Genomic DNA, 57,671 nt, shown 5'->3' with positions numbered 1-57,671 from the left:
CCATTTGGAGGTTATGATGATGAACCAAGCAAACCCGCTTCGCACAGCCGTAATTACAGGCTCTACCTCAGGAATTGGTCTGGAGCTTACACGAAAACTTCTAACGGAACAATGGCAGATCTTCGGCCTTAATCGCTCCCCCTTTCCTGTAGACGATACCGAAATCCAGGCTGCATTAAGCTCGGGGCAGTTAATATCTGTTCAAGCTAATCTGACGAATTATGCCAGCCTTCGTTCAGCGCTTGAACAGATTCGTTTACAGACGAAAGCAATCGACGTTCTGTTCAACAATGCGGGAGGCAGCGCATCCACCCTGCAATATTCGGATCAGGGACATGAGCTGCACTTTGAGCTTCAAACTGTGGTTCCTTATCTCATTTACCGGGAGCTTTACGATCTGCTTCGCCACGGGCGGATGAAAACGGTAGTGAACACCTCCACAACTGCTTTTGGCATGATGAGAACGTTCAATCTCAACATGCTGGAACGGCCTACCTCGTTTAAGAAGCTATTCGGCCCGTACGCAGCATCCAAGCTCGCCCTCTCGTTGTGGACTCAAGAGGCTGCTCCCACTGCCATGGCAGATGGTATTCGGCTTCTTAGTGTCGATCCGGGCGGTAACAATACGCTGAAAAGCGATAAGGCTTCCGGTTTGCCCTTTTATATCAGACCCGTGATGAAACTTTTTTTTGCTCATCCGAGTCGTGGCGCATCCCTGCTTCATGACGCAGCCATCGGGACAGTGCGACATGAATCCGGTGCGTTTCTTGTCAACAACAAAACAACCCGCCTTCGTTTTGGCGAGCAAGGCGCTACTGTACTTCAACGGGTAAATGAAATCTACAAGCATAATTTTTTGAATACTCAATATCATCTTTGAAACGTACCGATTTCCGATCTCTGTCCTAAAGAGGTATGGTTCCAGACTTGACCGAATGCGGTCGAGTCTTTTGTTGTTTTGATTCTTTTTATGTTTGTCCTTCATATTTTCCAAGCCTGCTTTCATAGGTGTAAGCATAGTGAGTAAGCCGTATGGATTGTAACGCGGCGGATCGGAAGGAGACAATCGTGATGAGTAAAGAAAAACAACCCAGTGCTCCACCATTCATCATCCCACAGCCCATTCGCAGTGACGGTGCAGGAGGACCCGATTATGGACCACGGGATGTACTGAGAGACAGACAAAACCCCGATATGCTCGTTCCACCTCAGACGGATAACGGCTTGTTACCTAACCTCAGAATGTCCTTCTCGGACACGCATATGCAACTTAACCACGGTGGGTGGTCACGCGAGATTACGGTACGTGACCTGCCTGTCGCCACTACGCTTGCGGGAGTGAATATGAGCCTGACTCCAGGCGGAGTGCGTGAACTACATTGGCATCAGCAATCCGAATGGGCCTATATGATCTGGGGAACGGCCCGGATCACCTCTGTTGATCAGAACGGGCGAAATTTCATCGCGGACGTTGGACCGGGTGATCTTTGGTTTTTCCCTAAAGGGCTTCCTCATTCGATCCAAGGTCTGGAGAATGGGTGCGAATTTTTATTAGTATTTGATGACGGTAGCTTCTCTGACCTGAACACACTATCGATTTCTGACTGGTTCGCCCACACGCCGCCAGAGGTATTGTCGCTGAATTTCGGCGTTCCTGAATCGGCCTTTCAGTCGATGCCCAAGGAGCAGGTTTATATTTTTCAAGACAGCGTACCTGGTTCAATTGCAAGTCAGGAGATTCAGTCCCCCTACGGAACGGTTCCTCTCCCGTTTACCTATCGTTTGCTTGAACAAGAGCCCTTGATCACACCTGGAGGCAGTGTGCGTATTGTCGATTCCACCAACTTCCCCATCTCTACCACCGTTGCCGCAGCACTTGTCGAGATTAAACCCGGAGCGATGCGTGAATTGCACTGGCACCCCAATGCAGACGAATGGCAGTACTATTTGACGGGTGAAGGCAGAATGACCGTCTTTGGTGGCAATGGTAACGCACGCACCTTTGATTGCCGGGCTGGAGATGTAGGATATGTTCCCGTAGCCATGGGGCACTATATACAAAATACCGGTAAAGACACGTTATGGTTTCTGGAAATCTTCCGAAGTGATCGCTTTGAAGACGTCTCACTCAATCAGTGGATGGCTCTAACTCCTCGCGATCTGGTACGAGACAATCTGAATGCACCTCCAGAGTTGCTGGATGCATTGCGTAAAGTGAAGTGGCCTGTCGTATAAACTAGCCTAAACCTGTCTCTTTTCCACCCAAATAACTCGTTTTACAAATAGGAATACGACATTCATATTATGAAAATAAGGCAGGCTTACCTTCGAAAAGGTACGTCTGCCTTTATTGATGTTTCTGTTTAATCACTCAGTGACTCACGGACTCTAATACTCTTACCGCTTAAATGCCTGAATATACACACTTTCCCCTTCAAAGCTTAGAAGCCCACCTTGATCGTTCTCCACCACTTTAAAATAATGCCTGACCTCTTCTTGCGCATGCAGCAAACGTGCTTCTAGCTTATTCAACGAAACTAAAAACATAAAAAAGCATCTCTCCATGAATACATTCATTGGAGAGATGCTTAGGGTGAATCCTCTTACACCTAGTTGTAATCCGACGATTCGAACCTACATTAGTGTAATACGATGATTCAACCATACATTAGACTATTTTATTACTTAACAAGTGTAGGTGACTTCTTCCACAATCCCAGAATGAGACCCGAGATCACAGAGCCAATAACAACTGCGAGCAGGAACAGCAGTGTGTGGTTAGCGAGAAGTGCTACAAAGACACCGCCGTGCGGAGCGGGAACATTAATGCTCCACAGCTGTGTAAGTCCACCTGCTACCGCAGAACCAATAATACAGGATGTCAGTACACGAAGCGGGTCAGCCGCTGCAAATGGAATTGCACCTTCTGTAATAAAGGAAAGACCAAGTACATAGTTTGTTAGACCGGATTTACGCTCTTGCTCCGTGAATTTGGATTTGAAGAACGTTGTTGCAAGTGCAATCGCGAGTGGAGGAGCCATACCGCCAGCCATAACCGCTGCCATCCATGCACCGTCTGTGTTACCGCTGGATGTAAATACACCAATCGCAAAAGTATAAGCCGCTTTGTTAAACGGACCGCCCATATCAATCGCCATCATGCCGCCGAGCAGCAAACCAAGCAATACTTTGTTACCTGTACCCAGATTACCAAGTGCATCTACAAGCCATGTGTTCAGGGACCCAAAAATCGGATCAAAAACATAGAAACTAATTGTACCTACAATCAGCAAGCCAAGTACCGGATAGAGTAGGATCGGTTTCAAGCCATCAATCGCTTTTGGAAGACCTTTCAGCGCTTTACGCAATCCAATAACAACATAACCCGCAAGGAAACCGGCAGCTAGACCGCCAAGGAAACCTGCATTGGAGTTTACCGCCATCAAACCACCAACCATACCAGGCATCAGGGCTGGACGATCACCGATACTCATCGCAATAAATCCGGCAAGTATAGGAATCAGGAAATGGAACGCGCCTGTTCCTCCACCTATGGTTTGCAGCAATTGTACGATCGGATTCTCAGGACTTGCGAGTTGTTCAAACAAGAAGGAGATGGCGAGCAGGATACCACCGCCGACAACAAATGGCAGCATGTGTGAAATCCCGTTCATCAAATCTTTGTAAATTTTGCTTCCCACGCTTATCTTGCTATCGCCCGCACCTTCATCCTTCGCGTTGTTTCCACCCTGATTGCGATAGATTGGCGCATCGCCATTGACCGCCTTGCGGATCAGCTCTTCGGATTTACGAATACCGTCACTTACTGGTCTTTGCAACACAGGTTTACCGTCAAAACGAGCCATCTCTACGTTTTTATCAGCAGCGATGATAACACCTTTGGCACGAGCAATCTCATCGGCAGTAAGCACATTCTGTGCACCTTCGGAACCATTGGTCTCAACACGAATGTTGATGCCCATTTCCTGTGCTTTTTTCTTCAATGCATCCTCAGCCATAAACGTATGAGCGATACCTGTCGGACAAGCTGTAACAGCGACAACAAAGTCATCTGAATTCGCATTGCCAACAATGACACCGGAGTTGCTTTTCACGTTGTTAGTACCACTTTCAGTCGAGGAGGCTTGTGCAACTTTGTCCGCTTTTGCTTTCTCTTTCTCAGCTTCCTTCTCCGCAGCTTCTGCTTGTTTCGCATCAAACAAAGCGCTCACTTCTTGAGGCGTATTCGTGTTCATCAGTTCAGCGATGAAATCGCTATCAACGAGCAACCTTGAAAGAGCCGCTAATGTGCGGAGATGTGTATTGCCTGCGCCTTCTGGGGCTGCAATCATGAAGAAGATATGAGCAGGCTCGTCATCCAATGCTTCGAAGTCCAAGCCCTGTTTACTTTTTGCAAAAACGACCGTTGGTTCATTGACCGCTTTGGTTTTTGCGTGTGGCATAGCAATACCGCCGCCAATGCCAGTGCTGGACTCGGCTTCTCTTTTGTAGATCATTTCCTTGAACAGCGCCGGATCATTAATCCGTCCACTCTGGTCAAGACTAGCGATCAGTTCGTTGATTGCTTCGTCTTTCGTTGATGCTTGCAGATCCATAATCATCGTTTCCTGGATCATTAAGTCAGTGATTTTCATCATGGAACACTCCCTTAAGTTCGGTCGGCCTGCACATGTCAGGCCTTACATCAGTTCTTCAATTCACTTCGTTCTTCTTGCTTCTTAAAGCGTTGTAATCGTAACCTGATTACGCAATTGTTCAATAAATTCACGTGTAGCGAGGTCATCCGAGAAAGCTGTCGCACTTCCTGAAGCCACTCCCGTCTGGAATGCTTCAAGCAAGTCTCCTTGCAGCACGTACGTGCCTACAAATCCGCCAATCATGGAATCGCCAGCACCAACTGAATTTTTAACCGTACCTTTAGGTACCGTTGCATGATAAACCTTTGTCTGCGTGATGAACAATGCCCCTTCTCCCGCCATGGAGATCAACACATGTTTCGCACCAGCTTCAAGCAATTTACGCCCGTAAAATACCAGTTCTTCACGCGTTTCGATGGTTACGCCAAACAATTCAGCTAGTTCATGATGGTTCGGCTTCACCAGCAGTGGCTGATGAGCAAGTGCTTCCATTAATGCAGGCCCTGTCGTATCAATAACAAACTCGGCTTCTGTCTGCTTGCATACATGAATCAAACGATCATAGAAATCAGAACCAAGAGATGGCGGAACGCTGCCAGAGAGGATGACGATATCTCCTTTTTGCAAAGAGGACAGTTTATTCAATAATTGCTCAGCCTCTTCTGCACGAATCGATGGACCGAGTCCGTTGATTTCAGTTTCGTCTCCGTGTTTTAGCTTGATGTTGATGCGAGTATCATCTGCAATGGTTACAAAATCCGTTTGAATCTTGTCTTCCTGCAACTTGTCATTAATAAAACGTCCCGTGAATCCACCCAAAAATCCAATAGCTGTATTTGCAGCTCCGAGTTGATTCAAAATTCGCGAAACGTTAATGCCTTTACCGCCTGGTAGTTTCAAATCCCGATTCATGCGGTTTAATCCGCCAAGGTTCAGATCGTCCACTTCAACGATGTAATCGATGGACGGGTTGAGTGTAATCGTATATATCATCGCTATCCCTCAATTATTTTAGTTTTCTGGGTGATTACCGTCCGCCAATGTTCTGGCATTCGCTCCGTAATCAGATCGGCCTCCTCCAAATCAAACAATTTGGCAAAAGTAATATCCCCAATTTTGCTGGAATCAGCCAGCACATAAGATTTCCCTGACAATTGATGTGCACGCCTCTTAATCAAGGCTTCCTCCGGATCAGGCGTTGTATACCCCATTTCAGGATCTACTCCGTTACTTCCCAGAAAACACTTGTCAAACCGGAAATTGTCCATGTTCTGCAGCGCAATGCTGCCGATCACCGCTTTGGTATGAATTTTCATCATACCGCCCAGCAAGTAACTGCGAATTCGTTTGCTTACCAGCGCCTCTACATGGGAGAGTCCATTGGTGACCACCGTTACATCCCTGGCTTCTATAAAAGGGATCATAGCCAAGGTTGTAGTGCCTGCATCCAAGTATATGCATTCACCATTTTGGATCTCCTGTGCTGCCAACTTGGCAATCACTGTCTTTTGTTGAATGTTTTTGAACGTTTTCTCCTCCATACCTGGTTCTAATGACTTTTCATTCACCAGTGAAGCACCACCATGAATACGTTTGAGCATCTGACGACTTTCCAGATCAATCAAATCTCTTCTAATCGTGGATTCAGAAACACCCAACACATCAACAAGCTCCTGCAACTTCACAATTCCCTGTAAATGTAAGCGCTCTACAATTGCAGCATATCGTTCTTCAGTCAGCATATGCATTCCTCCAACTGCTTCTATAGTATCATAAATTCCGTAAAAAACAACCATTTTCATTCAAAATAATTTAAAAACCTTCAAAAACTTTCATCATTCGACTGATTTTAATGTCCAAGTGTAGGCGGATTTCTGCTGATGTCTCGTCTTAGTCCAGTTGCTTTCAGTAACTGTCGTCTGAACGGCCGCCCTCCTGCCTTCTGTACCAAAGATAAAGGAATCCTGATTCAGGGCCAGCGTGTCTTATCGATACCCGGATCTCCCAATTGTTACAGAGATGGATTTGTAGTTCGTCGTGCTCATTAGGGCTTCTCATTAAAAATCCTGCAACACCGCCGCTTCTGGTGGCAGTGCTGCAGGATTTTGACGTTCTAGTACATACGGATTATTTCTACAATAACTCCGTGCTTCCCACTTCCGGCTTGGGTTTGAGCCATTTACCTTCTTCATTAATAAAAGCGCCCTTGAATCTTCCCATCTCCAGTTGCTCGATCAGCTTCTCCTCATCCGTTGCCAGTATCTCAATTAACTGTTCTAAGGTGTAATATTCATCTGGATCATAATCAATTAAGATGGGTACCGCCGTATCATATAATTCCCGGATCAGATTCTCGAAAGAAAGTCGCCCAAGATTGGGCATCTGCCGAAAGACCTGTAATGGTTGAGAGACCATATTACGGAATGATTTGTTCTCGAGATTCATCCACAACGTGTTACAGGCTTGCACACTCATATAATTTTGCTCTACATCATAGAACTGTACTTCCTCAATTTTCATAAACTTCTCTTGAAAAGCTACAATTTTGGTTAGAGGTACATTGCGTACACGTGATGTCTTTTTGACATGAGCCCTGAATTGCTCATAGTTCATTTGTTTGATTTGTTTCTTTTGTTCCATTTCTTATCCCTGCCTTTAACATGTTCCAAACGACATTTTACAATAAATCGACACCGAGTGTAAGTCACAGTGTGAAAATACAAAAAAACGCGCAGCGTCGGGAGCTGCACGAAATACATATTATGATTGAATTTATGACTCATCTATGACTGTACTTATGATTGTATTCTGGGATTGAAATCTAGAAAGTCAGTGTCTCAGCCAAGAACACCACGATTCGTCCACGTCTCTGTGAATTCCGGATCATTGTAATTATAAAACCTACGAAGTGTCTCTTCCCGATCATCTAGAAACAATTGGTCCGCTATGCCTGAAACCAGTTTGGGAATGGCGCTCTTTGTTCCCGAAATCGCTGAAGCTGACAAACCACAGCTAGCCAGGGCAGAATAATTGAATACAAACAATCCATGCAATAGCGCCTTACCCTGTTCACTTGTACTGGTCATTGCAAAGCCGGGACTCAGATAGGGGTGTGCATCGAGCAGCACGTTACGATATTCCGGTGGGGCTTCGTAGCAATCTTGCCAGCGAGCAATATACTGCTCCACAAGATGAAGTTCAGGGCGAAGTGCTGGGTCGCTGAGCAGGCCTGTACTGATAACAAGAAAATCAAATGTATACACGCCATGCGCGGTTTGTATCTGTGCTCCTTGATCCGTAGCTTCAGCACCAAGCCATGGAGAGTTCAGATGTAACTCGAATCCAGGCCAGGAAGCAGCCCGGTTAAATGTATCATTGGTAGGCGGCTGATTGAATTGGAAAAAGTGAGAAATCACCTGATACTTGTCAGCAATAGGCAAGGCATGAAACCGTTCGATCATGCCGGATTGTTCCATTTGGCGAATCGGATTCACTTGTGGCAACTGTGCACGCCTTACAAAAACATGAGCTTCAGCCACACCTGAAGCAAGCGCGTGATTCGCATTATCAAAGGCCGAGGCCCCGCCCCCGAGCACTGCAACCTTTTTTCCTTTTAACCGTTCAAAATCAATCATTTCCGAAGTATGGGCATACAACTCTCGCGGCAGATGATCTGAGATTAGCGGGGGTACATGCCATTCCCCGCCTCCTTGAATACCGGTGGCAAGCACAACTTTCCGAGCCAAAATATGTTTTTCACGAATTCCGTTTTCGATGACATGCAGACGATGGATTCCATCCTGCCCGGGTTCAATCAACTTTAACTTGGTTTCGTTTTGTACAGGCAGATTTAGCACTTCCCGGTACCAACGCAAATAGCTCATCCAATCCCGACGCGGAATTTTATCGATTTTTTCCCAACCCTCAACACCCGCTTGTGCCTCCCACCATGAACGAAACGTCAGAGAGGGTATGCCTAAGTCAATGGAAGTCAGGTGTTTTGGTGTCCGAAGTGTTACCATACGTGCATAAGTTTCCCATGGCCCTTCTTGTCCAGCCACATTTTCGTCGATGACCAGAATATTCGAGATCCGTTCGCGCAAAAGCCCAAATGCAGCCCCAAGGCCGCTCTGCCCTCCGCCTACAATAACAACATCATACACATGCCCTTCTGCATGGTCTCTTGCACGAAGCCAGTTGGTACCTCCAAAACATAAATACGCTAAATCACGCTCCACACGTTCATTCAAAGCTTCGAGGCCCATGCTTCATCAACCCTTTCATGATCTGTCCAGGAACAAGCTTTGTTGCATCGTGCATGATCATCTCTAGGCTACATTACAATATCCGAATATAATTAGGGTTATTATATGAGTTGAATTCCATCAGGGGAAGCTAACAGAAACGTAATTGTTATTCAACCTAAAAAAGATGGGTATACTTGTTTCTTCATACTAAAGAGGATCACTGTGATGAGAAGCGGAACAACTCTCTCTGACGCGAAAAAACAGCTACCTTCGGAGAGTAAATACACCGACCGTAACTGTTTTTTTACGAAACACGTCTTAATAATCACGATTTCAAAAGCATCCGCTGTCGCGTTTTTGAATCTAATTTTGGACAAGTGTTGCAATAGCCATGGGTGGAACTTCCGCTACCTACTTGATAAGCCAGACAGCAATATCGACGGATCAGAAGCGGCGGTCCCTGCCAGTCCGGATGTTCAAAACGCTGTAGTTTAGCGAAGAATGTATTATGATTGGATTCCTCTAACCATATGTCTGCATCATCCTGAATGAGTGCAAGCCGTTTATCTGTCTTCCATATTGCGTGATCTTCGATCATTCGTGTAAGCAATTCTTGCACATTATGAGCAACCAGCGCATTCATAACCTTCATACTTGCTCCCGTTGCCGTAGCAACCGATTGGAAAATACGCCTCAAGTGCAGCTGTATACTGTCCCGTAGCACACTAATTTCCGTCCTCCGCTGAGCCAGAACCCCACTAGATGGAGCTGCTTTTGTTCCAATCCCCAACTGCGGACCAATATCTAGCCTTCTTTCCAAGCGGGTCTCATAGCGCATACCGCCTGTGCCATTCAATTCAAATCGGATAACATCATCCTCAATGTTCAGAAGAGTATCGTATAGACTGCAAGCTGCGATTACACCCATAACCCATACGGAATATCGTTTCGCGAAAAGGGTACCCACTGCTACACTTCCCTGACCACCAAGTTCCAGTCCTTGTTGGATCGCTTGTTCTCGCAGTATCAGATCTCTTTTCTGCTCATATAACAAATCTCTGACACCAAACGCATATTGGAAAGTCTCATCGTCTCCACGAACGCTCGTCACAAAAGAAGTGTCCAGAACGGCTACCATCTCTGTATCGTCATGCTCTGAATAACGTACCATCTATTGAATCATATCTTTGATTTCTTTTATTATTTCACTTCGTCCCATAGCTCCCCATCCTTTAAACAACCAGAAGGAGTCGGTTTGATAGACTTGATTTGCTCCAACCGCCGGAACGCTCTTCCAAAGTGCACTCTCTTTCATCTTGCTTGAATAGTCCTGGGCATTTGGATCAACTTCAAGCACAATAAAACTCGCATCAATATCCGATATTTTTTCCATGGAAAGATCCTCACGTTGGTCAGCAGGTGTCATAGCAGAAGGTTCAAACCCCAGATCATGATACAAGAGTGTATTAGTCGGGTGACCTTTTGCCGCATAAATCTGCAAGTTCTTCTCCCTTACTCGCAGATAAGCCAGTTTTTTCTCATCCAATTGTTCGATTTTAACTTTAAGTTGATTGGCTTGTTGCTCTACCTCCGCAATTTTTTCTTTGGCCAGATCAACCTTATTGTACATTCCAGCAATGGTCAGCAGATCCTGAGTCCAATACGTTGTATCATCTGTGTAGTCCGTCCAATCGTTACCCAATACAATTGTAGGGGCAATTTTCTCCAATTGATCATATGAATTTTCGGCTGTTCGACTTTCTATTACAATCACATCCGGATCAATCTGGACGATGGCTTCAAGGTTGGGACTATCTGCCGAGCCTACCGTTGGAACCCCCTGAAGCTGATCTGCCAGATAAGGCAAGTAATCACCTCCGTAGCGAATTTCTACGTTGACGCCTGCAGGTTTTTCTCCAATCGTGAGCATGTGATCAATATAAGCTGCAGACAACACAACCATACGCTCAATTTTTTGTGGTACAACCGAAGTTCCTTTCAAGTGTTTAACATTTTGTGTACCCTTCTCTTCTGCCGCTGTGTCCTGTTTCGGAGATGTTCCATCTGTAGCTTCAGTAGTTGTCTTGCCACATGCCGCCAGAACGAGCACGAGCAGAGACAACAGAATCATATAGGCTGTTTTCTGTCTTGTCATTCGTTGTCATTCCCCTTCTCCACTTAATAATAATAATCATTATCATTATGGTAGGGAAAAGCGTACGAGCTTTCCATAGATTATTTCACTCTTTTCGGTTGCAAAATATCACCCTACAGTAACACCAAGCTGCTCCGCGACATATCGCATCGCCGCCAAACGTCCCGTCGGACCCAGCGTTTTGAAGAAAATATCCGCTGCATCATAAACGTGTCCTTCTTGTACAGCTTTGGATGCCAGCCACCCATCCGCCTTCTGTAAACATTGTAATTGAATACGTGCTTCTTCCGTTGGATCCACCATAATAATTAGATGATCCGCGTTGTATAGCTGAACATCATTGATGTTCAGCTCCACTGCCCACTGCTTAATAGGGTAGTGCCGGGGCATCTGAAATCCCAGATCATCATACAACAACGCGCCAGTCTGATTGTCGGAGCCATATATTCGAACAAACCCCGAGGAAACGCGAATAAACATGGCCGTCTGATTCCCCCATTTCGATTGAATACGCGCTTGAAGATCCAGGCTTAATTCTGCATGCTGTTCAATCCAACGAATAGCGTGCTCATTGCGTCCCATAATATCGGCCATGTACATCAGACTTTCGCCAACTTGATTGGTGTGTTTAAGGATAGCTGTAGGAGCAATATGATGCAGGGATTCATTCGGCTCCATACGATCACTTGTAATGATCAAATCTGGCTGCAATCTCCTCAACTTCTCATAGTTCTGACTCAAACTGTCCAGGATAAGTCCTTGCGAAGGATTGGCTTGGGGGGTAGACATAAGGACAGGAGTAGCCACTCTCCGCACATAAGATAAAGCAGACACAGGCTTCAATCCAAGTGTTAAAACAACATCATCCAGTCCGTAATACAATGTTGCAATACGGCTGACTTTGTTTTTCATATAAAATGTTGGAGCCACACCTTCACTTTTCTTAAACACCTTGCTGAAATAGTGTTCGTCCCTGTATCCAACCTGCTCCGCGATTACCTTGATTTTGTCTCTAGAAAACAAAAGTTGCTTGGCCTTTGCCATGCGTTGTTTCAGGATATACTCCATCGGTGTCATCCCAAATTGACGTTTGAATGTTCTTATAAAATGATTCACACTTAGTCCCGCCACTTGAGCCATTTCATCCATCCGCATTTCCTTCATATAATGGTGCGACATATAATCCATTGCCAGATCCATTCCTGCCTGAGGTTTAGCCATTGCTTCCACACAAGTTAACAACCGAATCAACAACTGGTGTAAAAGATGTTTTTTGGAGGCGCTGCTCTCCAACCCGGATGCAGTGTGGTTTTTATAGACTAATTGATCCATCATCTCTTGAATATCTCGCCTATTGGAAGAAATTTGGAGCTTGCCCGTAACAGGAAAATCAAATGTCTCGGTTTGCCACACATGATGTTTTCGAACAAGTCCCACACCGGAAAATAAGATAAGCTGATATCGAACAGGGGTCTTCATATCCGGTTGTAATTCCAAATGCATGCCTGGGCTAAGTATAAAACAATCGTCACGGGACACCGTATGCATTACGTTGTCGATTGTCAAAGTCCCTCTGCCATCAGTTATTCTACATAAGGCGAACCTTTGCCATACCCGGTGTTGGATTAGACCTGGAATGCCAGCATAATGGCAGATGTGTACAGAAGAGAAATATAGCTGCTTCATTCTTTTGATCCAATCATTAGTCTCCATGATAGCTCCCTTTCTTTATTGCAGCCCTGCTTCTCACCGAATGAAAAGTTTACTTTTTGTTTTTCACTAGTAGTCGGCTTATATGGCTAAACAGTTTGCTGACCTAGATTTTCAACGAGAATATGTCCATTGATAAAACAGTTGCCATTCGTTCAAATGAAGGGTTTTAACGTTATCTACACGTTCCATTTAATTATAAATTAAGTGATAATAATTCTCAATGAAATGCAAATAGAGTTAAATCCTACATCTAGGGATAACCTATACAAATGACAGTTTAGCTTTCCGAATATCTGCCGACTAGGTGAAGCAAAAAATCTATTTATTTCTTTCTTCCAACCTGTTGCATTATGATAAATGACATGTTATATTAATTGAGCCATCAATCATTGACGTATCAACTATTGATCCATCAACGATTAAGAGCAGCTACAGAATCATGAAGCAATGGCATTGTATACTGGCAACTTTAATTATTTGTTAACATACGCCGTTGTTGATTGGATTCACCCGGGAGGTCTAGTCATGACACGTATGGTTTCCAAAGAAGAGCAGATTATCAATCTGCTAAATGTGCTGGGGAACAAAATCAGTCCCAAGTTTGAACGCTGTACCGGGATCAGTTCCTCTCGTTTTGAAATTCTGCACGAGCTGGATCAGGTAGATGAGATCAACCAATCCATGCTTCAGAAGATCATTAACATCGACAGTGCAGCAATTACACGCCACCTGAAACAACTCGAAGCAGACCAGATGGTTACGAGACGTAAAAATCCCGAGGATAATCGGGTGACATTTGTTCGTCTAACGGATCATGGGCGCAAACAGATTGAAGGATACAAGACAGAGAAAACCAATTATATCCATCAAATCCTGGATGGTTTCAGTGAAGCTGAAATTCAGGCACTCGCCGATTTCTTGGAACGTATGCAAAACAATTTTTAAACCATATATAGAGGAGAGATTTCCATGTCTACAACACAAAGCAAATTCCAAAAAACCAATGATTTTAACGAAATTACGTACGGTCGTCGTTCCGTCAAATTGTATGATCCCGAAGTGAAAATCAGCCGGGAAGAAATGACTGAAATTTTGGCAGAAGCTTCCCGTGCCCCATCTTCCGTCAACATGCAGCCTTGGCGCTTTCTGGTTGTTGATACACCTGAAGGCAAAGAAAAGCTCGCGCCACTTGCTAAATTCAACCAAAACCAAGTGCTGACTTCTGCCGCTGTGATCGGTGTGTTCATCGATATGAAGAATGGCGAGTATTTGGAAGAAATTTTCGGCAAAGCTGTTGAGCATGGATTTATGCCAAAAGAAATCGCCGAACAACAAGTCAAAGTGGTTAAACCTTATTACGACAATATGCCTGCTTCCGCTCTTCGTGACGTTAACCTGATTGATGCTGGTCTGGCTTCCATGCAATTGATGCTGGCTGCACGTGCTCACGGTTATGACACGAACCCAATCGGTGGTTATGAGAAAGATCAAATCGCAGAAACATTTGGCATGGACAAAGATCGTTATCAACCGGTTATGCTGATTTCCATTGGTAAATCCGCTAAAGAGGGACACCCTTCTTACCGTCTGCCTGTAGATACAATTACAACTTGGGCATAATTAGACTCAAACCACATTTGCTTTTAAGTTGCTCAACTGACTTCTATATAAGAAGAATTCGCAAGAGCATTTGATTTTTTACTCATACATTTACAAAATACAATTTGGAGGTCACAACTATGATTATCATCCACGCACATTTGCAAGTACAAGCCGCTCAAGAAGAAGCTTTCCTGGCTGCTGCCAAAGAACTGATCGCTGCGACACGTCAAGAAGAAGGTAATATCAGCTATGATCTGGTGAAAAGCACAGAACGCGAACAAAGCTATACCATGATTGAAATGTGGAAAGATGAGCCAGCAACCGCTGCTCACAACTCTAGTGCTCATTTCCTTGCGTTTGTTCAACAAGCTGCGGCATTCATGGCAGCACCAATGAACGTTGAAGTGTTTGCCGGCGAAGCGGTTAAACAATAATAATTAAAAGAATGGCATGAAATACAACGTGTTTACTCGCTTATTATGAGGGAACGACACGTTTGATACAGATAATAAGGACCGTCTGGATTTCACCTCATGGTGATTTTAGGCGGTTCTTTTGCTTGCTAAGAAGCAGGAAAGAGTCAATATATTTTCCCATGTTCCTCCTGAAATGGTACAATGATAAAGGCTGAATACATAAACCATTTGGAGGTATATGCTGATGAATATGAAAAAAGGACTGCTCTCCGGTTTCCTGGCTCTTGCTCTGACTTCAACTCTTCTCGTCTCCACTAATGTAAGCGCAAACAATTCTTCTGACACACGTTCTCCTCTCTCCTACTCCCTCGTGACCAAAGGTTACGATTGGGGCCCAGGTGTTTACAAAATCATTCTGGATACAGGAATAGCTATTCAAGCAAATACACTTACTACAGACTCGTTCAAAGTTCTTGCGGAACGAAGTTATCCGATGATTAATTTTCAAACACAGCAAAAGTATGATGGTTCTGACAGCAGTAGCAGATCGATAGAAAGAGCCTACCTTTCCGACAAAAATGGCAAGAAGATCTCCGAGTCCAGTGGACAATATATTACAATTGAAATGAAAGTTCATCCAGATCTGATGACAAGCAGTCCGTTTACGTTTGATCTTCAGAGTTTTACCAATCGATATGCAGACCTTCAATATACGATTATTCAGCAAAAATCACTGCAGGATAGCGCAGGTAATACCATTGAGCATCTAACCACGAGACCAGATACGCCACACATGATGATTGAACAAGGTGTTGATGTGTTTGATACATCCGGCAAATTCAGTTACAAGGATGCCAAGTTTGGTCAAATTAATCTAACCTATGCTTCCTATATGCCTGAAAACAGCAAGAAAAAACCATTGATTATCTGGCTTCATGGTGCTGGTGAAGGAGGAACGGATCCAAGAATCGCCCTGCTGGGCAATAAAGTAACGGCTTTAGCCGATGACACCATCCAAAAGTATTTTGGAGATGCCGCTGTATTGGTGCCCCAGACTCCCACTTTCTGGATGAATGACGGAACCGGGCAATATACCAAAGACGGAAAGAGTATGTATACGAAATCGTTAACTGCGTTGATCAAACAATATGTGAAACAGCATGCAGCGGATATTGATACGGATCGCATCTACATTGGCGGTTGCTCCAATGGCGGATTTATGACTCTGAACATGCTGCTTGCGAACCCGGATTACTTCGCAGCCGCTTATCCTTCCGCAGAAGCATACGAGGATTCCTTGTTAACCAAGCAAGATATCGCCAAGTTGAAAAATACTCCGATCTGGTTCACAGCTGCAGGAGCGGATCAGACGGTGGATACGTCCAAAACGTCAACAGCTACCTACAAACGCCTGATTGCTGCAGGCGCCAAAAATGCCCATTACTCCTACTTTGATAAGGTGTTGGATATGAGCGGACTGTACACCAAAGGGAACGGGGATAATGCTCCATATGAATACAATGGGCACTGGTCCTGGATTCCTGTTTTAAATAATGACATCTCCAAAGACTTCAATGGCAAACCTGTAAAAATTAAAGGCAAGACCGTAACGCTGATGGAGTGGCTGGCTAACCAAAAAAAGTAATTAGGCAACAAACATAACCGTGTCTGTAATCTGGGCTAAACTACATTGGGTAGCGTCCGGGAGCCGCGATAAGCGGCTCCTTTTCCATGACCTCTGTTTTTCAATTACAACTGTTTGATTACATTTACATCCTCTCTCATTTTAGACTGCGTGCCGGAGGAATGCTTTGCGGGTTATTAAACACATTTTGGGGATCATATTTAGCTTTAACTCTGCGCAAGCGGGCATAGTTCGCTCCGTAGTATACAGGCCCCGAACGTTTGATTCCCTGATCTGGTACATTAATGTACGAACCGACGATGTATGGCTGTAATTTTTTGCGTGTGTTACGCACAATCGCAATATTTTTTGCTGCCTGAGACGGTTTGGTCCATGAACTGTTCCATTCCACATAGAACTTGGCTTTACGCCAGTAAAATGCTGTGGAGGTAGGTGATTTACGGCTAACGGCACCGCCCCAGTTCAGGAAGAAGAATCCGGCGAACTCACCCTCCACATGTTCCAGAAACTCTCGCATCGATTGGATTGCCCGATCCGGGAACGGTTTCCGGCCAAATCCGGAGGAAAATTGATTACTGTACCTTTGGGTAAGCACTGGATCGGGCGGCAACAGAAAAGTGACGGCTTCCGTGTAAGGGACTGACCGTATGATCGTCTGGGAAGGTGTACCCGTGCTGGTCATCGGTTTTAGCAGCCGTAGTGCCTCCGATTTGGAACCAAGAAACAGACCTTCCATACTAACATTCCCGCCCTTTTTGGGCCCGATGGACAGTTCACTCCCGAGCCGCGTATCCACCGATGGAGCCCACTTTTGCCACACTTTGAGCAACTTCTCGAATTGAGCCCATGGCCAGGTAATTCGGTAGACTGTTGCTCTCGCTGGTGCACGGCGTACTTTGAATTTGTAACGGGTGTAGACCCCGAAGTTGCCTCCGCCACCACCTTGCGATGCCCAGAACAGATCTGCGTTACAGTTTTTGTTCGCACGAATGATTTTCCCGTTTGCATCCACCATATCGAATTCCAGCAAATTATCACTGATCAGACCAATCGTGCGTTGAAGAGGACCGATGCCTCCTCCCAGCGTAATACCGCCTATACCGACCGTAGGGCTATCTCCAAATGGAGCAATAAATCCCTGACGTGCGAGTGTGTGTGCAATTCTTCCAACCCGGTTTCCCGCTCCCACAACTGCTGTTCCTTTTGTTTTGTCCAGCTTGATGGTGTTCAGATCACTGACATCAATGACAATCCCACCGTTCACCTGTGACAAATTAACCTCAAGTGCATGTCTCCCGCTTCGCGGCCGGATCGGTACGTTATTTTCTCGAGCCCATTTGATCGCATTGGAGACATCTTTCGTTTTTTGGGCAAAAACGAAGACTTTAGGATACCTGTCGGTATGCGGGTCCCAGTTTTTACGTGCTGCCTCGTAGCCCGGATCTCCTTTAAAGATGACGCGTCCAGTCAGTTTTGTTTTTGTTTTTGTTTTTGTTTTCATGTTTGTTTTCAAACATCCCACTCCCTGCGTTATTGATCGTTATACAGCACTTCTGCATTAGGCATTTTATACTGTATGACCGACATCCGCGGAGGGAATGGGCTGTGGAATGTCCTATACGCAAAAAAATCCCCTTAAAGCAAATAAACAGCTTTAAGGGAATTATTTTTCACTTCGTAATCGTCATTCTGGTAATTAAAACAAAAACTACATATTCACTACGACGTCTGCGTCACAGTGAACTACTTACCATCCGGCTCAATTTTGATGAGCTTACGTGGTTCCTGCTCTTTTTCGCCGTACCAGACGAGCACATCAGCGAACAGATCCATGATACGAATAAAGTTTTTTTTGTCGGCTTCCGTAATCTGATCTGCGAGCTTAAATATATCATCAAAACAAAGCTCTCGAACAAATGCGGTGTACTTCGTGTATACCTCTCGACCTTTGGCTGACGGTTTGACATAAATATCTTTGCGGTTACCACTCAGATGATATTTTTCCAGTAATCCTTTTTCAGTCAAATTCTTCACATTTTTAGAAAAGGTACTGCGGCTAACGCCCAAACGCGCGGCCATTTCGGACATCTTCTCTTCCTGATCCTCTGCTTCAAGAATATACTCGAGTGTCTGGATCTGAGCAGCAGAGAAGGTCATATCCGTTCCGTAGCTTCGTTGCAGCTTGTAGGTGTTCGAGTAGGCATTGCCGTATTTGATAATTTTCTCAACAAGCTCCCGATGGGCACCCATCCAATCTAATTTCATGCGTAATCCCTTTCGTCTTCAGAGTCTCTATCTCTCTAATACTCTACTGAAATCAGATTCGTTTTTCAATCCATGAGATCGCTTCTTCAATCACTTCATCCCGTGCCGTCTCATTAAAAATCTCATGCATGAGATGTGCATAGATTTTCAGTGTTTTATCTGCCGAAGCGATATCTCCATAAAAGTCACGGGAATCCTTTTCGCTAACCAGCCCATCATTCGCTCCATGTAACACAAGTACCGGATCGACAAATTGCTTCGCATGTTCTTTCAGCCATTCTACTCCATACCCCAGACTGTTAAATAAATCTACAGAAATCTGCTTTTCTACCAGCGGGTCACTAGCATAAGCGGATACAACCTCAGGAACACTGCATACGCCGCTGCCAAGTTCATTCGGGAAATACGTGCCTGCTGGCAAAGCCATCGGCAGTTCTCCAGCCACTTTCGTATTAAATCGCGTAAGCGCTCCTGACAATACGATGCCCTTTACTTTTCCCGGATATTTCGTTCCGAATGATGATGAAGCAAAACCGCCCATACTATGTCCAATGATATACAGTGGTGTATCGCCGCTCTCTTCCAGTGCCACCTCCACTACTGCGTTGACGTCATCAATCAGATGATGAAAATCACTATAAAACGTACGCTGCCCTTCCGATCTCGCATGACCCCGATGGTCAAAACGATATACGTTGAATCCACGCCCGTTCAGTTTCTCTGTCAAATAATCATAGCGGCTGGCATGCTCAGCCAATCCATGTACGATGACTACGGCTGCCTTCGCATCCTCCACTGTATTCTTGCTAAAATAAAGCTGTGTTCCGTCAAAGGATTTCATCGTTGTTTCGATAATGTTCATCATATTCCCATCCTTTTCCTTATTTTTTATGTCCGTTATGAATAATATTGTTTCTTACAGAAACAATATATCATCCTCTTGAAGCGTTTGTCCACTAATTTTTAAAGCGTTTACAATTACATTTTATGCTCATTATGACCTGCAACGACAGGTCGTTGGGCGTAATTCAGATTAGATATGACTACTTGTCCCACGGAGTTCAGGTTCAGCAGTGTATCCATTTATTTTTTATCTATTGTAAAATGAACCCTGTGTCATTTATATTATAATAAATCACGATTCATTTTTAGAATAGGGGGAATTGATTCGATGTCTCCGAAGTTATCCGACAATCAAAAAGAACAACGAAATCTGCAAATTCTAGAAGCAGCCAAACGTGCATTTGAACAAAAGGGCTATGGGGCAACAACGCTAAAAAATATCGTTGAAGAAGCCGGTATGAGCAGAGGCTGGATCTATCTGTATTATCAGAGTAAAGAAGAAATCTTCGAGGCACTGCTTCATTGGCAAGATATGCGGTACAAAGAACACATTGAAACATTGATCCACTCTTCGTTATCCATCTGGAAAATTATTCAGCGTCTCTATGAACAGCAATTGGAGGACCTGCTCCGATTTCCAAATGCCGGCCTGCAGTCTGCTTTCTATGAATACGCCCTAATCGGATCACGGGATGAGGCACGCCGGGACTTGCTGACCAAGCGATATAATTCGGGTATTGCCCAATTTGCAACCTTAATTCGAATCGGCGTAGATCGGGGTGAGTTCTCACCTGACATAGACGCGAAGGACATCTCCAGAATAGTTGCATCGTTTCAGGAAGGTATCATGACACACTCCATCACGGTCGGCACGGAAAAGGCAAAAACCAGGATGCAGTTTGAGGCGTTAATCACTTATCTGAAAACAATCCTAAACCCAATGACCATTCAAGAGGCTGACCATTCGGAGGAAAAATAAATGAAGGAACTTTTCCGTAACCCTACTTTTTTGAAGCTCTTTCTGGCGACCTTCACTTCACAGCTGGGAAATGTCATTGGAAATATGGCGTTTGCTTATTATATGGTGGATCGTTTCAGCAACCAGCCGGCTTTAGCCAGTATGGCAGAGCTTATGTATTCACTTCCAACCTTGGCCGTTTTCTGGATTGTTGGTGTCGTTGCAGACCGTTTTGATCGCAAACACATTGCTACCTACAGCGACTGGATTAGAGCGTTGTTAACCTTGTTATTGCTTCTTTTTGTTCACTATGATGTGCTGTTTATGTGTTTTCTGATTCTGTTTCTGCGCAGTTCGGTTTCCAAGTTTTTCGGACCGGCCGAAATGGGGCTTCTCCAGGGTAGCATCGGTCAAGATCAGTACGTTCACGCATCTGGACTTATTCAGATCATTTCAGGAGTATTTATGCTTTTTGGATTGAGTCTGGGAGCAACGGCTTACCATTTCATTGGGATCGAGGGAGCTATTATCGTGGACTTATGCAGTTTTCTGTTGTCCGGTTCACTACTCGCTTGGGCCAAATTTCCCGAACAGGCACGTATGCCAAACGGAATAAATCGCGTACGAGATCTTCGATTTTCTATTGTCATGAGAGACTTCTGGCAGGGGCTTCAATATATTGTACATCACCGACTTCTGCTGATTTTAATTAGTGGATTCATGTTTTTTGGTGTAGTTAATGGAGTTTTTTCCGTCCTTCCAATCTTTTCAATGAAGTACAAACTTAGCCCGGATCAGTATGTTATCCATTCATCCCTTGTCACTGTCTTAATGGGAATTGGTTTCTTGATCGGCAGCATTTTGGGTCCGATTCTAATTCGGCGTTACACAAGAACGCCCATTCTGATCACTTGTCTATTTTTAGCAAGCTTCCTGTTGGCGGGGTTAGGCCTTGTAACTCGGGTAGAGCTCTATTTCGTTATTATTCTAGTCGCAGGAATCGCGATAGCGCCCATTAACATTGCACTTGGAAGCTGGCTTCCAGAACTTGTACCGCCTCAGAACATGGGACGTGTGAATTCACTCATCGAACCCGTTATGATGCTGGGCCATTCTCTAGCACTCGGAACAATCAGTTTAGCCTTCCCTGTGTGGATCAACGTTACATGGCTTCATCTTACACTGGCTATATGCACAATCGCCGTTAGTTTCTTTTACTTAAGATCACTTCCGAGGCTTGTTCGCAAAGCAATAATCCCTGCTGCAACTGAACAGGTTACATCTTAAATTTCTCATAAAAACAATATATCCCCTGCTATTCATCGGATACACTACAGCATTCAGCATGATCCCGATGTTTATTTCAGGGGCACTACATTGATATCACCTCACAAACTTTTTGCCGCTACTGCTATCAGTCTTCATTAACTTTTGTATGGCTCCACTTTTCTCTTATTCCATTTCACTAGCTTGCTCCGTTTGTTGCCTCAGGTTGCTGCTTCCGGAGATTCCTTCTCTTCCTGTTACGAATCATTGCGACAATCCACAATAACAGCGGAAGTAGAATAAAAACAACAGGCAAGTTAAACGGTACGGCTACAAGCTTCGGAAAAAGAATAGAGCTATCCACAAAGTTCCGTGGCAACATAGATAGTATGATAGCAATTGGAGATGCGATAAAGATGAAGCTCCGCCAACGCTTAACCCCTAGCCACTGGGCAGTCCCGTAAGATGCTGCAAACAGATATAAAGACACCTTGATAAAAATCCCCATGATCCAGATCGCAACGACGATCGCATCGAGATTCTGCAGGAAACCAAAGGAAATAAAACGAACCAGATTAAGAAACGGATACGTTTGTCTGGATGCCGTAGAATAACCAAAGATGGCGATACATTGCATCGCTGAAAGTAAGGTGAAGAGACCAGCTACAATAGACCCTAGAAGTGCACCCTTTACACCTTTTCGTGGATCAGCCACAAAAGGAAGAATCATCATGAGCAATATGTTATCCCCCAGAAATGAGGCGGTTGGCAATGCCCCTTTCAGCAGTACGGTGAAGGTATTGTCCATAATAATCGGCTGCAGGTTGTCTAGTTGAATCTGTGAAATATTGAGGAGCAAGGGCACCATAATACCAAGCAAGATGAGAGGGCCCAGTACCTCGCTGCATCTTGCCAGCACCTCAATACCAGCATACGTTACATAGACCGCCACAATAACCATACCGATGATTGGAATAAGGACAGGCGTCAATTGAAGGATGGTGCCAATCATAAAATCACCATACTGTCGCAAGATAATGCCTAGCACTGTAAACCAATATAATACATAGATCAGAATAATCACATGCCCCAGAAACTTGCCCAGAATTTTAGGTGCATAGCTGATAAGAGACTCGTTGGGATACATAATGCTTATACGTGTCAGCACATAGGCAAGTCCTACGGAAAACATACTGGAGAGTAATATGGAAATCCAGGCATCCTGCTTGGCAACAGCAATGGACGGATTAATCGTAAGCAGGATGGTCATACCAATCTGCATCGTGGAAATCAGCCAAAAAACCTGATTACCACTAATTTTTTCCTTGTACATGAAGACCCTCCTCTCCCTATTGTTTCTGCTGGGTATTGAACATGCCTGGGCGCAAAATATCGGCTTGTGCATTTACTGTAATTTTGAGTTCTGGGAAAATAGTGCTCCATTCTTTCTCGTGTTTTTTCCACAAAACAGGATATTTACGGTGAAATGCACCAGCAAAATTAAAGATATCCGCTTTATATTTGGTTTTAGCTTCATGGATCGCCAGGTGAATACGGTCTTCTATATTTTCTTCCAGTTGTTTTTCAATATTCGCCAAGCTATCACTGCTCTGGTCGATGTTAATCTCCGTTGTGTTCTGAATCAACTGATTTTTGCAATCCACATCGATTCTGAGAGACCATTCCCCGTTCTTGTACATGGGTGTAATCTTGGACCTGTTCCTCAATAGTTGCACCGACAAGGTCCCCTTCGTGTGCTCTGGACGAATCGTAATGATCGCATTATTCATCTCATCTACAGCCCACAAGATACCACGAGTGATTCGGTTATCCGCTACACCTACCAACTTATGGTTGTGCATGATCGCTGTTCCGTTAATGTAACCAATGCCTTTGGATGGGTCATCCTGTCCCGGAGCTTGTAATATCTCGACCCAAGGGAGTAAAGCCGCTCTACTCTCATCCTCCAGCATCTCCATTAAATGTGCCATCGACGAGTTGATGCTCGTTTTGTTGACGGCCATCTCACGCAAAACTTCAGACGTATTTCGTTCCAGAATCGAATGTTTTTCTAATACTTCTCTGGCCTTTCCCTTGGTGACAAAAGTAAAAGCGCGCTCGCGCGGCTCGGAATCCCGCATGAGGAAGTCTAAATCATCCTTTAAGCCCTGCTCTACCTTTTCTGAACCAAATAAGTAGACTTCGGAATGCCCCCAGAAAATTTTGCGCGAAAACTTCATCTGTAATTGGGCTAGAGCATCTGCTATATTGACACCTTGAGCGGATTGCACAAACGTTGTGCCACTTCCACCCGTTGCTTCTCCCCCAGACTGACTGCTCTGTGTTGAACCTTGAGGGATAAAGATCTGAACACTGACTTCAATCGCGTTGTCACTTGCCTTATCAATGGCTACACCCGTGACAAGCGCGAGATCATTGATCTCCTTACGATCCCAACATCCAGCCAGCAGCAGACACAATAACAAAACAGCCAACACTAGACAAATAGAACGTATCCACCGCTTCATGGCGAGGCTCCTTCATCACCTTGATCCGGACGATTATTGGAGGGTTGCCGAATTTCATTTTTTCGCCCTGTCAAACTTGGTCTCTTGCGATTAGCCCATATTGGCGACACCATGAAGCTGTCGAGCATTTCACTCCACTTCATAGGCGCAAGGGGCTGCAGATAGGGAACACCGAGCGATCGTAAGGAACATAGATGAATAATAATGGCGATGACGCCAAGCATCAGACCGAGCAGACCAAACATTCCTGATAGAAACATGATCGGAAAACGTAACAGACGAATAGCGATACCCGCGCTATATTGTGGCAGCAAAAAAGATGCGATACCGGTAATGGCAACCACCATGACCATTGGGGAAGAAACAAGACCAGCTGAGGTCGCTGCCTGTCCAATAACAAGCGCGCCGACGATACTGACAGCGGAACCCACCTGTTTGGGCAAACGCACACCTGCTTCTCGTAGTGCCTCAAAGGAAACTTCCATTAGTAGCGCTTCAATCAGCGCAGGAAACGGAATCTCTTCCCGTGATTTCGCGATACTAAGCAGCAATGAGGTGGGCACCATTTCCTGATGAAATGTCAAAATGGCTACGTAAAGAGAAGGCAGCACCAGCGAAATAATCAGGAACAAAAATCGCAGCCAGCGAATGAAACTGCTTATGACATAACGTTGGTAATAGTCTTCCGGTGATTGTAACATCGCAAAGAAAGTCGTCGGGGCAATGAGACAGAATGGTGTGCCATCCACCATAATGCCGATTTTTCCTTCAAGGAGAGAAGCGCTGACTACATCCGGTCGCTCTGTAACCTGAATCTGCGGGAATGGAGAATAGGGATGATCCTCGATCAATCCCTCGATATAACCACTTTCCAGCACACCGTCAATATCAATTCTCTTGATGCGGCTGTGAACCTCTTCAACTAGTGCATGGTTAGCGATGCCGTCAATATGAGCGACAAGGACCGACGTCTTTGTATATCGCCCGACCTGGAACGGATCTAATTTTAGAGAGGGGTCTTTGATTTTGCGCCTCAACATCGAAGTGTTTACACTGAGTGTCTCTGTAAATCCTTCCCTTGGCCCACGGATAATGGATTCCGCTGCTGGCTCCTCAATGCCCCTTTGCTGCCAGCCAGCTACCCCAATGGCAATACCAAACGGCAGTTGATCTACAAGCAATGCGACACAACCGTTAGCGATATGGTTTAACAGATCCTCAAAGCTTGTCACGACGGTGAGCTGGCTTGTGCTAACTATGGAACATATGTATGCGAAATCAATACGTGTATTGTCTGCGCGCGCTTGCAGGAGCGGGGCCAATACATGCACATCAAGCAACGATTCATTGACCATGCCATCAATAAACAACATAAACGCTTCTTTGTTGCCCGCAAGTGGAAATGTTCTGGTTTTGATATCGGTGGAATGGTTGTATATCGTTTGAACAATGTCCACATTCTCCGAAAGCTCGGTGCTGAAGGGCATCGTTCGGTAATCCAAAACGTCGGCCATCTGAACGCTCCTTAGATTGGAAAAATAGTTTTATCGTTCAACATGAAACGTAGTAGCACATCATTCAATGTAAGGATATATTTTCCCTAATCGGTTTTTTTTATTCTTTTAGCGTGAAAAAACAGCAAATAAACCACTTCAAAATGAAGTGGTTTATTTATGGAATTGTATCTCTAGTGCTCTATCTAAACTTTTGCCACATGATTCATTTCTTCAACAGCAGTTTTACCTGCAATTCGTCCAAACGTAAAGATATCTGTCAGGGCATTACCGCCCAAACGGTTACCCGCGTGAATCCCCCCTGCCACTTCTCCAGCAGCATATAGATGGGCAATTGGCTGGCCGTTCTCATTCAATACACGGGTTTGGGTATCAATCTTGATGCCACCCATTGTATGGTGAACCGCAGGTTTTCTAGGCGTAGCGTAAAATGGAGCTTTCTCCACTTTTAAGCTAAACGTATCCTTATGGAATTCCGGATCAAAGCCCGCATCCACATAAGAGTTATACTTATCAATTGTCGTTCTGAGTACCTGAGGGTCCATACCCACTTTCACTGCCAGCTCTTCAATCGTATCCGCTTTGAAAAGAGTGCCTGCTTCCACCTGCCGATCTATCTTCTCCTGGCTGGTGTTCGCTGCGGTTTTCTTAATCTCGTCGTCAGCGATTAGATAAAATAAACTTCCCTGTTCAATGGCCGCTTTAGTCAAGACATCCCGTCCGGAAAATTCATTAACAAAACGCTCACCTTTTTTGTTAACAATGACAAAGTTCTCAGGTGGTACTTGCAGTCCACTGAATAGTTCGCCAGTCTCTGGATCGGCTACAGGCATCATTTGGGTAAAGCCCATTCCGGTTAGTGCCGCCCCTGCACTCTTGCCAAGCGATATTCCATCCCCTGTCATCGCGTAGGAATTCGTCGTTTTGATATCGTCATCGATGTGGCTCCAGTACGTGTTATATTCCTTGAGCATCTGTGTATTTGCACCAAAACCGCCGCTAGCAAGCACAACCGCTTTCGCATGCACGGTGATTTTCTGGCCATTTACTCCAGTTGCAATAACACCTGCTATTTTTCCATCTTCGATGATTAGCTGTTTAACCGGACTATCTGTAATGATTTGTCCGCCATTCTCTTCTACATACCTGCTAAGTGCGATGATAAAGGCAGAGCCATAACTTTTGACAGGTTTATGACCACGTCGCCACAGGGCACCCACTGGAGCAAATACGATGCTCTTATCATATTCGACACCGATCTCCTCAAGCCAGTTTACACTCTCCAAGGCACGGTCAGTAAGTACTTTGACCAGATCGTACTGCCCATAGATCATGTTGCCATTCAGATCCGTACGTTTGCCCCCAAAATACGTTTGCATTCTATGCAGCAGCGGGGAGTCGAATAGATAAGCTTTTTCTGTTCCGAACTTATCCTGATACGCTGTAAACTCTTCTTTAAGAGCATGGAAATCATCTATATATTCGGGATGGATCAGGCTCTCATCCGTACTTAACAAATTCTCAATGGTCTGTCTTTCACCTGGGTTCTCGTTAAACTGTTGCTGCCACACCGGATCTGCGGCATTGACAGGCCCCCCTGAACGGATCGTATTGCCCCCTACAGCTGGATATTTCTCCAGAACAATCGCGCTTGCCCCATGTTGCAAGGCTGTTGCAGCAGCACTTAGACCGGCGCCACCGCCACCTACAACGACCACATCACAAGTATATTCTTCATCATCCTTCATCTGGCTGCTGGCAGGTTTTGCACGTCTTTTCAGAATATCCGGATTAACTCCGGCAAGCTTAACCGCTTTGGCTACCCCGTTAATGACCGCATTACTGGTCTCAGAAGCACCGGAGAGCGCATCCACATTGAGCGTCTGTCCTTCAATAATTTTATTCGGAATTCTTACAAAAACAACATCAGCGATGCCCTCAGTTTCCCCCTTCGCATCAATATCGATACTCTCGATTCGATTTGCACTAAAAGACACTTTCATCGGCAAATTCCCACTGTGACCAATGGCATTGACCTCATACACACCCGGTTTATAAGTAAACTCTTCTTCCTCATTCAACTGATTAGAAATTTTGGCAAAACGAAGGAAACGCAGGAAACATACTTCCAAGAAATCAATCGTTCCTTCATGATTCAGGTTGCCTGCTTCGTCAAACGCTTTATGCGCACTTCCCAGCAAAAACTCATACCCTGGCATCACATTAGCTTCAACACCCGGTGCATCCAGAATTTGACGAAGATGCAGTTGTGCACGCGAGGAGCCTTGTGTTCCCTGTGACGCACCAATAATCATGACCGGCTTGCCAGCCAGCGGATGGATTTCAAAGCTCAGCCATTCGAGCAGGCTCTTAAGGGATGAAGGGATGGAATGATTATATTCTGGAGTTGCAATGATGACACCATCACTTGCGATAATTTTTTCATTAAACGTTTGTATAATGGCACTGTTCGTCTGGTTATCGGATTGATTAAACATCGGAACATCGGTAATATCGAGAATTTCAATGGCTGCTCTGGACTCAAATTGTTTTTGCATGAACTGAAGCAGCTTGCGATTATATGATTTCTTTGCATTGGTGCCAACGATCGCTATGATTTTCATTGTATTTGCCCCCTATTCTTGCCAGGAAAATTTTTTCGTTTTTCTCTTCAACGTCCGTTTGGACAGTAGCTCTGTAGTGATCTCCGTAAACAAAACAAACTCCCTGAAAATCTCTTCAAGCTCCGCTACTTTCTCTGCGCTGATTAAGCTGCCACTATGATCAAATGCACTCTGCGATTTTCCCAAAAGAAACTCGCTGCTAGGCATCATTCTCGCACCAAGCTCAGGTGAATCCAAAATCTGTCTGAGATGCGCCTGCGCTCTGGAAGAACCCAGTGAGCCGTGTGATGCACCTACGATCAGAACAGGTTTGTCCTTCAAGGTCTGAGTGGTGTAACTGATCCATTCCAAGGCACTTTTCAATACAGCGGGAATCGCATGGTCATACTCCGGAGTCGCAATAATAACGCCCTTTGCATTAGAAATCTTCTCCAGTAAGTCCTGTACCTTCTCTGGGATGTTCACCTCAGCATCCTCTATGTCATCTTTTTCAACAAAAGCAGGCAAATCTTTAATTTCAACAACCTCAATCTTGGCCTCACTTGAGAAGTGCTTTTGCATAAATTGAAGCAGCGTACGGTTCGTTGATTCATCCGAATTGGTGCCCACGATAGCTAAATAATTCATCGTAATCCCCTTTCTGTCATTCGAAAATAATGTTCGTCAATGTCACACTCGATCTTTCGGCATAACTCTAACATAGGAATGGAAGTTTGATCTAATAGTTATTCATTGCAGTTTGATAACCAATTTGTTATAATCAGCTCAAATTCAAAGTTTGTTATTTTTTTCACAAAGGGTGAGGGACATGTCTAAATTAGAATCACAGGATATTTTGTGTTACATCGACAGCCTTTTGAAATACAGTAACTTTAGCAAAGCCGCCCAATCACTGTATATTTCTCAGCCCTACCTGACTAAGGTGATCAAAAAAGTCGAAAGTCAGTTGAACTGTGAACTGATCACGCGCAGTAAGCTTCCCTATCGATTAACCGAACAGGGAAAAATATATTATCAGTATCTAACGTCACTTGAACATAGCTACGCCAAGCTTATGAGGGAAATCTCATATGCATCCGATATCGGCAATAAAGTGTTACGGATCGGAATTCTATCCAGTCTGGGTTCTTATTTGACGCCCCTTTTTTTACCCACTTTTTTGAAACTTTATCCGGGTTATAAAATCAATCTTGTCGAGGATGTGCCTGAGAAAAATGAGAAGCGCATCCAGAATCATGAACTCGACTTTTGGATTGGGCAAAATTCAAGCAGTATCTCTCCCAATCTGAACTCATTTCGTTGGGGCAAGCACAGCTACCGGGCTGTTATTCCGCGCGGCTGTGAACTATACCAGAAGAACGTTGCCATCATACCGGAAGGCAAGATTGATATAAGCACCCTTTTGGGACAACCACTCGTTTTAACGTCCAAAGGCTCTGCCGTCCGTAAACAGATTGATCAATTACTAAGTGTGCACAAGATACAACCGAACATCGTGATGGAAAGCAACGAAATTCACACGGTATTGAAACTTGCCAAACATAATGTAGGCCTGACCATAGTTCCTGAAAGTGTCCGGATCGATGAGATGCCTTCGGAATACAACATCTACCCGATCCCGATTGATACAATGAGTCTGGACTACTTTATAGCACATCATGGAGAAAGAAAGCTCACTAGTGTAGATCATGATCTTATCCACACCTTTCTCAATCACGGACAACAATGCGCAGTGTAGGAGGAGGTCCGCATGAATACTTTTACGAAAAAGATCCCTCTCATGGGAACTCAAATTTCTCTATATATCGAGGGGGAGAATGTAGAAGAGCTGGCTCAGGAAGCAGAGAATATGCTTTTCCGTTACGAGAAAGTGTTTAGCGCCAACAGTGATCACTCACAGCTCGCGATGTTGAAACGGGAAGCCGCGTCCCACCCACTCCAAGTAGACAGGGAACTGTATGAACTTATCAAGATAGGCAAAGAACACAGCCTGAATGAGGATTCTTTTTTAAACATTGCGATAGGCCCGTTAATTAAATTGTGGAGAATCGGATTCCGCGAGGCACAGGTGCCAGAGGATGCAGAGATTAAGGAGGTTCTGGCGTTCTTAAACCCCGAACATATACAGCTGGACGATAAGCAGCACACCGTGTATTTATTAACAAAAGGCATGGAAATTGACCTTGGAGCCATCGCTAAAGGTTATTTTGCCGATCAGGTGATGGCATTTTTCAAGAGAAACGGTGTAATCTCAGCTATGGTCGATATGGGTGGAAATGTGCTAGTTCATGGAGATTCCCCCTCGGGTTCAAGTCACTGGAACGTTGGCATACAGAATCCCTTTTTACCGCGAGGCCATGCAGCAGCACTCGTTAGCATCAGAGAACAATCCGTCGTTACATCAGGCATATACGAGCGTGTTTTAGAAAAGAAAGGCCAGCAGTACCACCATATATTCAGCAGTAAAACCGGATATCCCATTGAAAGTGATATCGCCTCGTTAACGATTATTGCAGATAGATCGCTGGACTGTGATATCTATACAACAGAATTTTTCGGGTTAGATGCAGTCTCTATTATTCATAAAGTGAATCAAATGAAACATATCGGGGCCGCCGTCATCACGACTGATGGAAGCCTGGCCTATACCGACAATCTGCACGGAAGAATTGAGCCGATATCAGGCTAAAGTTATGAGACAGTTCAGCCGTAATATGGGCACTACCACAAGATGTGATAACGTTTTGAAATATTAGTGTTTTATGCTCAGCGCATCATAATCTTCTTTTATCTACCGTTTATTTCGATGGCATTTCATCTTCTTTAATCAATTTGTAGTCTGCTGTGAAGGTTCCCTTGGCAAGTACTCTCACTAGTGTTCCTTGATCGAGTCTGGTGCTGGTGCTGAATACTACTTTTTTCGTCTCTCCATTTTCTGTGATGCCCTGATCTCTATACTTATATCTGCCGTCATCATCTTCCGGTTCAGCTTGAACCTGAACGTATACATATTCCTCTTTGATCAATGGGTTAAAACGATCCAGTGGCTCACGCATGAAGATATAAAGACCAGCGAGTATAACGATACCAACAACACAAGAAATGAGAATCCTTTTGTTCATTTATTTCATTCCTTTCTATAGTGCATTAGTGACGATACTTCTGTAGTACCGGATGGTAACGACCATAAATGCTAAATAAATGATAATATAAGCCGCCATACTAATGAGGATTGGTGTCAACATGCTCGCAGCGATGAGAATTGTACTTATCTTCAAGGCAAAAGCAGCATGGGTTAGCCCCATTCCCAGCGGAATTAAAAATACAAACAGCTGTTTACGGATAATGCCTCTCATTATATCGCCAACTTGAAATCCGAGCTGTCGCAGTGTCCGATAATGAGATTTCTCTTGTTCGGCCTCAGTCATCTGTTTAAAGTACAAAATACTTCCTGTAGAAAGGATAAAGACCAAGCCGAGAAAACCGGCAATGAAAATGAGCAACCCGAAGTTCTGACGCGATCCCTCATAGGTGGAATAAAAGTCCCGGAGAAACAGATCACTGTCCACACTTGATCGAAAAATATTCGAAGCGGTATCCGTTCGGTCACGATCCAATATGTTAAAAACCTCAAACGTCACCCCTTTTTTGTATTCATTCTCCGAAATTCTGTCCTTCATTCGCTTGTACGTTTCTTCCGAAACGAGTAATTGATCGCCACGGAAAACGTAATTCATGACATTCTGAAGCTTGTGCTTGGAGACAGTTAACAGATTGACTTCATCGTTGGATGCATACTGGACTTCTTTCAGAGGGGGAACTTCCATACCTTCGATTACTGCTCTCGAATTATGATAGATGGCTTCATTTTTTGGAGGAAGTTCCAGCTGTACTCCTACCTTCGCCATCCGCTCTGCGGAGAAAAGTAAAAAGGGTCTGTTGCTGTGACTTGGTTTGGACTTTTGTTGCTGATCCACCCATGAACCATTAAATTGAATGGCGTCGACCTGGTATTGATCGAATGCAATTTGTGCCGTTTCTAACTTACTGGATATTACTGCGGCTTCCTCTGGCACATCCACTGCAAAGTCAAATGGCATCGCCAATCTTACGTCCTTTTCAATGGAATTATATAAGGAATAGGACAGTGAAATCATCGTAATGGTCATCGCAGATAATATCGTAATTAAGGTTAACGAATTGGCGTGACCTTTCATTCTGTGCATTAAAGGAGCTACCGAAAGGCTGTTAACCAAGCCGAGATTTCCATTTTGCCTTTTTCGATACACATATAATATCCAGCCTACAGACGTACGGAAGACCAAATAGGTTCCGAGTATAGTACTGACAAGAACGATTAACATGAGCAGAATCAGAGCATCTGCATCGTATCCAATAAAGGTAGATACATAATAACCAAACGAGATGAGACCTACTCCTGCCGCGCCTAAAATACCTGACACGATGCTAGGACGTTTAACAAAAGTATCTTGTTGATGATTCGCCTGAAACAATTGCAGCAATGTACTCCGATGCACCGTCCATATGATTTGTAAGGAAGTGATCACAAGCAAACAAGTAAATACAGCAATCGTTTGCAGTAATGCCTGGCTGGAAAAGGTTAAGCCAAACTTGGCATCAAGCCCTAAGATGCTCATTAACAGTAAGAGAAACAGCCGCGAGAGCAATGTTCCAACCAGCGTTCCGATGAATAAAGCACCCAGGCCCAGAATCGTATGTTCCAAGATCAGCACCCGAGCCACCCAAGCCTTGGACAAACCAATCAGTTGATACAATCCAATCTCTTGACTACGCCTTCTGATAAAAATATTCGTCGCATACATCGTAAACATAATCGTAATAAGAATGAGCAAAATGCCTGCGATTTGAAAAGCTGTTGAGAAGTTCACGCTGGTTCGAACCGTCTCGATTACGGTCTGATCACTTTGCAGCGTAGAAAAGATAAAATACAAGCCAATACTGAAAATCATCGCGAAAAAATAAAGATAATACATTTTGATATTTTTCCGCATGCTTCGCATTACTAGTTTTCGTATATTCATTGCGGACCGCCTCCTCCAAGCACAGCCTGCATATCCAGAATGTCTTTGAAGAAGGATTCTCGCGTTTTTTCTCCCCGGTACAATTCAGCAAAAACCTTCCCATCCTTTAGAAAAACTACCCGGTTACAATAGCTGGAAGCCAGCGGGTCATGAGTAACCATGAGAATGGTAACGTGACGTGACTGGTTAATCTCATGTAAATTTTCAAGTAAATTAGAAGCCGCTTTCGAATCCAGAGCACCCGTAGGCTCATCTGCAAAAACAAGCGACGGCGAATGAATTAATGCCCGTGCCGCAGAAGTACGTTGCTTTTGACCGCCTGAAATTTCAGTGGGATACTTATCCGCTAATTCCTCAATGCCCAGGATGGCTGCAATCTCTCTAAACTCATATTCAGCTTGGGATTTACTCATTTTTGTTAAAGACACAGGTAGCAATATATTTTCTTTTACCGTTAACGTATCGAGCAGATTGTAATCCTGAAAGATAAAACCTAGATGCTGACGACGGATATCAGAAAGCTGATTATCCTTCAATTTCGAAATTTCATGTTCTTGTATGGAAATCTTGCCATCCGTAACCCGGTCAATCGTTGCTAACGTATTGAGCAGTGTGGTCTTACCTGAACCCGAAGGTCCCATAATACCAACAAACTCTCCTTCCGTTACGCGAAGATCAATGCCCTGCAAAACCTGTTGTACATTTCCTTTTGAACCATATGATTTACGTACGCCTTCTGCATTTAAAACGGTTTTCGGTATCTTTTGATGTGTCATCCCATACACTCCAATCGAGTTGTTCTATATACAGTGTAGTTCTTTTCGACATCCGGGTCGTAAGCTTTAGATGATAAAACAGACTCGAATGTGATATTTTCGTCACCTTGCCGATGAAATAGGAATGTAAATCCCCAACTAAAAAGCAGCCAGGCTTTAAAAATAACCTGACTGCTCAATGTTTGCTCGGTTTATAGTAAGGCTCGTCTTAGCTGTTCAAACGGATTGTCACTCGTGAATATCATCGAGATCGATGTTCCGTTACCCATGACTGAGGCAACCTCAAGTCGTACATGTAACTTCTTGCTTATTTCTTTCGCCAGATAAAGCCCCATTCCGGTAGCCGAGTTCTGTACCCTTCCATTTTCGCCCGTAAACCCTCTATCAAATATGCGTGGTAGATCATGTGCCTGTATGCCAGGTCCTTCATCCTGAATGGTGACGTTCACGGATTTATTTGTATGGAGCTCTGTGTGGATAACTAGTTTTCCGTTGGTTGGGCTGTACTTGATTGCATTGGTTAAGAGCTGTCTGACCACAAATCTGCACCATTTTTTATCCGTATACACGGTAGACGCGGTGTCCCCCATCATCTCAATAGATATATTTTTTTCCATACACCATGTCGATAACTCACGAATTTCCTCTCGTAATAGCTCTTTCACTTCCAGCTTCTCAGGTAATAAATCGGCATCCAGGTTAGCTAATCGTGAAATGTAGAGCTGCTGATCCACTAATAAGTGCATCCTGAGCCAAGACGCATGTAACCGCCCAGTCAGCTCATTCGAACGATGAGCATCCATCGTGATTTTCATCGCCGTAAGGGGTGTTTTCATCTCATGAACCCATGAGGCAAGATCCGTATGTTCCATAAGCTGGTTGGACTGATCCTCACGCCGTTTATTTTGATGATGTTGATGAATGTTTTCTAACAGAGCATACACCATCTTCTCTGAAAAATAACTGCGAGGTTCAGGAATGTCTTCGAACCAGTCTTCCTCGATGCGATTAGAAAGGGTGAGCAAGGATTTATAATAAGCCGTTTCCTTTTGATATCTCCAAACCAAAAAAACTAAAAAGATAATGAGGAACAATGAATTCAAATAAATAAGAGATTGAGCCTCCACACGGATGCCAGCATCCAATTGGATTAAGGCATTGGTAAGCAGAAGCAATAAGCCAATCAAGGCAATCCAGCTTTTTTTATAAATTAGATAAGCGATAAACAATAGGAACCTCCTATAGAGTAACGGCCATGTACCCCAGACCTTTTTTCGTTACAATTCCATCAGCCAACTGAAGGTAAGACAGCTTTTGACGTAATCTTGTGATGTTGGCTGTCAGCGTATTGTCGTTAATGAATTGATCATCATCCCAAAGCATCTGCATCAGTTCATGACGTGAGATGATTTTGTTATTGGATTTCACTAAAGCCGACAGGATAAAAAATTCATTTTTGGTCAGGTCAATCGTCTCACCATCTTTATGAATTTCACCGCTTTTCAGATCAAGCATCGCTCGGTTCCATTCAATCACATCAGAGGAAGCCTCTTCATATGTATAGGTCCGGCGAAGAATAGCCTGCACCTTGGCGATCAGTACATCCATGTGAAACGGTTTCGGAACGTAATCGTCCGCTCCCAAATTCATTGCCATCACCATATCCATCGGATGATCTCTGGAGGAAAGAAAGATAATCGGCACTTTGGACACAGCACGAATTTGCCTGCACCAATGAAAGCCGTCAAACTTGGGAAGCTGTATATCAATCATGACCAAGTGTGGGCGATGTTCCACAAAAGCATCCATCACCTGTGCGAAATCCGTTGGACTACTCACTTCATATGACCACTGACTTAATCCTTCTCGAAGTGCTTCAAGAAGAAGATCATCATCCTCAATAATAAAGATATTCATGTTCATGGTAACACCCCTCATCTATATACTTATCCATTCTAAAGTAAAAACGACCAGAAAAACATCTAGAAGGACTAAGCGTCCTTCATTAGCAGTTTCTGGGGATTTACTCGTATCTATACTGAATGAAGATTTACACCACTACTACGATAACAGAATAACCTTCCTACCGCTGTATTAAATACGAGTATCTAAAATCTGTAGAAGTTAAAAAAACCGCCATTGAAGGCGGTCTAAAAATGTTCCTTCTCTGCAATTGTTTACAAGCCATAATTTAATCAGAATGTTTCAATCACTTTCTGAATCTTAGATTCGGAAATTAAATATACAGGGCCTAGGATATCAAGCTTACCATCCTTTACACGAATAGCATTCTCCTGCTCTGCCGCATAAACATTCATCTGTTCAGATAGTGGAAACAGGTAACCTTTAACAAACGTGCTATAGTCGCGTCTAGCATGAGATTCATAGGCAAAATGATCAAAGTTCAAACCCTTATAAATCGTAGTTGTTCCATCCTTAGGTGTAGTGTCACTCGAAGATATCCATTTTGCAGACATATTTAATGCACCCGCGCTTGCACCGAGGATAACGGCATTGCTGTTTTTAATGACATTCGACAGCTCATATTCCGCCAAAAACTCGTGTTGCTGAACAGGATCTCCCCCACATAGAAAGATGACAGAAGCGTTCTGAATGAGCTGCTGAGCCTCTTCTTTCTGCATACGATAATCAATGAAGTGATATTCATCAAAACTAAGGCTAGCCTGAGTTAACCAGGTCCATTCCGTAATATCCTCAAAGTTCACTTGCTCTCCTTCATGATCAGACGGCTCAGCGCTAATCATTACAAGCGATTTTCTATCTGTGATATCCTCTTGCAATCGTTCAACCAGTTTCTCTGGAAAAAAATTATTAAACCAACTGAAATAGTAGTGAGTGTTCAAACTGTATTAACTCCATATGTATAATTGAAGTTTCAGACGATTATCCTGTGACGGAAGGAATAACAAAGTCGCGAATGATAGATCTTGGATTCTTCCAATTTCGTGCAGCAACCTTTGCCGTGATAACAACGACTATATCCAGTTCAGGAATACCACAAATGTATTGCCCTCCGGCACCTGCTGCAAAAAATACCTTATGACCTCTTTCCTCGCTTATCCACCAATGATATCCGTACGTTCCGATTGACTCCGACCCACCACTTTTTTCACTGGTAGAATCTTTAACCCAAGAAGAAGAAATGATCTGTTTATTATCCCAAACTCCGTTATTCAGATATAAATATCCTAGCTTCGCCATATCCCGTGATAATAACTTTAGATCACAAGCTCCATATGGAATTCCCTTAGGATCAGCGAGCCAAGTTCTCTTTCGAATACCAAGAGGAGAAAAAAGGTGTTTGTCAGCAAACTGTTCAACTCCTTGATTCGTTACTTTGGCTACTATGGCAGACAATAAATGTGAATCCGGACTTTTATACTGAAAGCTCCCCTTTAAGGCAGGGTTAACAGGTAATTTTAAAATAAAATCAACCCAGTCATTACTGCGAATCAACCGGTCAGTCATTCTTTCAACTAACCAACGATCGGTTTGCCAATAAAAACCTGAACACATTGTCAACAATTGCTCAACAGAAATTTGTCCTACTAAAGAAGTTCGATCAGAAATGTATTCAGTGAATATATCCCCTAATTTCTCATCAACACCAGATAGATATTTTTCATGAATTGCAATTCCAACTAATGTCGAAGTGAAGCTTTTGGTCACAGACCTCATATCCATTAAGTCTTTCTCATTAAATCCATTAAAGTAACGTTCATTAACAATAAAACCATCTCTAATTACAAGCAAACTGTTTACATTACTAAAGTTCTCGAGAATGTAATTATTAGCTTTTGCAAGGATACCTTCATTCATTTCTTTCTCTTCAGGGGCGGAAGTCTGCCAATCATCGGTAGGCCAATAGCTTCGTTGTATTAATTTGTTTTCTTTAGAATCTTTCATGATCTCTCCCAAATTCATAATTTTAGATATTTCGAGATTATCGATTCCTTATCATTCACTAGATCCCGGGGTGAGCCTTGAGCAATTACATATCCCCCTTTATCTCCACCTCCGGGTCCAAGTTCAATAATCCAATCACAGAATGACAGGAATTCTGGATCATGTTCTATAACGATGACCGTGTTCCCTTTTTGAGTTAAATCTTCTACTAATAACATTAATTTAGAAATATCAGAAGAGCCCAGGCCAGTCGTTGGTTCGTCAAGAACATAGAGCATATTTGATTTTCGAATATGACCTAGTTCTTTCGCCAGTTTTACTCTCTGGGCTTCACCGCCACTTAGAGAAGGAGTTGGCTGCCCTAACTTCAAATAGCCCATTCCTACGCGCTCAAGAGTATGTAACATATGCACAATCGATCGATCATTTTTAAATATTTTTGCAGCATCCGTTATTGAGGAATTTAGAATATCGAATATATTGTTATCTTCATATTTCACTTCCAGAATTTCAGTTTTGTATCTTCTGCCTTTGCATTCCGAACATTCACGGGTAACCTCGCCAATTAATTGTACAATCCCCTCACCCTTACATGTTTCACATTGTCCATCAGAAGAATTAAATGAGAAGTGTCCGGGACCGTAACCTCTCTCCTCAGCCAAAGGCTGCGAAGAAAATACCAAACGTATTTTATCCCATATTCCAATATAGCTTGCAGGGATAGACGTTTTATGTCTTCCAATTGGAGACTGGGATACGGCAATACAGCCTTTTAACTCCCCATATCCCTCTAGTTCACAGCTTATTAATTCATCGCGAATTTCAGAGTCGTTCTCATCATCATTAATATCTGTCGACTTTTTAAATCGCTGTTTTAAAAGAGGCACCATTGTATCTGATATCAAGGAACTCTTTCCACTGCCAGATACTCCCGTTACACCTATTAACAAACCTAAAGGGATACTAACCGTAAGATTTTTAAGATTATGAACATTTACATTTTTAAGCGTAAGTTTTGGCGTAATATCGGTAACCCTCCGATATTGGTTCTCTTTTTTTCTTGGTAAAGTATATTGCTTTGATAAATATTTCCCTGTAATCGATTTTGTTGCTTGTAACATATCTTCGATGGAGCCTTGAAAAACAACTTCTCCCCCTTTTTCACCAGCCTGTGGTCCAAGTTCCAACACATAATCCGCAGCCTTGATCACCATAGGGTCATGTTCTACTACAATAACGGTGTTCCCTGCTTGTTGTATTCCCCTTAATTTATGAATAATCAATTCCTTCTCCATTTCATGAAGACCAGAAGTTGGCTCATCAAAAATATAGGTTAACGAATCAAAGGCAGATTCGATGTGATACATGAGAAAAAGCCGCTGAATCTCCCCTCCGCTTAATGATGGTAAACTTCTATTTATCGATAGATGAGACAAGCCCAATTCAATAAGAAGATCAAGTCGTCTAACAATTAGGTTTATAATCGCTTTACCGTTCGCAGAAATCTGTCCTGATTGTATAGTATCGCTAAAAAAAACTTTAAGCTCATAGATACTCATGTTCCCTAAATGACCGATATGTTTGGCATTTACAGTCACTCTGCGAGCTTCTTCTCCAATTCGAAAACCCATACAAGTTGGGCAAGTTACTCTTGAACAAAATTGAGTTTCTCCTACGCTTCGTGCTCGATCTGTAGAACTCATTCTTCTTTGTATACAAGGCAATAGACCTTCAAATACATCATGCACTCCATAATAAATGAATTGTTGAGCTTCATCGGAAAGACGACAAAATGGCTGTGTAAGGTCTATATTATTGATGCTTGCAAAGTTACTAAGTTGAGCCAGTAGTGACTTCCCGAAAAAACCTAAACCTCTGCATATTTCTATTACATTTTTATTCTTATTTGGTACAACCTTATCTCTCATTAATTCGAAACTATATCCTCGACCTCGACAATCTAAACACATTCCGAGTCCTGTATTAAAAGAAAAATAGGGAGGAGTGAGTCTGCTTTCCTGAATCCCACACTTCTCACAACACAAATTGCAATCAAGTGCAGTATTACATCTTGAGCATGTCATCTGCCCTTCCAGTGAGAAGAGCTGCCCCAATAATTGACTGATATATGTACGAGTTCCTACTACGCTACGTGGGTTCGATTGCCGAATAATTCTTTGCTCAACTGAAATCGTTGGTGACAGACCCGTAATCTCGTCAAAATGGTCTTCTTGATGGGTTTGTCCAAAAAAACCGATCGATTGAAGGTAACGATTACGTCCTTCCTCATAGAGGATATCAAAAGCAAGTGTTGATTTCCCTGATCCACTGACTCCTGTCACTACAGTGAGCTTTCCTTTTGGAATGGTTACGTTTATATTTTTCAGATTATGTTTTCGAGCATTCCTAACCTCTATAAATTTCATTTTTAATCCGCCCTAGTATAGAGTATTTTTCATTCATTGTACTGCTCTTTTGATGAATAATACAACCCGCCAAACACTCTGAAATCCTTGTATTTAGCGGGTTGTTTAGTATAGAACCTTTAATCAAATTCAATTCATAGCCACTGACCTATATTTAACAAGCTTACATCAAATTCCATAAATTATAGATCATCATTGCTGCTTCGTCACGGTTAGCCGTTTTCTTCGGCGCAAACTCATCATTACCTACACCGTTTATGATGCCTGCTCCTTGTATTGTCTCTACCGCTTGCTTCGCATAGTTTGCGATGCTTGCTTTATCCTTGAAAACTCTAGCTTCACGATCTGGTAATTTTAGTTGCTTCACTTGGATTGCCTTGTATACCATAACGGCCATATCTTCTCGCGTAATGTTCTCGCGTACACCGAAACTACCATCCGGTTTCCCGTTCACAATCCCCAGCTTCTGCGCGATTGCGATATTTCCATAGTACCATTCTCCTTGTTTCACATCACTAAAACTTGCCGCCTCGCTCTCATCCGATAAATCCAACATATTCATCAGCATCGTGATAAATTCTGCTCTTGTCACCTGACCTTTCGGATTAAATTCGCCATTCCCTACACCCTTTACGATGCCTCTTGCTGCCAATGCCGAGATCGCATCTTTCGCCCAGACTTGGGTCACATCCTGAAAGTTCGTTGTAACATACGCTACCGTATACTTACTTAGATCCGTTGGTTTGAACTCTACTTGACCTGTCCCTGCATTGTATTTACCATTCATCACGACTCTTAGCTCTCCGTTGTCCTTCACATCGTATACGATGATGTTGTTTGGATTCTCAGAAGCCTTCAGCGTATATGGAAATGCAATCACAAGATCATCTCGGCCATCGAACTCCGTAAGCTTCTTACTATCAAGCGTTAGCTTGATATCGTATACGATCTCATCGTTCAACCGAGCTTGTGCGCTAGCTGGCAGTTGATTAGCTGTTATCTTCTTAATCAATAATCCTAACGTTTTCCCTGCGCTTGTTTCTGCTCCAAGCCGTTCGGTAGCCAACGTTACGACTGCTGATCCTGTGTTAACCTCGATGTGACCTACCTTAGAAGTTGCACTTGTTAAGCGGGGATCAACCGCTAGCTCAACGGTTAGCTCGTTCAAGCTTGGATCTCCTTCAAGTTGTACCTGTAGCTTACCACCGGTCGTTTGATCAAGTGCACGCTTCACCGTATCTGGGCTTAACTTCACTATAGAAGCACCGTTCTCATTAACAACTGGCTTAATGTTTATCTGACCGTTGTCCATCACCACTGGCTCACGTCCACCGGTAGAAGCTGGTGGTACTGTAGGGGCAGGGATGTTACCGCCACTGCCACTGCCACCGCCACCATCTCCATTATCACTGCTTGGTGGTTGTGCTGTCACCGTCACTGTAGCGCTGGATGATAAATTACCATCTACTGTAGTTACTGTTATTATTGCTGTTCCTGGTGCAACTGCTGTTACTTGACCTGTCGCACTTATAGTAGCTACAGATGGATTACTTGAGCGCCATCTTACTTCCTTTTTCGTTGCATTTGCCGGTGTGATCGTAGCTGTCAATTGCCCTGATTGACCTTCTACGATGGACAATGTCTTTTTGTTCAGGCTAATTCCGCTAACCGGTATCCTCTTCCCACTGAGTGCATCATACTCACTTTGTGTAATCGGAATGACCGTTCCGTGACGCGGACTAGCGGGTAAGTTGTAGTTCGAAGATAATGTCCAGACACCTGATGCAAGATTGGTTGTCTCGAATGGAATATAACCTCTTCCACCAAACTCATCTACGAATAAATACCACTTTTCTTCTGTATTCGACTTGAAGATGGTTGGCCCCTCGACCCATTTCATGTTACCCACACCTTGATTAATCATCTTGAAGGTTGGATCTAAGATCGAGTCACCCATCTCCTGGAAAATCATCTTGCCAAATGGAGCAGTAACTCCGTTGTCTCGTTCATCCTTCGTAAAACGATACACTTTTCCATCATGTTCAATCATTGTTGTATCAATGATGGAGTATCCATAATCCAAGTATACTTTCGGTTCAGTAAACGTATAGAAATCTCTTGTCTTGCTATACATCATTTGTTGATAAGCGTTACCGGTATGGGATGCATCATCAAACATTCTTGATGCCCAAAATACGATATATTCGCCTGTTGTCTTGTCGTACATGATTTCTGGTGCCCAGGTATTACCCGCTTCTTCCGGTGCAACCTCTACCATGCGTTGATCTGTCCAGTTGACGAGATCATTCGATTCCCACACCATAATGGAACGACTGCCCCATGTCTGTGCTCTGCCCCAGTTACCATTACCGTTGATTTTGAGATCGGTGGCGATCATGTAGAACTTGTCGCCTTCAGGCGAACGAATAATGAATGGATCACGTACTCCCTTCTCCCCTAAGGTAGAGGTCAGTACAGGTTTACCCTCATTCAATTCTCGCCAGTTCAACGGATCATTACCGTTACTTAGTGCAAAATAAACTTGCTCACCAGTTGAAGTACCTTCCCCAGTGAAGTAGGTGAAGAAGTATCCTGCATATTTTTCATCAGCAGGCCGTTCCTTGACCTTGGCAATAAACTCCTTCGTAGTGGATGCTGAATTTAAGGTAATCGTAGCTATAAGCTTCACGTCTACATCTCCACTACCATGGATCAGACGTTGCACTTCACCAGTCCTTGAAAGGACGTTTGGTTGAGCCGAAGTCCAAGTAATCGTTGATCCATATAATCCAGATGCCGGTAAGGAGAGATGACCTCTTACATCCTGAATGTTATGCACAACTAGTGCTGCTTTTGCTTCATCTACAGCATTGGCATCGCTCGGCAATGCTTTAACCATCAACGTAAAAGTTTTGTTTGTTGTCTCTGCACCATCGGTAAATACCGCTGTTAACGTTACAACTTGATCACCAGTTGCGTTATCTGGTCTAGTCACGACACCTGTAGTTGAGATCACATTGCTCTTATCCGTTGTCCAGCTTATTGTTGTGCCATAAGCACCTGAAGTTGGCAAGGTTACATCGCTTGTAATCGCATCTTTGGATGTATTCGAAGCAAGCAGTTCATCGATTGTTAATTTCTCTGTCGCAGCCGATACAAGCATGCCCTTCATTGAAGCAATCTTCTGATCCGCACGAGCCTTAAGAGTTGTAATATCTGCCGCCGTCATAGCACCATCATAGATTTGAAAGTCTGCAATCAACCCGCCGAAGTATGGATCAGCCGAATAAAATGACTTGCCAATGTATCCACTGCTGCCTGAAGTATTTTTTATTTGTTCTAGCGTCATTCCATTCGTTGAGCCTGATGCAACAGCAACACCATCTATATAAATGGTTAGTGTACCATCCTTGCCTGAAACAACCGTCGTAACTACTTTCCATTCATTATTCTTTAAGCCCGTGGTAGAAGTTGAAGACTCATTATTCCAGGCATTCGTCGCGATGCCTAAACGCGCTAGACCGTTAGCATTATAACGTGGTGTGAAATACATGTAGTGCGTACTATTATTTGGTCTTCCTAGTGCATACAACCACTCCGCAGCGTTTTTACCGCTCCAGTTCACAATCGATGAAACCGTGATATCTGTTAATCCATCGAGAATTCCTTGTGGCAGTTCTACATAGGAGTCCGTTCTACCCCCTTTAAAGCTCAGCACACCAGCATCTTCTGTACGAATCCATTCTGCTTTAGACGGATTCATCCATTTTCCGTTGAATTTTCCGGTTTGGTCCTTAACCGTCGCAGTCGCATGATCGATATCATTCATATCGTAGTGCAGAATGAGCTCAGCCCCAGATGGCTGCTCTACTGGAGGAGTAACGTCTTCATCTGCTAATGCTGCAATCTCTTGACCAGATAATACACGATTATAAATACGGAAGTCATCCAATTTACCATCAAACAAACGATCAGAATTATTTCTGGATTTACCAATATAATTCATCGTTGTTTGCAGTAACATTCTCGGTTCAACATTAAATGTCGAGCTACGTTTAACCTCTTTCCCATTCACATACAGTACTGCTTCAAATTCATCCATAGTAACGGCAACATGTTGCCAAGTCTTCGTTGGTAATAGTCCAGTATTTCGCAATGCATATTTATAATCTGATCCGAGTTTCGTGCTGTCATTGCTAAATTTTTCTGTAAAAGGGGTTACGACAGCGAACTCTAGACTACCTGTATCGCCTTGAGTACTCAAGTACATGGTGTTGCGGTTAACCTGTCTGCCTGTTTCGGAAGCAAAATCAAAAATTCTTTGATTGGCTTGATTTTTGTCCATTTGAACCCATGTAGAGAACGTAGCCTTCTCCAGATTCAAAGATTGAATCAGGTTATCTGGCAGTTTCACATATCCGGTTGCCCCATTAAGTTCTAGCGAAGCCCCCGTTTTACCGATACGATCCTCTTCATTAATCGTTGCTCCACCTACTAGTGTTGCGTGATGGCCATTCCCCGAAATGTCGTTCAACGTTGTACCATTCACAGTATTTGCATCAAATGAGTAATGTACAACCGGGTCTGTTGATGGTGCAGGTCCCTTCAAAGCATACTTCTCTTGCAAAGTATTGTACTCCGCACGTGAGATTGGAATCACTGTTCCGTGCCTTGGTCCTGGCGGAAGCGCATATTGATCACTGCTTAATACATTGTTCATATATTGCGTGCTACTATCCAGATCTGTTGTATATCGTACATGATAAGGCCATGAATCCAGTAACAGATACCACTTGTCTTGATGAATATCCTTAAATATGGTTTGTCCTTCGTTGTTTCCATTTTTTCCAATCAAGCCAAGTTTGTTATCACGTGTACCCGGAACAGCGTCGTATTGAAGGCCATTGGCAGTAATACCGTCCTTGTCATAGTAGAAATTTGGTGCTTTCTCTACATACACTTTGGTATTGACTTCTGATTTGGTAAATCGATACAACATATCATTATGCTCAATAAACGTCGTATCAATGGTTGGCAGTGACTCATCGATCATGACCTTTGGCTCTGAAAAGTTATAGAAATCTCGTGTTGTTGCATAATACATCACATTATACTGACCTGCGGGTCTCCCGTTATAATCACCGTATGTCTCTGTATTTTTCATCGATGATGCCCAAAATACGATATACTCTCCGGTTGCAGAATCATAGATCGCTTCAGGCGCCCACGTATTTCCTGCTGTCTTGGGAGCAACCTTGACCATTCGCTGCTCGCTCCAGTTAACGAGATCCTCCGACTCCCAGACCATCATATAATGACTACCTGTAATTTGAGCCTGGTCGAAATTCGTACTTTCTCCCATTTTCAAATCGGTTGCCAGCATATAGAATTTATCACCTTCTGCTGAACGAATAACGAATGGATCACGAAGTCCCTTTTCTCCCATATTCGATTGAAGGATCGACTTCCCATTATTGAGTGCTTTCCAATACAATGGATCTTCGGCTGTAGCGAAGGAGATTTCTTCACCACCCTCATATTCACCTGTAAAGTACGCAAAGAAGTACGCATCAAGCTGTACTGGCGCAGCTGCTTTTTTAATGGTAAGGTCAAATGTACGCTTTTTAGAAGCTGATTCATTTGTAATTGTGGCTGTTAACGAAACGGATATATCCGTAGCTTGACGGCTTACCCAGCCTAGCTGTGTAGCATTACCAGCCGTTTCAGCCGTTCCTTTAACAACATTAGGTTTGCTAGACGTCCACGTAATAGTGGAGCCTTGTTCACCTGTAGTCATAAGACGTAAGTTGCCTTTAACGTTGTCTCGATTGTAGATCTCTAATTGTTCAGCATCCAGATCAACCTTCTGCTGGTCATCAAATTGCCTCAAGATCGTAATAGGGAATACAGCCGATGTAGATACGCCTTGATACGTTAATGTAGCCGTTAGCTCTGCTTGAACATCGTTTGACTGAGCATTTGGACGTTGTACAGTGCCACTGTTAGAAATAACCGCAGGCTGACTGGAACTCCAGGTGATACTTACGCCGTTTTTACCGCTTGTCGGTAAGGTAACATTCTTCGTTATTTTATCCGCACTCTGATCTGCCTCGTCCAAGTAACGATCCATGCGAAGTTGATTCGCTGCATCATCAACAGTAAGCTGACGTATTTTCGAGATGTGAGTTACGGCTTCTTGTTGATATAACTCGCCCATTTCTTGCTCCGTCAACGCACGGTCATATACTCGGAAATCAGCTACGCTTGCTTGAAGATATGGATCGTTCGCAAAGATGGACTTTCCGATAAAACCAGAGAACGTAGAATCCGGATTAATGATGTCTGACAGTTTTAGTCCCTTCGCATTACCTGAAGCAGCCTTTACGCCATCCACGAATAATGTGATCGTGTTGCTGGCTTCAGAAAAGGACACCGTTACATGCTTCCACTGTCCACCGATCAGATTGGAGTTTGCGCTGCCTGTGACTAATGCTTCGTTCGGCCAGCCATTTTTGGATATACCTGTAGCAATCATATTGCCTGATCCGCTACCGTGACGTGGGGTTACGAAAAAATATTTGTTCGTTTCCGGTGTTAACACCGTACCCAAACCGAAGATCCAGCGATTCGTACCATCATTCGTCCAGTTTACGATGGAAGATACGGTAATCTCATTCAGACCTTGTAGTAGATCAAGTCCATTGGAGCCCTTAGGAATCTCGACATATCCACTATTGGATGTAGAGCTTCCACCATTGAAGGATATAAAACCAACCTCACTGTTCGAAATGAATTGTCCATTATTTGCATTTTTAAATATCCCATCAAATGTAACTTGCTTGTTGGCGACATCCTTCAGTACAAGTTGACCATCTACTTCTTCAGTGGTTTTCATGTTGTAATGAAGAATCAGATCATCATTTTGCGACTTGGCTTGAACGTGAATAGCGGATACAGCTGTAAAATCTCCATCTTTCGTTTGTACCGTAATGGTGGCTGTCCCTTCACTAACCGCTGTAACGTTACCCGCCGAATCGACATTCGCTACACTGGAATCACTCGATGTCCAGGTAACTCTTTTATTCGTTGCATTCGCAGGTAAAATTGTAGCCACGAGTGTCTCGCTGTCCCCCACTGATAAACGAAGTTCAGGTTTATTAAGCGAAACACCCTTAACCGCAATCTGCTCAATAGAGGCGTCCTTAGATAGCAAGGTGACGATAAACGCCTTCGTTGTTTGGTTCGCACCCAAAGAAATGATTGCTGTTAACGTCACTTGTTGCTCCATTTCTCGTAAAAACACTTCCCCCGTTGGACTAATCGCACTCTCATCACTGGAAGTCCATGATATCGATGAACCGTACTTATTAGAAGAAGGAAGTTCAAGAGATTCGGTAACAGCAGATAGGTCACCTAATGTTAGCTCTTTTTTGCTTAGTTGTACTTGCTTTTCATCGAGCGAATGTTGATATACTCCAGCGACATCATCACTACTTAGTGCCTCTCCGTAAATTCTCAAATCTTGAAAGCTACCTGCAAAAGTAGCATCCCCTAAATAATTGGAGCGACCGATGTAAGCTTGCAAATCCGTGCCAAAGCTTGCTGTTGTTTTCTCTTTGGCAACGGTGCCTGTACTTACTCCGTTAATGTAACCTGTAATAGAGTCTTCTGTGATGACCGTTGTATAGTGAACCCATTGACCTTCGTACTGTGACGTAGAAGGGCCTGATACGCCTACCTCCGTCGTCCAAGGCTGGTCAACATTGTTTTGATCTGTAACAACCGACTTAAAATCACCACTTGGATTGGATGGATTAAACAGCCAGTAATTCGTTGGCAATTGATTTTCAGCTGCTGGCGTACCGTAGAATAATGCTGCGTAGTTTCCGCGTCCGGTGTTACTCTTGATCCATACAGATATGGTTGTGTTCTCTTGATGATCGAACAAGCCCGTAGGAAGTTGCACATAGTTCGTATTGCTATCTGTCCCACCAGGCAGAGTAAGACCATCAGCATACGTAATGTTGCCTACTGCCGTTCCATGCTTACCATGACCTGACGTATCCAATACATCCTCAAGCAATGGATAATGCGCCAACATCGTTGGTGTTATTGGGTCAGCTGAAGCTTGATTGTTAAATGGCATACCCCAATTAAAACAGCTACTGAAGGTCAACAGTAAAACCAAAGTGATGTTTGTCATTCTCTTTCGCATAGCATTCTTCCCCTCGTTTAATTTTCAGAAGTACACAAAACCATAGCTCGCTTTCGAACCAAGACCCCTTCACTCAAGAAACTAGAGAACCACCCCAAAATGAATACGCTTACATTTTTCCATATTACGTGTTCCGCTATTTCAATTCAATGTACTATCATGTTAATAACGTGGACTTTTTTATTTCAATTTGATATTTGATGTGGACTGAAGCGTTGTCCCTATACCTCGAAGTCATCGTTTTTATACCTCGAAGTCATCGTTTTCATTCCAAAATATACTCTACATTGAAATTAAAGGATTTAACACCAGATAAACATAATATATATAGTTGGGCGCTTGTCAACTTGATAACGCTTCCAAATACGGATGCGAGTAAACCATGAGCGTACCGGATCAAAAAATAAGGAGGATTGCATCTATGCCAAAACGATTTAGAAAAATGCTCGCGTTCCTTTGTTGCTTGGTAATGGTGGCCTCGCTAATGCCTACGAGCTATGCTGTCGGCAATGACAACATCGAGCACGTAACCGTAACGAATGAAACACCAACTGCCATTTTCGGAACTCCCGAACTCGGGTCAAACGACCCCCTCTGGAGCCAAACCATGGAGCATCACATCAACAAAAGCACGGTACCCACCGACCCCAGACCCCATGCCACGGGTACAGCCAGAATCCTTTGGGATCATGGCTACCTGTATGCCCGCGTAGTTGTGAATGACAGTAATCTATATCAGGGAGCTGGCGGAGATCACCGGTACGACAGCCTGGAGTTTTATGTGGGTACCGGTACCAGTGGCTCGAACCAGTGGCGTGTCAGCGCGACGGGGGTATTTTCAGGGCAGGCCGCTCCAGGCAGAGCTGCATGGACCCAGATCACGGATTCCGGATATATCGTGGAGATGAGAATACCCAAAAGAGATTTGATCTTACAGGAAGGAAATCTTACCTTCGAGGTCTATATCAATAACTCGACAGTAAACGGCGGTGACCGCTATGAAGTCGTTTCCTCTTTTGGAGTTCCAGACGCAGCTTATACCAGCTCTGATTCATTTACAGACAGCCTGCAGCTCATCCCAGCTAATGAATTAGACACTAGATTATCCATTACCGCCACTGCCGGACCGGGCGGCTCGATCATGTCGAACCCACCCGGCGATGTGCTTAGAGTAGACCCAGGCTCTAACAAAGAAATATCGTTTACCCCCGATTCCGGTAAAGTTGTGGATACGGTAACGGTAGATGGCGAGACCGTGACCCCCTCTGCTGGCACTTATACCTTTACGAATATTCAAAATGATCATACCATTCATGCGACATTCAAAAACGATCCCGACGCAGACATACTTCCCTTTGTCGTATGGAATGACAACTTTGCCAGTGGCGAGTACACAACGGCTGTTATCATTGACTTAGGCGAGGGGAATGCGGCGTTAGGCTCCAAGCTTCGTCCAGACTTGTTTGCCTTATCGGCCAGGAATACGACCCTGAACGGTGAAGCGGTTACCTTACAAGGACCACGCAAGATCACAAGGGTATATGCTAATGATGAACCTAAGGTACGAGGCTATGTGGGGCCGGTAAGCAATTCGCCAGATTATCAGGACGGACTGGCGAGTGGCCGCTACATCGTCGTTGAGTCTGAGTTTTATTCAGAAAGCGGCGGCAATACAACACTGGATGGCAGTAGTAACTCTACAAAACAGGTTTACACCCTCATCCCAAAGGGTGAGATCGTACTGACAGAAGGAAATCCGCTTCAAAACGTAGTTTTTGAACAGGAAAAAGTTGTGAATCCCATCCTTGATAAGTTCACAACATTCGCGGATCATTCGGTCAATCGCTCGCTCTACCTTCACAAGGATAAAGATGGTAACGTGATGAAAGGATTACCGCTGTATGTGTATACCCATGGCATGTCACGCGGCGGAACAAACGCAGCGGCAGACCAAAAAGCAGCCATGAAATCCGCCAACGGTTCCGTCGCTCTGATGAAAAAAATGGCACAGAATCCTGAAAAATACGCCAGCCACATTCTGAATATTTCCTATAATGGCGTATCTGTTCCCTCAACAGAGAACGTTAAGAAGGTCATAGATTCCCTGATTGCCAGCGGTGATGTAAATCCTAACCGTGTTTACGCAGCAGGCTTCTCCTGGGGCGGCCAATATACGAACAACTTAGTTAACAGCTATCCCGGCTTCTTCGCTGCCGCCGCACCTATGGCTCCAGTAAGCGGTTCACCGAATGCTAACGCCAATGGTGCTCACAACACCCTGGCCTATTGGATGTTTTTAAATGCTCATAATGTTGGAAGCTACCAGACTAACCTCAATAACTACATCAATACGAATATGCCAAAAATGATTAACGCGAGAGCTTCCCGCTTTGAGAGTAATGAAGTACTTACATGGCCATACAATCAATTTGATCAGCCGAATCTGAGGCCGAATCCCGCCAACACACCTGTTCTGGCTGATTATATAGCGCATGAAGTTGAAGCGGCGGTTCTTTACAATCAAATAACGATGGGAACTTGGAGTATAGCTCCCACGGCCCAGTCCTCTAATTTGCCAGCTTGGAACAATGACTACACCGATGTCTTTGATTGGATGTTCGCGCAGCGAAAACCAGTCATGCCCTAAGCGCGAGCGGATTCAAACTGAACAATATCTAACCTTAAGTGGACCCCTAAAGAACCATTTTTAGAAAAAGTCCTTACATTACTCCCAATAAGAAGACAGGCTAACGATGTAATTCATCAAAAAAACGCCATCACTTAAATGTGATGGCGTTTCTCTTTGAGTAGAGCTATCATTGAATTGAATTCATTAACGCGTAAAAATATTGAGGTTCATGCGTTTTATTATGATGATACCATGCGTCTAATGTCTCTGGAGAGAATACATCTAGCGCTCTTAAAACATGAACAGAAAATTCAAGTGGAGCTACTCCGGAAGCGGTGATCAGTTTCCCATCCGTAACAGCAACGTCCAATTTGTAATATTCTTCGCCTGTGTAAGACGGACAAATCATTTTAAGATACGCCAGATCATTGCTTGTATGCGAGCGGGAATCTAACATGCCTGCTTGAGCAAGTCCTATGGAAGCTCCGCAAATCGCTCCAACTACGATCCCTTCCTGTAAACACATCTCGGCAAATTTTATTATGGGCCTGTGAATATCCTCTGTCCATGTGTTTCCCCCAGGTAAAATCAATGCATCTACGCTTGTAATGTTGCACTCATCCACTGTAATATCAGGTGTTATTTTCAATCCACCCATCGTAGTTACTGGAGTCTTTTCGATCCCAACAGTAACGATTCGTGCTGGAGCTATCCCCTTTCTAAAGTATCTTCCTGAGTTCAACTCGGCTGTTAAATAACCTATTTCCCAATCGGACATGCTGTCAAAAACATAAAGATATACTGTGTTTTTCATTTTTGAATTTCTCCCTTTTCTTATCTATCAAGGACTACAATCCATCGATAATCACTGACTATCTCATTATAAAATAGCTTCACTGACATCCGCTGTCAGTGAAGCTATTATTGTTGATAATATTCCATTAACTCTGTTGCAATAGCAACAAGTCTGTCTTTCACACGCTGGGGTTCGATGATTCGAATGGACTTACCATAGGATAGAAGAAAATAAGGGACAGAATTATGAATGGATTTTTCCTCAAATAAAAAGATGGCTTGATTAGATGTTCGCTCTTGCAGATGATGACCGAAAAACCAATGCATGCTTAGTTCGTCTAACGCCTCCGGCCTGCCTTCGATCCTTAAAGAAATTAACCCTTCCTTCCCCACAAGATCAGGTAACAGGTTTTTCATAAAAAAGTCACGGCTAGAAAAAGCTTCAGGACGCTTAAAAATGAGTTGAGTACGCTTGATTCGTAAAATCCGATCTACTCGAAAACTTCGTATTTCATTTCTTCGGTGGCAAAATGCAACTGTATACCATTTATTGTTCCAGTATACGATACCATACGGATCGATCATCCTGTTCTTTGGCTTCTCATCATGATTTGTACGGTAATCCATCTCTACAGTGATTTCCTTTTCAACAGCATGCTCTAATTCTGCTAATACGAGCTGACTCGAAGGGCTGACCATGCGGTTGATCACTTCAAATCCAGTTAATTGTTGGTTTAGTGTGCTCTCCTGTTGCTCATTCGAATACATTTTCAACTTGGATGTCGCATTCTCTAATGTCTCAGTCAATGGATATCCGGCTTCTTTTGCAAAAATAGCAGCATGAAGAAGTGTCTTCTTTTCTTCCATATCAAATAGCAGAGGCGCTCTGATAAAATGATTCAGCAGACTATATCCACCATGATGACCTGCGTCAGATATGATAGGCACCCCACTAGAACATAGTGCATCAATATACCGATAAACGGTTCTTATATTGACTTCTAACTTTTCGGATATTTGCTTTGCAGTTAACTTCTCTCCCGAGTTCAACATCCATAGGATGGCTAACATATTATCTTTTTTCGGCATAAAACACCCCCTCACTCATTTCATCATATTAGGAATTCCAGATACGTCAATTGCTTACATTCGTTATAGGTCTTATTAAAAATCACATTTTTGCGACTCGTGAATTTCACCTTATTATGGTTCCATTCGCTCTCCTTTGAGCAGTCATTTTCACTACAATAACTCAACATGTAACTAAGTAAACCAAAAAAATGTAGTCTCAATTTCATCTATCTTATTGAAGTATTTAAACAGAATTCTATTTAGTAATAAAGTTAGAAATTATCTTAAACAGACTAAATCGTGTATTCTTATGCGAAAGTGTGAGATATTGCTCAAGGACAGTATGAGATAATATCGCTTCCTCCAGTGCTCTATGGAGAAATCCCTTAAAATTTATTAGTTCTTCTTCCAATTTACTTTCTGTATACTTTACTATGTCCTCGTAAGCAACCGAACCACCATATTTGTTATATTCTTCAACGAACTCATTTTTACTTAGCATACCATTATTAATTTTTTTAAATTTCATAAATAGATCAGATAAATATGAAATTTTCTCTAACCTATTTTCAATAGCCTTCCGAAATTTATCTCCTTCAATCAGTTCCCAATCAAGATGCGTTTCTCTATACAGTCCCAATTTAAGTGTTTCATACCTCACACACTTGTTAATTCTCAGATAAATATAACCAACTTTCAAATCAGAAATATCTTTTAAGACTTCATTTATCTTCTGTAGATGAACTTGAAAAGACTCAAGCCCTTTGTAAAGATCTTGAATGTTCCTGTACTGGAAATGTCTCCAAGACTCTCCCGTCTCTCGTTTTAACTTATTATCTTCAAATAAGTAATTATCAGTCTTCGTAACTAACTGACAATAAATATTCGGTAAAGAACTGATTTTATGATTAAGTTCGGCAATATTAGTGTATGACCCGGTTCTAATTTTCCATAACTCGTTCTCTATAGTTTCCTGATATCTAATTACTTTTTCATACTTCTCCTCATTGACTTTCATCATAGCACGCCATTTAAATGAAGAAGAAGATAACCGTAAAAGGATCAGCAGAGAGAGAACAAATAGACTAAAGCTAACAAAATCATTTACTTTCTCATACTCAAATTTTGTAAGGGCTAAGTAGACCTCATCAAAAGACAATTGTCTAAGCCAATTATAGCTTGTTATAGGGGCAGTAGGAAAATAGTACATAGCAATTGTACCCCAAACCACAAAATTAGTAGGGCTAACTGCAACCATGCTAATAAATAATGCATTTAAAGTACGAGATAGCACAATCGGACTGTATTTATCTGACTTTTTAAACACATTGTCACTTGGCCAACTATATTGAAATAAGTGTGGTGAAATTTTATATAAAAGCTTGTCAAACAAATAGAACCATTCAGAGAGCAGTCTTATTGTAGAAATGGATCTTCTCTTTCTTGATAATTCATATAGATAAGCCAACAATTGGGAGAAACTAATTATAAGCATATCATAAACTACCAATAAAACAGTCAAACAAACAAGCAAGAAACTATACATGAGCAGAATCCTCACAACTATCCAAGTGCCCAAGTTATCTATTAAAGAAATAACAAGAATTATGTATTCATAAACATTCAGAATGAACGACCACATCATTGAAGACCTCACTCACTGGAAGTATTTTAATTAATATAGACACCAAGCTAATATTTTTCTAAAACGCAATAATCCATATGTTATATTTTATAACATTATTTTATAATTACATCTTATTTTCTTCATCGTCTGCTGTAAAATCTTTATTATGCTAACTCGAAATTAATTTATAATTTCTTTGAAAATAATCATATCTTTAGTAACTCCAAACACATACAGCTATATATTACCTTCATTTTCATCTTCATCTCTTAAGTAAACCTCTAAATTATATTAAAAGGTTTTTAGACTATTGGGCTAAATCGAAAGAAACTTCTAGCATTAGCTTCAGACTACGCCTCTTATATAAAAGGCATTCTGTGAACCCTTTCCCTATAAGTCAGTCCATATAAACTAAAACTTGAAGTTCACTCCTTATACGCTCAAAACACAAAAAACCGCCCCTTTCGGAGCGGCTTTTCCTTAGTATGGAGCCTAGGGGGATCGAACCCCTGACCTCATCGCTGCCAGCGATGCGCTCTCCCAGCTGAGCTAAGGCCCCAGGATATGATGTTACATCTTGTCCAGCACTGCTAAAAACTCATTTTACAAGCGACTTCTATATCATATAAAATCCCTTCTGGACTGTCAATACCCTTCTGAAGCACCGAAATCTATGGAGAAGAACATTCATGTTACGGGCACAAACGGCATGGCATATACCAGACGCAGCTCCGGATTGCTCTTCTCCTTTTCCCCCACTACATTAGTCCTCCAGATCTTCCTTGGACAGCAGTGACTTCAGTTCTTTCATGAACATGTTAATGTCTTTGAACTGGCGGTACACCGAAGCAAATCGCACGTACGCCACCTCATCCACCGGAAACAGCTGCTCCATTAACAATTCACCAATCTGACGACTCTCTACTTCAGCTTCGGCTGTGTTACGCAGTGACTTCTCCACTTCAGATACCATCATCTCAAGCGTTTCCACCGATACCGGACGTTTCTCACAGGCACGAATCAAACCACGTAGAATTTTGTCGCGGCTGAATTCCTCCCGGCTGCCGTCCTTCTTAATGACGATTAACGGTGTTTCTTCAATCATTTCAAAGGTTGTGAACCTTCTCGCGCACTGCTCGCATTCGCGGCGGCGGCGGATGGATTTGGATTCATTGGCTGGTCTGGAGTCCAACACTTTGGTACCTAAATAACCACAATAAGGACATTTCAACTAAGATCACTTCCCACTTTTACTTTTTACCACATATTCCCTGAGCATATCTTGTAATGAAAATCGCATTCGCGACACATAATACTTTTACCAACCCGCGAGGAGGTGAACAGCAATGGCACAAAGCAACGGTAACTCCAATAACTTGGTTGTAACTAAAGCTTCCGCAGCTCTGGAGCAAATGAAATATGAAGTAGCTCAAGAACTCGGAATCAGCATCCCACAAGATGGATACCAAGGTAACATGACTTCTTACGAGAACGGTTCGATCGGTGGATACATCACGAAGCGTCTGGTAACAATTGCAGAACAGCAATTGGCAGGTCAATACCAATAATTATCTGCATCGTAATACGTTACACAGAGGAGCATGGGGCGGCCGGTACACTACCGGTCTGCTCCGTGCTTCTCCTTATCTCTTTTCCCAGCAATCGCTCTAGAACGTATCGTAGATCTTCACATACTGATTATAATAGTAAATAACCCGTTGTACATAGTGGCGTGTTTCACCAAAAGGAATATCTTTCACCGTTTCCAGTGTTCCATCCCATACACCGTTTTTCAGCCAGCTGCTGACCTTCCCCGGTCCGGCATTATACGCGGCAATCATCACAATTTCGTTGCCGTCGAACTGGTCTGACAGATTCCGTAAATACCATGTCCCCAGTTGAATATTTCGTCCGGGTTCATGTTTTAATTCCTCCAGCGAAGTGTGGGGAATCTTGGCTTGTTCCAAAATCCAGTTCGCCGTATCGGGCATGAGTTGCATCAATCCGATCGCACCACGCTTCGATTCTTTGCTGGTCTTGAAATTGGTCTCTACTCTGATAATAGAGGCGATCAGAAACGGATCAACTTCATAACTCTGAGATTGTGCGCGAATTTCTTCCTTGTATTCAATCGGGTAAAACCACGTCATCCAGTTGCTGTTTAGAAATAACACAAGTACAAAGGAAACAAACATGATCAGCAATACACGTTTTTTGCGCAATATTTTCATAACAAGCCCTTATGCGTTAAAAAAGATTGCAATTGCTGCTCCGTCTGCGCCCATGAACCGCTGTTATCAATAACGATATCTGCCCGCTCTTTTTTGCGTTCAATATCCATCTGTGCTGCAATACGCGCTTCCGCATCAGCCCGGCTCATCTGATCCCGGCTCATCAGTCGCTCCAGTTGTACTGCTCTAGGTACATATACGACCATAACTTCCGTAAAACCTTCCTCAAGACCCGACTCGTAGAGCAACGGAATATCCGACACCACCAGCTTGTCCGGATGGTTCAATTCGTATGCAGCCGCTCTCTCACGCATTTCCTTCCGGATCGCAGGATGAGTGATGGCTTCAAGCGCTTTACGTTCCTCAGGGTGCTGAAAAACAATACTCCCTAACTTTTTCCGATCCAGTGTCCCGTCCTCATTCAGGATAGCTTGTCCAAACCGCTGAACAGCAGCAGCCAAAACGGGATGCCCAGGC

General features: G+C 43.4%; 44 protein-coding genes and 1 tRNA gene (1 of these 45 only partly in view). 12 read left to right on the top strand and 33 right to left on the bottom strand.

Going from position 1 to position 57,671, the window contains the following annotated elements; all coding sequences use genetic code 11:
* Nucleotides 1–19: 19 nt before the first annotated feature.
* Nucleotides 20–880 (top strand): SDR family NAD(P)-dependent oxidoreductase, encoded by an 861-nt coding sequence (locus tag AC1VYS_RS10000; RefSeq protein WP_482914113.1) that lies wholly within the window; start codon nt 20–22, stop codon nt 878–880.
* 191 nt (nt 881–1,071) lie between these two features.
* Nucleotides 1,072–2,235 (top strand): oxalate decarboxylase family bicupin, encoded by a 1,164-nt coding sequence (locus tag AC1VYS_RS09995; RefSeq protein ID WP_482914112.1) that lies wholly within the window; start codon nt 1,072–1,074, stop codon nt 2,233–2,235.
* A gap of 162 nt (nt 2,236–2,397) precedes the next feature.
* On the opposite strand, the gene AC1VYS_RS09990 is transcribed toward AC1VYS_RS09995, so the two are convergent.
* From AC1VYS_RS09990 to AC1VYS_RS09950, 9 genes are all read right to left on the bottom strand, one after another.
* Nucleotides 2,398–2,532 (bottom strand): hypothetical protein, encoded by a 135-nt coding sequence (locus AC1VYS_RS09990; protein ID WP_482914111.1) that lies wholly within the window; start codon nt 2,530–2,532, stop codon nt 2,398–2,400.
* A gap of 149 nt (nt 2,533–2,681) precedes the next feature.
* On the bottom strand, nt 2,682–4,655 hold the full coding sequence (locus AC1VYS_RS09985) for a PTS fructose transporter subunit IIABC (protein ID WP_482914110.1): 1,974 nt from the start codon (nt 4,653–4,655) through the stop codon (nt 2,682–2,684).
* Nucleotides 4,656–4,739: 84 nt separating this feature from the next.
* Nucleotides 4,740–5,651, bottom strand: coding sequence for a 1-phosphofructokinase (gene pfkB / locus AC1VYS_RS09980; protein ID WP_482914109.1), 912 nt, complete (start codon nt 5,649–5,651; stop codon nt 4,740–4,742).
* 2 nt (nt 5,652–5,653) lie between these two features.
* The gene (locus AC1VYS_RS09975; RefSeq protein ID WP_482914108.1) at nt 5,654–6,400 is read right to left on the bottom strand and encodes a DeoR/GlpR family DNA-binding transcription regulator; all 747 of its coding nucleotides are present in this window, start codon (nt 6,398–6,400) and stop codon (nt 5,654–5,656) included.
* 391 nt (nt 6,401–6,791) lie between these two features.
* Complete coding sequence (locus tag AC1VYS_RS09970) at nt 6,792–7,298, bottom strand: hypothetical protein (RefSeq protein WP_482914107.1); 507 nt, start codon at nt 7,296–7,298, stop codon at nt 6,792–6,794.
* Between the two features lie 197 nt (nt 7,299–7,495).
* Nucleotides 7,496–8,923: an NAD(P)-binding domain-containing protein gene (locus AC1VYS_RS09965; protein WP_482914106.1), complete on the bottom strand. Its 1,428-nt coding sequence runs from the start codon at nt 8,921–8,923 to the stop codon at nt 7,496–7,498.
* A gap of 307 nt (nt 8,924–9,230) precedes the next feature.
* Nucleotides 9,231–10,076 carry a hypothetical protein gene (locus AC1VYS_RS09960; protein ID WP_482914105.1) on the bottom strand — a complete coding sequence of 282 codons (846 nt, stop codon included), beginning with the start codon at nt 10,074–10,076 and terminating at the stop codon, nt 9,231–9,233.
* The gene (locus AC1VYS_RS09955) at nt 10,077–11,060 is read right to left on the bottom strand and encodes an ABC transporter substrate-binding protein (protein WP_482914104.1); all 984 of its coding nucleotides are present in this window, start codon (nt 11,058–11,060) and stop codon (nt 10,077–10,079) included.
* A gap of 108 nt (nt 11,061–11,168) precedes the next feature.
* Entirely contained in the window at nt 11,169–12,773 is a 1,605-nt protein-coding gene (locus AC1VYS_RS09950) for an AraC family transcriptional regulator (RefSeq protein WP_482934508.1), read from the bottom strand.
* A 525-nt stretch (nt 12,774–13,298) separates the two neighbouring features.
* Between AC1VYS_RS09950 and AC1VYS_RS09945 the strand changes: the two genes are divergently transcribed.
* The 4 genes from AC1VYS_RS09945 (at nt 13,299) to AC1VYS_RS09930 (ending at nt 16,436) form a co-directional block, all read left to right on the top strand.
* Nucleotides 13,299–13,718 (top strand): MarR family winged helix-turn-helix transcriptional regulator, encoded by a 420-nt coding sequence (locus AC1VYS_RS09945; protein WP_441925528.1) that lies wholly within the window; start codon nt 13,299–13,301, stop codon nt 13,716–13,718.
* Nucleotides 13,719–13,742: 24 nt separating this feature from the next.
* Nucleotides 13,743–14,393, top strand: a complete 651-nt coding sequence (locus AC1VYS_RS09940; protein ID WP_482914103.1) for a nitroreductase family protein — start codon at nt 13,743–13,745, stop codon at nt 14,391–14,393.
* Between the two features lie 119 nt (nt 14,394–14,512).
* Nucleotides 14,513–14,809, top strand: a complete 297-nt coding sequence (locus AC1VYS_RS09935) for a putative quinol monooxygenase (protein WP_482914102.1) — start codon at nt 14,513–14,515, stop codon at nt 14,807–14,809.
* Nucleotides 14,810–15,035: 226 nt separating this feature from the next.
* Nucleotides 15,036–16,436, top strand: a complete 1,401-nt coding sequence (locus AC1VYS_RS09930) for a prolyl oligopeptidase family serine peptidase (protein ID WP_482914101.1) — start codon at nt 15,036–15,038, stop codon at nt 16,434–16,436.
* Nucleotides 16,437–16,572: 136 nt separating this feature from the next.
* Here AC1VYS_RS09930 and AC1VYS_RS09925 read toward each other — a convergent pair whose 3' ends face one another.
* The 3 genes from AC1VYS_RS09925 to AC1VYS_RS09915 all read right to left on the bottom strand — a co-directional run bounded on the left by AC1VYS_RS09925 (nt 16,573) and on the right by AC1VYS_RS09915 (nt 19,563).
* Nucleotides 16,573–17,937, bottom strand: coding sequence for an FAD-binding oxidoreductase (locus tag AC1VYS_RS09925; protein WP_482914100.1), 1,365 nt, complete (start codon nt 17,935–17,937; stop codon nt 16,573–16,575).
* A 242-nt stretch (nt 17,938–18,179) separates the two neighbouring features.
* Nucleotides 18,180–18,701: a MarR family winged helix-turn-helix transcriptional regulator gene (locus AC1VYS_RS09920; protein ID WP_482914099.1), complete on the bottom strand. Its 522-nt coding sequence runs from the start codon at nt 18,699–18,701 to the stop codon at nt 18,180–18,182.
* A gap of 52 nt (nt 18,702–18,753) precedes the next feature.
* Complete coding sequence (locus AC1VYS_RS09915) at nt 18,754–19,563, bottom strand: lysophospholipase (protein WP_482914098.1); 810 nt, start codon at nt 19,561–19,563, stop codon at nt 18,754–18,756.
* A 309-nt stretch (nt 19,564–19,872) separates the two neighbouring features.
* Between AC1VYS_RS09915 and AC1VYS_RS09910 the strand changes: the two genes are divergently transcribed.
* The gene (locus AC1VYS_RS09910) at nt 19,873–20,523 is read left to right on the top strand and encodes a TetR/AcrR family transcriptional regulator (RefSeq protein WP_482914097.1); all 651 of its coding nucleotides are present in this window, start codon (nt 19,873–19,875) and stop codon (nt 20,521–20,523) included.
* Nucleotides 20,524–21,789, top strand: a complete 1,266-nt coding sequence (locus tag AC1VYS_RS09905; protein WP_482914096.1) for an MFS transporter — start codon at nt 20,524–20,526, stop codon at nt 21,787–21,789. It abuts the gene before it with no gap.
* Between the two features lie 178 nt (nt 21,790–21,967).
* On the opposite strand, the gene AC1VYS_RS09900 is transcribed toward AC1VYS_RS09905, so the two are convergent.
* The 5 genes from AC1VYS_RS09900 to AC1VYS_RS09880 all read right to left on the bottom strand — a co-directional run bounded on the left by AC1VYS_RS09900 (nt 21,968) and on the right by AC1VYS_RS09880 (nt 29,061).
* Nucleotides 21,968–23,101 carry a GerAB/ArcD/ProY family transporter gene (locus AC1VYS_RS09900; RefSeq protein WP_482914095.1) on the bottom strand — a complete coding sequence of 378 codons (1,134 nt, stop codon included), beginning with the start codon at nt 23,099–23,101 and terminating at the stop codon, nt 21,968–21,970.
* A gap of 16 nt (nt 23,102–23,117) precedes the next feature.
* Nucleotides 23,118–24,296, bottom strand: coding sequence for a Ger(x)C family spore germination protein (locus tag AC1VYS_RS09895; protein WP_482914094.1), 1,179 nt, complete (start codon nt 24,294–24,296; stop codon nt 23,118–23,120).
* Nucleotides 24,293–25,810, bottom strand: a complete 1,518-nt coding sequence (locus tag AC1VYS_RS09890) for a spore germination protein (RefSeq protein WP_482914093.1) — start codon at nt 25,808–25,810, stop codon at nt 24,293–24,295. Before AC1VYS_RS09890 ends, AC1VYS_RS09895 begins: the two co-directional genes overlap by 4 nt.
* 185 nt (nt 25,811–25,995) lie before the next feature.
* On the bottom strand, nt 25,996–28,434 hold the full coding sequence (locus tag AC1VYS_RS09885; RefSeq protein ID WP_482914092.1) for a flavocytochrome c: 2,439 nt from the start codon (nt 28,432–28,434) through the stop codon (nt 25,996–25,998).
* A 12-nt stretch (nt 28,435–28,446) separates the two neighbouring features.
* The gene (locus tag AC1VYS_RS09880; RefSeq protein WP_482914091.1) at nt 28,447–29,061 is read right to left on the bottom strand and encodes an NADPH-dependent FMN reductase; all 615 of its coding nucleotides are present in this window, start codon (nt 29,059–29,061) and stop codon (nt 28,447–28,449) included.
* A gap of 181 nt (nt 29,062–29,242) precedes the next feature.
* Here AC1VYS_RS09880 and AC1VYS_RS09875 point away from each other — a divergent pair, with 181 nt between their 5' ends.
* Nucleotides 29,243–30,172, top strand: coding sequence for a LysR family transcriptional regulator (locus AC1VYS_RS09875; RefSeq protein WP_482914090.1), 930 nt, complete (start codon nt 29,243–29,245; stop codon nt 30,170–30,172).
* A gap of 12 nt (nt 30,173–30,184) precedes the next feature.
* A complete protein-coding gene (locus tag AC1VYS_RS09870; RefSeq protein ID WP_482914089.1) occupies nt 30,185–31,123 on the top strand; it encodes an FAD:protein FMN transferase in 939 nt (312 codons plus the stop codon).
* Between the two features lie 109 nt (nt 31,124–31,232).
* Here AC1VYS_RS09870 and AC1VYS_RS09865 read toward each other — a convergent pair whose 3' ends face one another.
* The 9 genes from AC1VYS_RS09865 to AC1VYS_RS09825 form a co-directional block, all read right to left on the bottom strand.
* Nucleotides 31,233–31,556, bottom strand: a complete 324-nt coding sequence (locus AC1VYS_RS09865; RefSeq protein ID WP_482914088.1) for a YxeA family protein — start codon at nt 31,554–31,556, stop codon at nt 31,233–31,235.
* 15 nt (nt 31,557–31,571) lie between these two features.
* Nucleotides 31,572–33,497, bottom strand: coding sequence for an ABC transporter permease (locus AC1VYS_RS09860; protein WP_482914087.1), 1,926 nt, complete (start codon nt 33,495–33,497; stop codon nt 31,572–31,574).
* On the bottom strand, nt 33,494–34,273 hold the full coding sequence (locus AC1VYS_RS09855) for an ABC transporter ATP-binding protein (protein WP_482914086.1): 780 nt from the start codon (nt 34,271–34,273) through the stop codon (nt 33,494–33,496). The genes AC1VYS_RS09860 and AC1VYS_RS09855 overlap by 4 nt, the downstream gene beginning before the upstream one ends.
* Nucleotides 34,274–34,464: 191 nt before the next feature.
* The gene (locus AC1VYS_RS09850; RefSeq protein ID WP_482914085.1) at nt 34,465–35,502 is read right to left on the bottom strand and encodes a sensor histidine kinase; all 1,038 of its coding nucleotides are present in this window, start codon (nt 35,500–35,502) and stop codon (nt 34,465–34,467) included.
* A gap of 10 nt (nt 35,503–35,512) precedes the next feature.
* Nucleotides 35,513–36,196 carry a response regulator transcription factor gene (locus tag AC1VYS_RS09845; protein WP_482914084.1) on the bottom strand — a complete coding sequence of 228 codons (684 nt, stop codon included), beginning with the start codon at nt 36,194–36,196 and terminating at the stop codon, nt 35,513–35,515.
* Nucleotides 36,197–36,468: 272 nt separating this feature from the next.
* The gene (locus AC1VYS_RS09840; RefSeq protein ID WP_482914083.1) at nt 36,469–37,137 is read right to left on the bottom strand and encodes a Type 1 glutamine amidotransferase-like domain-containing protein; all 669 of its coding nucleotides are present in this window, start codon (nt 37,135–37,137) and stop codon (nt 36,469–36,471) included.
* Nucleotides 37,138–37,177: 40 nt separating this feature from the next.
* On the bottom strand, nt 37,178–38,200 hold the full coding sequence (locus AC1VYS_RS09835; RefSeq protein ID WP_482914082.1) for a serine hydrolase domain-containing protein: 1,023 nt from the start codon (nt 38,198–38,200) through the stop codon (nt 37,178–37,180).
* A 14-nt stretch (nt 38,201–38,214) separates the two neighbouring features.
* Nucleotides 38,215–40,626, bottom strand: coding sequence for an excinuclease ABC subunit UvrA (locus AC1VYS_RS09830; RefSeq protein ID WP_482914081.1), 2,412 nt, complete (start codon nt 40,624–40,626; stop codon nt 38,215–38,217).
* 163 nt (nt 40,627–40,789) lie between these two features.
* Nucleotides 40,790–48,841: an immunoglobulin-like domain-containing protein gene (locus AC1VYS_RS09825; protein ID WP_482914080.1), complete on the bottom strand. Its 8,052-nt coding sequence runs from the start codon at nt 48,839–48,841 to the stop codon at nt 40,790–40,792.
* A gap of 421 nt (nt 48,842–49,262) precedes the next feature.
* Between AC1VYS_RS09825 and AC1VYS_RS09820 the strand changes: the two genes are divergently transcribed.
* Nucleotides 49,263–51,488, top strand: coding sequence for a sugar-binding protein (locus AC1VYS_RS09820; RefSeq protein WP_482914079.1), 2,226 nt, complete (start codon nt 49,263–49,265; stop codon nt 51,486–51,488).
* A 169-nt stretch (nt 51,489–51,657) separates the two neighbouring features.
* Here AC1VYS_RS09820 and AC1VYS_RS09815 read toward each other — a convergent pair whose 3' ends face one another.
* From AC1VYS_RS09815 to nrdR, 5 genes are all read right to left on the bottom strand, one after another.
* A complete protein-coding gene (locus AC1VYS_RS09815; RefSeq protein WP_482914078.1) occupies nt 51,658–52,284 on the bottom strand; it encodes a type 1 glutamine amidotransferase family protein in 627 nt (208 codons plus the stop codon).
* A gap of 107 nt (nt 52,285–52,391) precedes the next feature.
* Entirely contained in the window at nt 52,392–53,354 is a 963-nt protein-coding gene (locus AC1VYS_RS09810; protein ID WP_482914077.1) for a helix-turn-helix transcriptional regulator, read from the bottom strand.
* A gap of 238 nt (nt 53,355–53,592) precedes the next feature.
* Entirely contained in the window at nt 53,593–54,882 is a 1,290-nt protein-coding gene (locus AC1VYS_RS09805; protein WP_482914076.1) for a hypothetical protein, read from the bottom strand.
* Between the two features lie 567 nt (nt 54,883–55,449).
* A tRNA-Ala gene (locus AC1VYS_RS09800) sits at nt 55,450–55,522 on the bottom strand.
* A gap of 204 nt (nt 55,523–55,726) precedes the next feature.
* Nucleotides 55,727–56,194, bottom strand: a complete 468-nt coding sequence (gene nrdR / locus AC1VYS_RS09795) for a transcriptional regulator NrdR (protein ID WP_090920285.1) — start codon at nt 56,192–56,194, stop codon at nt 55,727–55,729.
* Nucleotides 56,195–56,309: 115 nt separating this feature from the next.
* On the opposite strand from nrdR, the gene AC1VYS_RS09790 reads away from it, so the two are divergent.
* Nucleotides 56,310–56,531: an alpha/beta-type small acid-soluble spore protein gene (locus AC1VYS_RS09790; RefSeq protein WP_017689472.1), complete on the top strand. Its 222-nt coding sequence runs from the start codon at nt 56,310–56,312 to the stop codon at nt 56,529–56,531.
* A 99-nt stretch (nt 56,532–56,630) separates the two neighbouring features.
* On the opposite strand, the gene AC1VYS_RS09785 is transcribed toward AC1VYS_RS09790, so the two are convergent.
* Both AC1VYS_RS09785 and coaE read right to left on the bottom strand, forming a co-directional pair.
* A complete protein-coding gene (locus tag AC1VYS_RS09785) occupies nt 56,631–57,194 on the bottom strand; it encodes a lytic transglycosylase domain-containing protein (protein WP_441925580.1) in 564 nt (187 codons plus the stop codon).
* Nucleotides 57,191–57,671: the 3' portion of a dephospho-CoA kinase gene (gene coaE / locus AC1VYS_RS09780; protein WP_482914075.1), read on the bottom strand. 116 nt of this gene lie beyond the right edge of the window; 481 of the gene's 597 nt are visible here — the last part of the coding sequence; its start codon lies beyond the right edge, outside the window; the stop codon is at nt 57,191–57,193. Before coaE ends, AC1VYS_RS09785 begins: the two co-directional genes overlap by 4 nt.

The sequence above is a fragment of the Paenibacillus sp. G34 genome, from assembly GCF_056856875.1.
The sequence above is the reverse complement of the archived record's forward strand: the minus strand, read 5'-3'. Positions and strand labels throughout refer to the sequence as shown.

Coding starts and splice junctions, on each gene's coding strand:
- AC1VYS_RS10000 (WP_482914113.1), top strand. CDS start 20: ATGAACCAAGCAAACCCGCTTCGCACAGCCGTAATTACAGGCTCTACC.
- AC1VYS_RS09995 (WP_482914112.1), top strand. CDS start 1,072: ATGAGTAAAGAAAAACAACCCAGTGCTCCACCATTCATCATCCCACAG.
- AC1VYS_RS09985 (WP_482914110.1), bottom strand. CDS start 4,655: ATGAAAATCACTGACTTAATGATCCAGGAAACGATGATTATGGATCTG.
- pfkB (WP_482914109.1), bottom strand. CDS start 5,651: ATGATATATACGATTACACTCAACCCGTCCATCGATTACATCGTTGAA.
- AC1VYS_RS09975 (WP_482914108.1), bottom strand. CDS start 6,400: ATGCTGACTGAAGAACGATATGCTGCAATTGTAGAGCGCTTACATTTA.
- AC1VYS_RS09970 (WP_482914107.1), bottom strand. CDS start 7,298: ATGGAACAAAAGAAACAAATCAAACAAATGAACTATGAGCAATTCAGG.
- AC1VYS_RS09965 (WP_482914106.1), bottom strand. CDS start 8,923: ATGGGCCTCGAAGCTTTGAATGAACGTGTGGAGCGTGATTTAGCGTAT.
- AC1VYS_RS09960 (WP_482914105.1), bottom strand. CDS start 10,076: ATGGTACGTTATTCAGAGCATGACGATACAGAGATGGTAGCCGTTCTG.
- AC1VYS_RS09955 (WP_482914104.1), bottom strand. CDS start 11,060: ATGACAAGACAGAAAACAGCCTATATGATTCTGTTGTCTCTGCTCGTG.
- AC1VYS_RS09950 (WP_482934508.1), bottom strand. CDS start 12,773: ATGGAGACTAATGATTGGATCAAAAGAATGAAGCAGCTATATTTCTCT.
- AC1VYS_RS09945 (WP_441925528.1), top strand. CDS start 13,299: ATGACACGTATGGTTTCCAAAGAAGAGCAGATTATCAATCTGCTAAAT.
- AC1VYS_RS09940 (WP_482914103.1), top strand. CDS start 13,743: ATGTCTACAACACAAAGCAAATTCCAAAAAACCAATGATTTTAACGAA.
- AC1VYS_RS09935 (WP_482914102.1), top strand. CDS start 14,513: ATGATTATCATCCACGCACATTTGCAAGTACAAGCCGCTCAAGAAGAA.
- AC1VYS_RS09930 (WP_482914101.1), top strand. CDS start 15,036: ATGAATATGAAAAAAGGACTGCTCTCCGGTTTCCTGGCTCTTGCTCTG.
- AC1VYS_RS09925 (WP_482914100.1), bottom strand. CDS start 17,937: ATGAAAACAAAAACAAAAACAAAAACAAAACTGACTGGACGCGTCATC.
- AC1VYS_RS09920 (WP_482914099.1), bottom strand. CDS start 18,701: ATGAAATTAGATTGGATGGGTGCCCATCGGGAGCTTGTTGAGAAAATT.
- AC1VYS_RS09915 (WP_482914098.1), bottom strand. CDS start 19,563: ATGAACATTATCGAAACAACGATGAAATCCTTTGACGGAACACAGCTT.
- AC1VYS_RS09910 (WP_482914097.1), top strand. CDS start 19,873: ATGTCTCCGAAGTTATCCGACAATCAAAAAGAACAACGAAATCTGCAA.
- AC1VYS_RS09905 (WP_482914096.1), top strand. CDS start 20,524: ATGAAGGAACTTTTCCGTAACCCTACTTTTTTGAAGCTCTTTCTGGCG.
- AC1VYS_RS09900 (WP_482914095.1), bottom strand. CDS start 23,101: ATGTACAAGGAAAAAATTAGTGGTAATCAGGTTTTTTGGCTGATTTCC.
- AC1VYS_RS09895 (WP_482914094.1), bottom strand. CDS start 24,296: ATGAAGCGGTGGATACGTTCTATTTGTCTAGTGTTGGCTGTTTTGTTA.
- AC1VYS_RS09890 (WP_482914093.1), bottom strand. CDS start 25,810: ATGGCCGACGTTTTGGATTACCGAACGATGCCCTTCAGCACCGAGCTT.
- AC1VYS_RS09885 (WP_482914092.1), bottom strand. CDS start 28,434: ATGAAAATCATAGCGATCGTTGGCACCAATGCAAAGAAATCATATAAT.
- AC1VYS_RS09880 (WP_482914091.1), bottom strand. CDS start 29,061: ATGAATTATTTAGCTATCGTGGGCACCAATTCGGATGAATCAACGAAC.
- AC1VYS_RS09875 (WP_482914090.1), top strand. CDS start 29,243: ATGTCTAAATTAGAATCACAGGATATTTTGTGTTACATCGACAGCCTT.
- AC1VYS_RS09870 (WP_482914089.1), top strand. CDS start 30,185: ATGAATACTTTTACGAAAAAGATCCCTCTCATGGGAACTCAAATTTCT.
- AC1VYS_RS09865 (WP_482914088.1), bottom strand. CDS start 31,556: ATGAACAAAAGGATTCTCATTTCTTGTGTTGTTGGTATCGTTATACTC.
- AC1VYS_RS09860 (WP_482914087.1), bottom strand. CDS start 33,497: ATGAATATACGAAAACTAGTAATGCGAAGCATGCGGAAAAATATCAAA.
- AC1VYS_RS09855 (WP_482914086.1), bottom strand. CDS start 34,273: ATGACACATCAAAAGATACCGAAAACCGTTTTAAATGCAGAAGGCGTA.
- AC1VYS_RS09845 (WP_482914084.1), bottom strand. CDS start 36,196: ATGAACATGAATATCTTTATTATTGAGGATGATGATCTTCTTCTTGAA.
- AC1VYS_RS09835 (WP_482914082.1), bottom strand. CDS start 38,200: ATGAAAGATTCTAAAGAAAACAAATTAATACAACGAAGCTATTGGCCT.
- AC1VYS_RS09830 (WP_482914081.1), bottom strand. CDS start 40,626: ATGAAATTTATAGAGGTTAGGAATGCTCGAAAACATAATCTGAAAAAT.
- AC1VYS_RS09825 (WP_482914080.1), bottom strand. CDS start 48,841: ATGCGAAAGAGAATGACAAACATCACTTTGGTTTTACTGTTGACCTTC.
- AC1VYS_RS09820 (WP_482914079.1), top strand. CDS start 49,263: ATGCCAAAACGATTTAGAAAAATGCTCGCGTTCCTTTGTTGCTTGGTA.
- AC1VYS_RS09815 (WP_482914078.1), bottom strand. CDS start 52,284: ATGAAAAACACAGTATATCTTTATGTTTTTGACAGCATGTCCGATTGG.
- AC1VYS_RS09810 (WP_482914077.1), bottom strand. CDS start 53,354: ATGCCGAAAAAAGATAATATGTTAGCCATCCTATGGATGTTGAACTCG.
- AC1VYS_RS09805 (WP_482914076.1), bottom strand. CDS start 54,882: ATGTATAGTTTCTTGCTTGTTTGTTTGACTGTTTTATTGGTAGTTTAT.
- AC1VYS_RS09790 (WP_017689472.1), top strand. CDS start 56,310: ATGGCACAAAGCAACGGTAACTCCAATAACTTGGTTGTAACTAAAGCT.
- AC1VYS_RS09785 (WP_441925580.1), bottom strand. CDS start 57,194: ATGAAAATATTGCGCAAAAAACGTGTATTGCTGATCATGTTTGTTTCC.